The sequence below is a fragment of the Bacteroidota bacterium genome (genome assembly GCA_016718825.1).
GTDB lineage: Bacteria > Bacteroidota > Bacteroidia > J057 > JADKCL01 > JADKCL01.
The window spans coordinates 115,344-173,014 of record JADKCL010000001.1; the positions used below are offsets into that span (position 1 = coordinate 115,344).

A 57,671-nucleotide genomic window follows, 5' to 3' on the forward strand; every position below is an offset into this window, starting at 1 on the left:
CTCGAATTGAATCGTGCGTTCGTCGATCCAAACTGCTGTGCCTTCAACTTCAGGGTCAAATTCGAATGGGTTTTCCGTCAGGGTTACGCCGATTTGGGCAGTTTGGGCCACGTTTTCGTTCAGGCGAACCTTGATCGTGCTTTGTCTGGAGATTTTTCCGGTGGTGTAGGCGGAAATGTAGGGGGCAAATGCTTCGTCAAACTTGTATTCGCGGGGTTCCTGTTTGGAACTGCAAGACGCGAGCAGCAGCAGGACGAGTGTAGCAAGAAATGTTTGGGTGAGAGATTGGGCGTTAAAAATCTTCATGGGAGTGAATAAAAATCGTTCTTGGCAAATTGAATCAATGCTGCCCGAATATACTCCGGGACAGACGCTGAGGTTCCGTCTCAAAGTAGTAAAAATCGGTCAACTATTTTCAAAAATTAGCCAAAATCACCTCGCCACCTGACCTGTGTCGGTTTGCTTGGAGCTTTGCTCTCCAATCGAAGGGTTCAGCTCACTTTTCCGATCACAACCGACGTCATGGACAGCGATCCACCGACGGGAATGTCATTGAAAAAGGCGAGGCGGTCGTCTTTGGATTGCGTCCCCAAGACGTAGAGCAAGGGCAGGTAATGTTCGGGTGTGGGGATCGCAAGTTGCGCGGATTTCCCCAAGGCTTGGTAATTGATCAGGGCCGAATGGTTGCCTTCGACGATGTGTTTCTTGAAGGTTTCGTTGATCTCCGTTGCCCAGTCGTAGGCGAAGGGGACGTTAAAGTCGCGGTTCCAAGCGACCATGCCCAAATTGTGCACGATGTTACCGCTGCCGATGATCAGCACGCCTTTGTTGCGGAGGGCTGCGAGTTCTTGCGCGAGTTCGTAGTGGTATTGTGGGGACTGGGTATAGTCCAAGCTGATTTGTACAATGGGGATGTCGGCATTTGGCCACATGTTGCGGGTGACGCTCCAACATCCGTGGTCGAGGCCCCAATTGCTGTCGGCTGCGACTGGGGTTTTGTGAACCAAAGCCTGCGTTTCGCCGACCAACCATGGGCTGCCTTTCGCCGGGTATTGCACGTCAAACAATTCCTGCGGAAATCCGCCGAAGTCATGAATGGTGGGTGGCAGTTCTTGGGCGGTAACCTTGGTGCCCTTGGTTTCCCAGTGTGCCGAGACCATCAGAATCGCCTTCGGATGCGGAAGTTTGGCGGCTACAGCGCGCATTTCCCGGGAAAAAACGTTGTCTTCGATGGCGTTCATTGGGCTACCATGGCCGACAAACAAGGCCGGCATCGTTTCTGTCGGACCGAGTCCATCGAGCAATTGATGCAGTGCTTTCAGTTTCATAGTTGCCCCGGCGAATGCAGTGATGCCTGCGATTTTGAGAAATGTTTTCCGATCCATCTTTGGCTGCCGAATAGATTCCCCGGCATCACCTCCGTTGCAATATTACGAAACCTAAATAAATGTTGTTACATGTATTTTTTTGCGAATGGGATTCGGCACTGCAAACGGCAGAAAATAGGGCGAATACGGAAAAAACATTCGAAGGAAAATCAGGAAATCAAAACAATGTCTGAATCCCGCTTTCGCTGCTCACGAAGGCAGCATACTTCCGCATGGTTTCGTAGAAGTCGTCAAATTTTGGTGTTTGGCGCAGCTTTTTCATCCATTCGTCCGGAATTGCCTCTGCACCCATGAACACGCCGGCCACCTGACCCGCAATCGAGCAATTTGTATCGGTATCCCCGCCGGCGGCGACGATTTCCTTCATCATGTTTTGAATGCCAATGGTCGGCGCCTGCTGCGCGGCAAATAGTGCAAGCGGAACGGAATCCACGACGTAACCACTGCTGCCAAATCGTTTGCCAATGTCCCGGATGCGCAAGCCCGGGCTTTGGGTGATGGCTTCGAGACGGTCACGCACACGTGAGTCGGGCAAAGCCTTGATCACAGCGGGAATAAAATTCTGCTGGGTATTTTGAACCAAGCGGATCGCCCAAACGACGGCCAAGGCGCCGACATAAGCGTCAGCATTGTGGTGGGTGATGCGGCAGACGTTTTCGATGAGTTCGCGGTCGCTTTCCTTTTTGGGATCCAAGGCAAAAGCCAACGGACCGATGCGCATCGCTGCGCCATTGCCGGCCGCCATTTCGCCTTTGGCCCCTACTGTCCACCAACTGCCACCGCCGACGAGTTCGACGAGGGCTTTGAGTGTGGAGGCCCCGAGACCTGTAAGCCTGCGGTCGCGGTACCAGCGCCGGAAAGTTTGTGCAAGATGTTCCGGATCGACGAAGCCCTTTTCCATGATGGACTCGCAAGTCGCCATCGTGAGCTGGGTATCGTCGGTAAAGAACCAATTGGAGTCCCCTGCGGGGATATCTGACTGTTCGTATTTGCTCCCGTAGGCATCCCCGAGGGCGCCCATGAGCAAGCAAGCTTTGACCTTTTCGTCCATTTTTCGCGCGTTCAGGCACCAACGTTGACCAACGATGCCTGTGAATGCCTCAAAAATAGCCTGTAACACGACTGATTCAACTGCCATTTTTCCGCAAATACACGGCTGCCGACCTAATCATTGGGCAATGACGCCTAGCGTCTTCACTGTGCAGGAATTGGGTTCGGGGAAAGGCGGATGCGAAACGGTCCTTGATCGGGTTCCAATGTGGCGACAAATATTTGCGCCACCGCCCGAGAATCACGTTTGGATGCGATTAAAATGTCGGTTGCGAAATTGAATGTCGGCGCTCATTTGAGCTGTCCCCAAAAACAAAACTCCAGCAAAGCTTGCGCCTTGCTGGAGTTGATTTTAGATCGAACGATCGACTTACATGAGCTTCCTGGCGACCTCGGTCGTCTTGAATTGCTCGATAACGTCGCGTTCTTGGATGTCATTGTAACCATCGATCTGCATACCGCAGTCAAAGCCACGCTTGACCTCACGCACGTCGTCTTTGAAACGCTTGAGCGAGGCGAGTCTGCCTTGATGCACCACGATGCCGTCGCGGATGAGGCGCACAGGATCTTTGCGGTTGATTTCGCCGTCCACAACCATACAGCCGGCAATGGTACCCACTTTGGTGACCTTGAAGATTTCCCTGATCTCGGCCGTACCGGTGATCTCTTCCTTCTTCTCTGGGCTGAGCAGGCCTTCCAATGCGTCGCGCACTTGGTTGATGGCGTCGTAGATGATCGAATAGAGACGGATGTCGATGCCTTCAGTTTCGGCCATCTTCCGTGCATTTGGACTAGGCCGCACTTGGAAACCGATGATGATCGCGTCGGATGCCGTTGCCAACAAAACGTCGGCCTCTGTGATCTGACCCACAGCCTTGTGGATCACCTTCACGGCGACTTCGCCTTGTGACAGCTTCAACAAAGAGTCGGAGAGTGCCTCCACCGAACCGTCCACGTCGCCTTTGACGATGATGTTGAGTTCGCGGAAGTCGCCCAACGCCTTGCGACGTGCAATTTCCTCCAAAGTCGGACGCTTGTTTTGGCGCAATTGCTGCTCACGGTAGAGCTCGCTGCGCCTGACAGCGATGTCCTTGGCTTTGCGTTCGTCTTCATAGACCACGAAGCGGTCACCTGCTTGAGGTGTTCCGGCCAAACCGACCAACTGCACAGGTGTCGAAGGTCCGACTTTTTTGACGCGGTTGCCGCGCTCATCGAGCATGGCACGCACACGTCCAAAGTGTACACCTGCGACCATGGAGTCGGCGATGTTCAGGGTTCCGTCCTGCACCAATACGGTTGCGACCACACCACGACCTTTGTCAAGGCGGGCTTCGATCACCGTACCACGGGCAGGCTTGTCGGGGTTGGCTTTGAGGTCGAGCATTTCTGCTTCCAACAAGACCTTCTCCAACAACTCGGGGATGCCCAAGCCAGATTTTGCGCTGATTTCCTGGCACTGAAACTTGCCGCCCCAGTCCTCGACCAAGATATTCATCTCGGAGAGTTGGAGGCGGATCTTTTCAGAATTTGCGCCTGCCTTGTCGATCTTGTTGATGGCAAAAACCATCGGGACACCCGCAGCCTCTGCGTGGTTGATGGCCTCACGTGTTTGCGGCATGACTTGATCGTCTGCTGCAATCACGATGATTGCCAAGTCAGTCACTTTGGCACCACGGGCACGCATGGCGGTAAACGCTTCGTGACCAGGGGTATCCAAGAAGCAGATGCGGCGACCGTCGTCCATGACGACTTCGTAGGCACCGATGTGCTGGGTGATACCACCGGCTTCACCGGCCACGATATTGGCCTTACGGATGTAGTCGAGCAACGAGGTTTTACCGTGGTCGACGTGACCCATCACCGTGATGATCGGGGCGCGTGATTGCAGCAAAGCTTCGTCATCATACTCACTTTCGGCTTCTTCAAATGCCTTGTCGGCGATATCGATGAAGCGTACGGTGAAGTCATATTCCTCGGCAAGCAACTGAATGATATCGGCCTCCAAGCGTTGGTTGATCGAGACAAAAAGTCCCAACTCCATACACTTGGCGATGATCTCAGTCACCGGCACATCCATCATGTTGGCCAATTCATTGGCCGTGATGAACTCGGTTACCTCGAGTACGAGCGCTTCTTCGGCTCTGTGTTGTGCCTCGTTTTCACGACGGCGTGCGTCGGAATCACGTTTGCCTTTACGAAGGCGCTGACGGGAGCGGCTTGCGCCTTGACGCATGTTTTCAAGCGTACGCTTGATGACATCGTTGAGCTCCTTGGCGGATGCGTCTTCTTTCTTTTTCTTGTCTGCGACTGCGCCACCACCCGTTTGTGGACGTTTGACACCACCTGCACCTGTTGCAGGCTTGGCGCCAGGTTGGCCTGCTCCGCCTTGACCTTGCGTGCCCGGTGTTCCAGGTGCGCCGGTTGGCTTTTTACGCCTTTTGCGGCGACGCTTTTTCTTGTCTTGCTCGCTTTCCTCGGTCGAGCCCGCTGCGCCTCCACCACCTGCGGTGGTTGCTGCTGCAAGCTTGGGCTTGGGTTTGCGACCGGAAAGGGCATCCAAGTCAATTTTGCCTTTGATGTTCAGGCCTGCGAGCTTGGGCGAGTGATCGGCAGCGGTAATGTGCTCGATTTCTGCCGATTCGGGCTCTGAAGTGGTTTCGGCAACGACGGGTTCGGATTTTTCCACAACCACGGGTGCTTCTACCTTCGGGGTCTCGACGACAGGCACAGTCTCCACCTTCGGTTCTTCCACCTTGGGTGTCTCTACGACTGGGACTACCTCGACCTTTGGTTCTTCGACTTTGGGAGTCTCGACCACGGGCTTGGTTTCCTGAACTTCCTTGACCTCCACTTTAGGCTCTTCCACCTTTGGGGTCTCAACCACTACCGGTTTGACCTCTACCTTTGGCTCTTCGACCTTTGCCTGAACGATCGGTTCGACAACAGGCTTCTGTTGTGGTTCCTCTTGCGGCTTGGGCTTTCTACCTGAAAGGGCGTCCAAATCGATTTTGCCTTTCACCTTCAGGCCTGGATAGCGTGAATCGCCCTCGTCCTTGGTTACTTCGGCGCCTTTTTCTGCGACTGTCTCGGTTTTGATCCCTGCAGCATCCTTTCGGCCTTCCAAGTAACCTTTCCGTAACTGCTCTGCAGAAACAAACTCTTCGTCGTCTTGCTCGTGCGACTCTTCCTGCTGCAGGCGTTTTTCCTGCTTTGCCTCCTTGATCTGCTCCACTTTTTGCTTCAGGATTTTCTCCGAAGCAAACTCCTTCATCAAGGCATTGTACATCTCATCGCTGAGCTTTTCGTTGGGAGTATTGGAAATAGAATAGCCTTTGGCCATCAAATGATCCACCAACGTTTGGCTCCCTGTATTTAGCTCCTTGGCTACTTTGAAAAGACGATGTTTCTGTTTCTCTTCTGACATAAATGGATTTGGTCTCCCACCCTATTAATCTTCAAACTCGGCTTCCAAGATACCCATCACTTCGAGGATGGTCTCACGGTCGAGGTCGGTCCTACGCTCCAAATCATCAACGCTGAGTTCAAGCACGGCTTTGGCGGTATCGCAACCGATCGCCTTCAGCTCGTTGATAACCCACTCGTCGATTTCGTCGCTGAATTCATCCAGGTCCACATCTTCCTCATCATGTTCCATTTCGCGGAAGACGTCGATTTCGTAGCCAGTGAGGCGGCTTGCGAGCTTGATATTTTGCCCGCTTTTGCCAATGGCCAAAGACACTTGGTCTGGCTTCAGGAATACCTGAGCCTTCTTGTTGCCTTCATCAAGCTTGATGGAGCTGATTTTCGCTGGGCTCAGTGCCCGCTGAATGTACAGCTGCTCGTTGCTTGTGTAATTGATCACGTCAATGTTCTCATTGCGCAACTCACGCACGATGCCATGGATGCGCGAGCCTTTCATGCCCACGCAAGCGCCCACAGGGTCGATGCGATCGTCGTAGCTTTCCACGGCCACCTTTGCGCGCTCGCCTGGCTCGCGCACAATCCCCTTGATGGTAATGAGGCCGTCGTATATCTCGGGTACTTCTTGTTCAAACAGTTTCTCCAAAAACAGGCCTGAAGCCCTGGAGATGATGCAATGCGGATTGCCGTTGCGCAACTCCACATCAATGATCACGGAGCGGATCGTGTCGCCCTTGCGGAAACGGTCTTTCGGAATCTGCTCATTCTTAGGCAAGATCAACTCGTTGCCTTCGTGAATGACCATGATCTCGTTGCGCCAGATCTGGTAAACCTCGCCCACGATGATCTCGCCGACAAGTTCTTTGTATTTTTCAAAAATGACCTGCTTCTCGAGGTCACGAACCTTCTGTGTAAGTGTCTGCTTTGCGGTCTGTACCATTTTGCGTCCGAAGTCCTCAAACCGGATTTCGTCGGCCATTGGCTCGCCGATTTCCGAATCTTCGTCCAAGGTAAGTGCCTCGGAGAGCGAAATCTGCGTGGCTTCGTCTTCAACCTCCCCGTCTTCCACGATCAAACGCTCGCGAAAAGCTTGGATATCACCTTTGTCGACGTTGATGATGACGTCAAAATTATCGTCAGAACCGAACTTTTTGCGGATCATGGTGCGAAACACCTCCTCCAGCACGCTCATCAGCGTGGCACGGTCGATGTTCTTAAACCGGGCAAATTCTGCAAAGGATTCAACCAGGCTCTCTTTATTCTCGCTTATCTTCCGTTTCGCCATGTTTCAATCGAATGAAATTTCAATTTTTGCTTCTTGTATGGCGTCAAACGCCAATTTGATATCTGTATTTTCTGAGTTTTCAGATTTTTTGGATCTCTTCTTAGGATCGAATGCCATCGTGATTCCTTCCTCATCCACGGCAGCCAATGTGCCTGTGAGCGTGCGGCCTTCAGTGGTTTTCACCTTCAACTTGCGCCCGACGTTTTTGGCGTATTGCCGACGCACCTTGATGGGACGACCAACACCTGGACTGCTGACTTCAAGATTGAAAGGAAAATCGAATGGATCATGCTCTTCCAACCAAGCGTTCAATTTGCGGCTCACGCGGGCAACTTGGTCGATGGTGACGCCTTCGTCGGTATCGATCCAAAATGAAAGAACACTGCTCGGCCCCTTTGCCAAGTTTACCTCGACAATGAAGACCTCAGGGAAATTTTGGGTAACCAATTCCCGCATTTCCGTTTCTACCGCTTCAAAATCCTGCATCATCAACAAATAAAAAAGGGAGAACCCGTCCTCCCCATCCTCGCACATGATTAAAAATCAGTGCAAAGATACGATATAGATTAAAAAACGCAAAATGTGAATTCGCTATTTACTGCTGAAATTTCGAAAATCGAAAGATCGTGGTCGATCCGGGCTTTTGCGGCAATGCGAATTTGGGTTAATTTGCCGAATTCGATGGCGATGGAAACAGAAGACATAGCGAAAACAGCACAACTGCTACACAAAAACTGGGATTTGACCACTCCGTCAGACCTTGATTGGGAATCCTTGCGTGAAGCGCTGAGGGTGCAACTTTTGTGGATGCTTGAATCAGATTTTGAGCGACTCGTACAAACAATGTATCGCTTGGATGTTTACGAGAGCAAATTTCAGGCGGCTTTGCGTCTACCGACTGTCGGGGAACGGGCTGTAGCCTTGGCCACCATCGTCTTGGAACGCGAACGCCAAAGGTTGGCCACTTGGAAGAAATACAGCGGCGAATAAGCCCTGATCAAAATGGAAATAAATCAGGCAGCGCGGCGTCCTTGGGAAATGAAGGGCCATATCAAGGAAACCATGCTTCTTGCAGGGCCTGTGATCGTGGGACAGGTGGGGCATATGTTGATCGCCTCTGCCGATACGATCATGATCGGCGACCTTGGTTCGTTGCATTTGGCGGCAGCATCCATCGCAAATGGCTTGTTTTTTCTCATCGCGGTCATTGGAATAGGCATCTGTGTTGTGATTTCGCCACTGACCGCGCAGTTGATCGGTGCTGAAAAAGGGGAAGAGGCGCTCAGCCGGAGGCTACATGCCGGAATCGTGGTAGGCTTCTGGATTACGTTGCTGTCCATGTTGGCCATTTGGGGTTTGGCAGAGGCAATTCCTTGGATGGGGCAACAACCCGAGTCCGTACCTCTTGCGCAGTCCTATCTGAAAATATTGTCCTTGTCGCTGCTGCCCATCATGCTGTTTCTGGCAGTAAAACATTTTTTGGATGGTTTTGAAGCCGTCGTACCTGGAATGGCGATCACTGCTTTTATGGTCGTGTTTCACGTTTTTTTCAACTGGGTGCTGATCCATGGGAAATTGGGTTTTCCAGCCATGGGATTGGATGGTGCGGGTTGGAGTACGGTCGTGTCCAGGATTCTCGGATTTGGGATCCTTGTTGCGTACATGAAATACTCCAAGCGCTTTTCCAAGTATTTTCAAATCAGGGAATTGTTTCGTCACCGAATGGATGAGATTCGGCAAATTTTGAAAATCGGCATTCCCAGCGGGATGCAGTATTTTTTTGAGGTGGGGGCTTTTGCAGGGGCCGTTTTGTTGGCGGGTCGCATCAGCAAGGAAGCGCAGAGCGCACATCAAATCGCCATTCAGGTCGCGTCATTTACTTATATGTTTTACATGGGCATCGCTTCGGCGGTATCCATCAGGGTTGGAAATGCCTTTGGACGGCGAGATTTTCTCGCAGTCAGACAAGCTTCCATGGCTGGCATACTTTGTGGGCTGGGCTGTGTTGCCGTTTTTGTGTCCTTGATGCTGGGTCTTCGGGGTGTTTTGCCCGCACTTTATATTGACGAAGTGATCGTTTGGGGCATCGCCTCCAAGTTGCTCATGATTGCGGCGGTATTTCAGCTGTTTGACGGGATGCAGGCCATTGTGATGGGTGCACTGCGTGGCATGATGGATGTCAAACTGCCAACGGGAATTACGTTTGTGGCCTATTGGGTGATCGGTTTGCCTGTTGCCTTCTATTTTGTGGAGGAGATGGAGCTTGGTGTCGAAGGTGTCTGGTATGGGCTGACCATTGGCCTCGGTTTCTCCGCACTCTTGTTGGGTTGGCGACTTTTGTCGAGAACACGGACGGCACGGCTTCAAAAACTGGTCGAATTGGCACATGATTTGCAAAGACAGGAAGAGGCTTTCAAGTAGCTTTCTCGAGGCATAGTTTGCAAAACAGTGAGCTTTGCCGATATTTAGGATTCAATTAGAAATACGAATTCGTATGTACCGTACACTTTTAATGATGGCATTTGTGGTTTTGAGCGGTTTCGCCATGGCCCAAACCCCGGTCGCAGGAACTCCGGCGGCTGCCAAAATCGAATGGCTCACTTGGGACCAAGCTGTTGCCAAAATGGAAAAGGAGCCCCGCAAGATCATGGTCGACGTTTATACCGATTGGTGCGGATGGTGCAAACGCATGGACGCAACCACCATGGAGGACCCCAAAATCGTCAAACTCATCGGCGAAAAATACTATGCAGTGAAAATGGACGGCGAAGGCAAAAAAGACATCACGTTCCGTGGTCGCACCTATAAATGGGTCGCCCAAGGGCGCAATGGCTACCACGAGTTGCCCGCCGAACTGCTCAGTGGCAAGATGAGCTACCCGACATTGGTCTTTTTGGACGAGGATTATGGCATTATCCAGCCGCTGCCGGGTTATCAGGATGTGCCGACTTTGGAGCCCATTCTCGCTTATTTCGGTGGCGGGCACTATAAAAACACCCCCTGGGAAGCGTTTCAGGCCAGTTTTAAAAGCGGCGGAACCAACTAATCAATTTTCCGAAGTGGAAAAACGGGCATTCGGATCGCAAAGTATCCGAGTGCCCGTTTGATTTGTTGCATGGCAGATTGATGGAGAATTCCAGAATGATGCTTAATATTCGGTCTCAATTCGAAGCAATGAAGAAACTCTACTTCCTGATCGCTTTTTCACTTTTTGCAGCTTTTGCAGTTGCGCAATCCCAAGAGCAATGCGCAACCATGTCGGTGTTTCACCGCCAAATGCAAGATCCGGTCCTGGCCGCTCGGTATAAGGCATCCCAACAGCAAGCCGCCCAATGGCGTGCGCAGAACGTTGTCGGCAAAACCAGCGGAGGTGCAGCCCTGACCATTCCCGTCGTGGTGCATGTGCTGTACAAAAACCCTAATCAGAATATTTCCGACGCACAAATCCATTCGCAGATCGCCATTCTCAATGCCGATTACCGCCGATTGAATGCCGATACATCCAATACCCCGGTGGAATTTGACTCGATCGCTGCCGACATCGAAGTCGAGTTTTGTCTTGCGTCCTTGGATCCTGATGGAAATCCCACCAATGGGATCACCCGTACCTCCACGCAAGGCGGCCAACTTCTAGGTTGGTTCAGCCCAATTTTTGAGGATGCCAAATACGATTCGACCGGGGGGCATGATGCTTGGCCTGCCGACCAATATCTGAATATCTGGGTATGCGAAATGTTTCCAGGGTTGCTGGGCTACGCCCAATTTCCAGCAGGCTTGCCTGCAACCGATGGCGTGGTGATTTCCTACCAAGCCTTTGGTGACATGGGCACGATTGCGGCACCCTCGACGCTTGGCCGTACAACCATCCACGAAGTGGGCCATTGGATGGGTCTTTACCATATTTGGGGCGATGACCAGGATTGTGTGACCGGCAGCGACTCGATCTACGACACCCCCAACGCCGAGGCGGCGTCGTCAAGTGATTGTCAGGTCGGCCGTAACAGCTGCAGCAACGAGGATCCCTACTGGGGCGCATTCGATCCCAACGACATGGTGCAGAACTATATGGACTATTCCCACGACTCCTGCATGAACATGTTCACCCTCGGTCAGAAGGCAAGGATGCATTCCTTCCTCAATTCGGATCCGATCCGTTTGGCACTTTTCAATTCCCCTGCCGGCTGCAGCAACGCCGTTGGTACCGCTACGCCAACCGCCAATGATTTCATGGTTTATCCCAACCCGTCTGAGGGTCGGTTTGATGTGACTTTCCTCGGACGTTGGAGTCCAGCGATGGAGGTGGAAGTGCTTGACCTTTCTGGCAATGTCGTTTATCGCACACAAGCTGAGGCGAGCAACTTCAGCCTGGACCTTTCCGGTCTTGCCGCGGGTCTTTACGTCTTGCGCATTGCTTCCGAGGGCGGAGTGGCTGTGAAAAAGTTGATGCTGCAATAAGCGAACCATCGCGCCTACAGCACTGATGGGTTTCTCGCGGCAAGGAAAAGCTGCTAGGCTCACCTAGTCCCGCCGTGCCCGCCCGCCACAATGCGCATGATTTTGAGGCTCAGGTACACAAACCTGAGAAATTGCAAAATGGGGTTGCGCATCACAAAACGCTGGAATCGAGAGATTTTGGGTATCATATTCATGGGGATTATTCTGGAATGAGCCACCAAAAGGGTTTCATCTTGGCCTTGTATATGAAGGCGTAATGGAGGAAAAGCTTGAGCCAATGCCCTGCCAAGCCAATTTCACCGAAGGTTTTCTGCAGTTGCCGTCCTTGGGTTTCGGGGTATTTTTTGTAGTCGGGCACAATGGGAAAAGTGGTGATGCTGATGCCGCTGCCGTGGGATAGGCCATACCCTGCCGAGGCGATACATGCGGCACCCATGTTGCCAAGCGAACCTTTGTGCGTCGGTTTTTCCTGCCCACCTTGGATCATGTCGATGATATTGTCGGCAACGATCTTGGCTGTGATACCCGAAGGCATCCCCGTCCGCGGCGGTGCTGGGTAGATTTCCGTGCCATTCGGACTCTTGCGTGGGCGTGAGATGCTATGTGGTGGCGCAAAAGCAATTCCCGGGGCGAAAATGTTGGGGTAACTCGGATTTTGATAGGTCTCCGGCCAATCTTGCACCGTCCATTCCTCGTAAGGCTTGGCGCTGTAGTCGGCATCCACGATCATGAAGCCTTTGAACAATTTGCCTGTGATGTCTGCGCCCGTCTTGTCAAAGGCTTTGAATCCATGACCCGAGAAGGAAGGAATGAGCATGGCGAAGTCATACGCCTCCGTTTTGTATTCGCCATCCAAGGTTTCGTAATGTGCGATTCCTTCCTCGACCTTGTTGACGCCTGCTCCCAAAATCCAATGGATGCCGCGGTCCGCAAAGACCATCTCGACCATTTCATGCGAAGGCATTGCCTTGGAGCCGTATTTCAGCAGCATGCCATCCATCCCGAAGTCTCCCAACGCAAATTCATTGGAGATCCAAGTGATCTCCGCCATGTCGCGCACCCCGTGGCGGCGCAATTCGTGCTCGACGTTGAGGATGTATTCGAAGGCCGCTCCCTGACAAGTGGCGCGGGCATGGCCCGTTCCGATGAGGATTTTAACCTTTTTGCCGGCCTTCATTTCGACAATCAAATTGGAAAGGCCTTCCCAAGCATGTTCCGCATGGGTATAGGTGCAAACCGAATAGGCATGATGCGTACCAGGATTCAATCCCTCTGTCGCCTCGAAATTGAGCTTGGGGCCTGTGGCATTGATGAGGTAGTCATAGGTCACGTTTTCAAGCTTGCCCTGATTGTCTTTGGAGACGCCTTCGACCCTGACATAAGGCTTCATTGTAGCCGTATCGCCTTCAGGATGAAACGAAACCACCTTGGATTGCAGAAATCCGATGCCTTTGCGTTTGTAGAGCGGCGCCAAGGGAAAAAGAATCTGTTTAGACTGCATTCGCCCCACCCCGACCCAGATATTGGATGGAATCCATTGATAATTGCTGTTGGGCGAAACGACGACAACTTCGTGGTCACGCGACAACTTTCTGCGCAAATGCGCCGCGGCTACGTGCCCGGCAATCCCTGCTCCTAAAACGACGACCTTTGCCATAATTCTTGTTTGTTCAAAGTTCGTTCCGACAACACGCCGCTTTGGTCACCTGCGTTACCTCAAGACATGAAGATTGTCATGGAAATCAGGCAATTGTAGGGTTGCTTGGAATGCGAAGGTCCCTGAATGCAATTTGCTCCCAAACCGGGTCACCTGCATGGGGCCGCCTGCTGGCAAACGGGAATTCTGAGATGCTTTGCCTGTAAGTCTCTGGATAAGTCGGCATCGGGGATTTCTAACAGCCCGTTATCTTTGTCCCATGAAAGTCGTGTTGGCAGAAAAGCCCTCGGTGGCAAAGGATTTGGCAGCTGTGTTGGGCGCTGTCGGCAAAGGGCCGGGCTATTTCGAAGGAAATGGCTACCAAGTGACCTGGGCCATCGGCCACTTGGTCGAACTCGCCGATGCCAAGGACTACGGCTACCAAGGCTGGCAATTGAGCCATTTGCCGATTATTCCGCAGACCTTCCTCACCAAGGTGACGAGCGATCAGGGCCGGGCAAAGCAATTTTCCATCATTGCGGGGCTCTTTGAAAAGGCAGACGCTATTATCTGTGCAACGGACGCCGGGCGGGAAGGTGAACTCATCTTCCGCTACATCTACGACAAGGTAGGCGGCGGCAAGCCAACGCAGCGACTCTGGGTTTCCTCGCAAACCGACAAGGCACTGCGCGATGGTTTTGCCAAGCTCAAGGACGGCCACGAATACGACAATCTCTACGAGGCAGCGCGCTGCCGCTCGGAGGCGGATTGGCTGGTTGGCATCAACGCCACGCGGGCCTACACCCTGAAATTTGGCTATCAGCCGCCATTTGTCGACGCCAAAAGCACCGACACCAAGAAAAATCAGCCGCTTTCCCTCGGGCGGGTTCAGACCCCCGTCCTCAAGTTGCTGGTCGACCGCTATCAAGAAGCGGTCAGTTTCAAGCCTGAAACCTATTGGGAGCTGATCCTCACCTTGGAAAAAAGCGGGCAGCAATTCCAGGCGAAATGGTTCCGCGACAAATACGAACGTTTCCTGGAGGAAAAGGAAGGCTTGGAAATCTTGGGGCGCCTGGAGGACAAGGCGCTTGTGCGCGACGTGGTCATGAAGCCCAAGACCGAAGGGCCGCCCTTGCTGTATGACTTGACCACGCTTCAAAAGGATGCCAACAAGCGCTACAATTTTTCGGCGCAGCATACCCTCGACCTTGCGCAGGACCTCTATGAAAAATACAAAACGCTCACCTACCCGCGTACCGATTCGCGGTACCTGACCGACGACATTTTTCCCTTGGTTCCCGAATTACTGGACAACGTCGGCCGCATGCCGGCTTATGCCCCGTTTGTCGCCAAGGCAAAAGCGATTGGCATCACCAAGGACAAAAACTATTTCAACGACGCCAAGGTGAGTGATCACCACGCCATCATTCCGACTGAGACCAATCCCGTCGAGGCCGGAATGACGCAGGAGCACATGATGATCTACGACATGGTCGTGCGGCGCTTCATCGGCGTTTTCCTTGGCAACTGTCAAAAGGAGCTCAGCGACATCGTTTTGGTCAATGCCGGCGAAACCTTTCGCGCCAAAGGCACGATGATCTCCGTCGTTGGATGGCGGGAAATCTATTTCGCATTGGAAGAAGCCCTCGCCAAGCGCAAAGCCCAAGGAAAAGGCAAACCCGATCCCGACGAAAAGGACAAAGAGGAGGAAAATGCCTTGCCATTGATGGCCGCGAATGACATTCTTCCCGTCATCAAAAAGGAATTGCCCAAGAAAAAGACCAAGGCACCGAGTATCCACTCCGAGTCGAGCATCTTGGCGATGATGGAAACGGCAGGCAAGGAAATGGAGGATGACGACCTGCGTGAGGCGATGAAGGACCGTGGCTTGGGTACGCCTGCGACGCGCGCGGGCATGATCGAGCGCCTCCTCGAGCGCGGGTACATCATCCGCGACAAGAAAAAGCTCATTCCGACGGAGCGGGGCATCGCCTTGATCGGGCTTGTTTCCGAGCAGCCCATTGCGAGTCCCGAGCTCACTGGCGAATGGGAAATGCGGCTCAACAAGATGGCGAAAGGTCAATATCCCTCAGACAAATTCATGCAAGAGGTCAGGGGCTATGCGCAGCAAGTCGTGGGGTTTGTGCACAAGGCGGAGCAACGCGCGGCTGGAAATGCCACGGGGAACGGTTCGCCGGGAGCAGCCTATGCCGCAATGCCCGACTATGACCTTGCCGATGTCACTTGCCCCAAATGCAAGGAAGGCAAGTTGCTGAAAGGCAAGCGGGCATTCGGATGTTCGCGTTACAAAGAGGGATGCGACTTCACACTTCGACCGACGATTGCAGGCAAATTGGTGGAGCGCGAACATTTGGTCGACTTGCTCACGAACGGGGAGACGACCGGGTGGGTACAGGGATTTTTGGCGAAGACCGGGAAACGATTTGATGCCCGGCTACGTTTGAAACAGGACTTCAGTGTCACTTTTCATTTTGACAAAGGCGAAGGCAAAACGCAGGCACCTGCCACCGAGATCGCGAAGGAGGCCTGATCGACTTGTTTTCGGGAGGGCGTAGCAGGGGGGGATTTCGTCAAGAATACCCAAAATATGGCCAAGTGTAAGGCTTGCGAAATCTATTTGGCGAAGATTGGAGTGCCTGATTGTCTGCATTCTAGGTAAGATTTGAGCAGCAATAACCACGAATTCCCCAATTGTTGTTGGTGGCGGTTTTGAATTTTTACATAATTTGCCCTTCGTCAACAGTTATTTTCAGCATTATCAAGATGAGTGGGTCCAAAAAAGTCTTTCTGGTGGAAGACGATGAAATATTTGCATTTCTTGTCGAGAACAAGCTCAGCAAGGTTCCCGGCGTGGAACTTTCGACATTCCAGATCGGGCAGGATTGCATCGACGAACTTGGCGGGAAACCTGACGTCGTGTTTTTGGATTATTCCCTGCCGGCCATGAATGGTTTGGATGTGTTGAAGCTCATCAAGGAGCAAAGTCCAGCAACCAGGGTCGTGATGCTTTCCGGTTTGGAGTGGCAGCAGGTCGTCGACGAATGTATGCAAGCCGGTGCCGAGGACTTTATTCAGAAGGACAGTGCCGTCGCCAACAAGGTGCATGGCAAGCTCTTGGCGATGTTTCCGGAGTTGGGGGTTGGTGCCTGACGAATGAATTCCTACATTTTCCTTGATCTTATTTTTATATTGCAATGCCTTTGGGCATAATTGGGTTTGTTTTAGGCTGTATTGGATCGGGTTTATAAGCGGGAATCGTGCAAAAAGCGAATTCTCGATGTTGGTTTTTGGGGTTGGTAAACTTCTTTATCGGTAGGCAGCAATGCAGAATCTGAAGGTTTTTCTTGTCGAAGACGACGAAATTTACAGCATGATCTTGGCCCAGAAGCTCAAGGTCTTTGGCAATTTCTTCGTTTCTACCTTCGTCACGGGCGAGTCGGCGCTGGAGCACCTAGCCAAACATCCCGACATCGATGTGGTTCTGCTCGACTATGATCTCCCCGGCATCAGCGGTTTGGAGACCCTCAAGGGCATTTCTGCCATGAAACATACTGCCAAAGTCCTTTTCCTCTCAGGCATCGACCAAGACAGCATCATCCAGGAATGTATGAAAGCCGGCGCCTTCGAATTCATCCACAAGGACAAGGATGTCGCCACCAAGGTGTATGTCGCCATCACCAACATCATGGAAGAAGAGACCAAAAAGAAGAAAAAAGGATTCTTGGGCGGTCTTTTTGGCAGACGATAAACATTTTTCGGTTTGATTTGCATTTCCATTCCCCGGCATTCTCAGGTTGGGATCAGTGGACGTATCTTTTATATGCATCGCTATGAACTTTGAGCTGAAAGAAGAGCATTTGATGATCCGGGACGCCGCCCGTGAATTTGCCAGAGCCGAATTGGCGCACGACGTGATCGAGCGCGACGAGCAGAGCAAGTTTCCCTATGCGCAAGTCAAAATGATGGGCGAGCTCGGCTTCCTCGGTATGATGGTCTCCCCTGAATATGGCGGCGGCGGCATGGACACCGTTTCCTATGTGCTCGCCATGGAGGAAATGGCCAAGGTTGATGCCTCGGCAGCCGTGATCATGAGCGTTTGCAATTCGCTGGTCAATTGGGGCCTTGAAGCTTTTGGCACCGAAGCCCAGAAGCAGAAATACCTCGTGCCCTTGGCCACCGGCCAAAAAATCGGAGCCTTCTGCCTCAGCGAACCCGAAGCTGGTTCGGATGCGACCCAACAAAAAACCACGGCCATTGACAAGGGCGACCACTACGTGCTCAATGGCACCAAAAACTGGATCACCAACGGCGGCACTGCGAGCACCTATTTGGTCATCGCCCAAACCGACAAGGAAAAAGGCCACAAGGGCATCAATGTCCTGATCGTTGAAAAGGGTCAGGCAGGCTTTGTGATCAATCCCAAGGAAAACAAGATGGGCATTCGCAGCTCCGATACGCATTCGTTGCAATTCAATGATGTGATCGTGCCCAAGGAAAACCGCATCGGCGACGACGGATTCGGCTTCAAGTTTGCGATGAAGACCTTGGCGGGTGGCCGTATCGGCATCGCTTCCCAAGCCCTTGGCATCGCAAGCGGCGCCTACGAATTGGCCAAGGAATATTCCAAGATCAGGAAGGCATTTGGCAAGGAGATCATGCACCACCAAGCGATCGCCTTCAAAATCGCCAACATGGCCACCGAAATCGAAGCCGCAAGAATGCTCTGCCTCAAGGCTGCTTGGGACAAAGACAACCATTTGGACTACGATACGAGCAGCGCCATGGCCAAGTACTACGCCTCCAAAGTGGCGATGAAGGTCACGAGCGAAGCCATTCAAGTCCACGGCGGCAACGGCTATGTGCGCGAATACCACGTGGAGCGCATGATGCGCGATGCGAAAATCACCGAGATCTACGAAGGCACAAGCGAGATTCAGCAGATTGTGATTTCGCGGAGCGTGCTGAAATAAGGAAGCGGCGGCGTTACTTTGAAGCGGCGGCCTTACTTTTGAAGCGACGGCGTCCCGCCGAACGCTGATCGACCGCTCGCCTCTGGCGAAATTTCGAGCGCGTTGTGAAACGAGCCAAGCATACAGAAGTTGCTTGGCTCGTTTTGCTTTTACAACGATGCTTCCCACCACCATACGCATTTGCAGATGGCGTTCGTTTTCACCAACTTGCAGTCAGTCAGAGAATAAACTCCAATGAAAAAAGCGCTTAACCTCCTTGTCTTTTGCTTGCTCCTTACCACGCTTCATGCGCAGAATAGTTACACAATCACATCCATTCCCTATAATCCCGACCCCTTCAATGGCAATACGCCGACTGGGATCGCGCAAGATGATGTCTGGGGACCAACAGTGACCTTGCCATTCAGCTTCTGCTTTTACGACTCAAGCTACACTCAGGTGAGTATCGGATCCAATGGGTTGCTCACGTTCACCCCGCAAGCCCCAGGAATGTACTGCAATTGGCCGATCAACGCCGCATTTCCTGATCCGACGATGACCCCTCGTACCATTGCAACCCCTTGGCAAGACCTGAATCCATCATCTTATGGCGACATCAACTATGCGATTCGTGGGGTCGCTCCTTACCGCAGGTTTGTGGTCTCCTTTGATTCCGTCGCCATGTTCAGTTGTACCTTGAGCTATTTCAGCCAACAGGTGATCTTGTACGAGACCACCAACATCATTGAATTTCACATCTTGAACAAGCCTGTTTGTGCAACTTGGAATGGTGGCGCTGCCATTCAAGGAGTCCAAGTCAATGGTACCACTGCCTTTGTGGTGCCTGGGCGCAACTTTCCTACGCAATGGGCTGCCACCAATGATGCCTATCGTTTTACTCCCGTTGGGACCTGTGCAGGTCCGATGCCCGCCGATTCGATCAGGGGAAAAGTATTCGCTGACCTCAACAGCAATTGTGTACAGGATGTCAATGAGTCCCCCATCATGAACCGCGGCATCCTCGCAAACGGCGGCCAATTTTATGCGTGGACCGACATCAATGGCGAATATGAAATGTCCCTCGCGCCCGGCACCTACGCTGTCAATGAGTACATGACCGGTTATTTCCTGCCCAATGCTTGCTTGCCTGCCGGCACACACAATGTCACCTTGGCGAATACGACCATCAATGGCGTTGACTTTGCTGACTCCGCCATCACTGCCTGCACGGACTTGAGTGTAGGGCTCGGAAGCAGTTTTATGCGTCGTTGTGACAGTGCCCGCATCAACGTGAGCTATTGCAACAATGGTTCGCTTGCCGATGCCAATACCGTGGTGGAGGTGGTGCTTCACGATTCGTTGACGCCGTTTGCCTCCACGATTCCCTACACGATCACCGGCGTGAATACGTATTCCTTTGCAGTCGGCTTGGTCAATCCCGGCCAATGCGGCACCATTGTCATCGACTGTATTCTGGGCTGCGATTCGGCGGGAACGATTTATGCGCTTACCGGGACCATCTCTGGATCCCAACCTGTTGATTGCAACCTCTTCAACAACACCGATATCGCCTACGAAACGGTCGGCGCGCCCTTTGACCCCAACTCCAAGCGGGTTGGTGCCCAGAGTTTTTCGACCCGGGGCTTTGTGGATTCCGACATCATCGACGATAACGATACTTTGACCTATCGCATCGACTTCCAAAACGTGGGTACCGCCTATGCCGAGGATGTTGTGATTCGCGACACGCTCGATGTTGCCCATTTGGACATCAACTCGTTCCAGGCCTTGGGCGCTTCGGCTAACTACAATTACATCATCATCGGCAACGAAGTATTGTTCCGCTTTGAAAACATCAACCTCCCTGACAGCAATACCAATGAGCCCAACAGCCACGGTTTTGTGAAGTACCGCATTCATCAGAATACAGGCAATCAGCCATGCACCGTCATTCGCAACAATGCCAGCATCTATTTTGATCAAGAGCCGGCCATCGTTACCAATTCGACGACGAATACGATTCCTGCCCTGAGCATCGACTTGGGTCAGGATACCTTGCTTTGCTCCGGACAAAGCCTTTCCTTGGGTTTGACCGGCAACTGGACGAATTACCTATGGAGCACGGGGGATTCGACGGCGGGCATCACGGTCGCAAGTGCGGGAACCTACAGCCTTACCGTGACCGATGCCAATGGCTGTTCTTCGACGGATCTGATCGTCGTGCAGCAGTCCGTGATGCCAAGCGTGTTCCTCGGAAACGATACCACCACAACGTTACCGATCGTCGTGGATGCAGGCTCGGGATTTAGCAGCTACCTCTGGAGCACAGGAGCGACCACACAGAATATCACGGTTGGCCAAACAGGCACTTATTGGGTGCAGGTGACCAATCAAGACGGATGCGTGGGTACGGATACGATTCACATCACTGTTCAGCCTGTGGGCGTGAGCCTTCCGCAAGGATATGCCCTGAGCGTAAGTCCAGTGCCGGCAAACGACCGTGTGCAAGTGCGCATGGACCTGCCAACGGCGCAGTGCCTGAACGTCAGTCTGACCGACCTTGCGGGCCGCATCCTCTGGACATCCGCAACGGACTGCAGCAATCAAGTCGACATGGAAGTCAATCTTGGCAGATTCGCCAATGGGACGTATTTGCTTGAGATCCAAGGAGAAGGAATTCGGGTTAGTCGTCGGGTGGTGGTGATGCGTTGATGGGGGAGTAAAGAGAAGTGTGTCCATATGAAGCGTCGGCCTCCGGCCGTACGCTGATCGACCGCTCGCCTCTGGCGAAATTTTGAGCATGCATTGGTCCCAACTCTGGAGAAAATCATATGAATCCAACAATGGCTTCGCGCATTCAATTTCCGTGTTTCGGATTGTGCTGAGATCATCCAACATTGCCTTTATTTCCCTTTGCAAAGAGGATCTTCTGGCTAGCGAAATCGACAGCAACAGGTTTGGAAATGCAAAATTTTTGACCTAGGACGTGGGCCGTCGGTATCCTTATTTTTAGATGTGATTCTCCAAAACGACGTTCACATTCAATGAAAGCTATCCTCCGAAGCATAACAACTTTGGCGCTCTGCCTTATCCTATTTGCGACCACCTCGGCGCAGACAGACATGCGCCGCAAGTTTCAAGGAATTTCGATCGAAGCAGGCATCGTCTCCGCACCGAGCCTTGAAGTCTGGGCTGGATATGGTTTGGGTTATCGGCTTGGTGGGCATCGTTTCGGGGCAATGTGTTTCCCTCATGCAATGAGATCAGATTATCACAACTGGTTTCGTGCCTATGAATATGAAGGATCCGCCAAGGTAGCATTTACGGCATCGCACCGCTTCGATCTATGGAAAAGGAATCGTTGGACTATGCTCACCAGCACTATTTTCCAAGTTCAGCGCATTAATATCTATGATGGACGATTTTCTCATCCCGATGATTATATTCTCTTGAGGTCATATCCGCGCTTCCAATTAAGCACTGGACTTGGGATGCGAATGGAGGTGTTTAAAGGACTCTATTTGCTTCAAACGGTTCGGTATGGTGTGGCAAGGGGGAACTTCTTTCTTGTTTCAATGAAGTAACACTGGACCTCGGGGATTTGTGCAGATCTATCCATCGGATTTGAGCTATGAAAAGATCACTTCTGATTCTTGTAGGAATGTTGGGTCTGCATGCCATGTTGTATGCCCAAACCATTTCTAGGCTTCCCGAAAGACCAAATTGGTCATTGCCGCAGGCTTGTGGACTTCAAATTCGATGCGAAACTGGGGAAATCTCAGAATTGGCGTCGAAACCAAGCGGCAATCCTATTGGATCGGTGTTCACCGTTTGCTTCGGTTTAAGCCGAGTAACTCATCGCTTTTTGCCGGACGACTGATCAATCCATGGCCCGTTGGTGTAGAGCTTTGGTTTCGGCACTATTTGTTTCAGGAAAAGTCGCGCTGGCGTCCCTACTGTTTGTTTACCATTGCGGTTTCTGGCGACAGCTTCGATGAAAATCCAGTCTTTTATCCCAATCCGCAAAGGTTTGGGAATTGGGTGGATTTTGAGCCTTCGGTAGGCTATGGGATGCGCTGGGACGTTTGCGACATCTTTTCCATCACCGCCGAAGCCGGCGCTGGATTGGATATTTATGTCTTTTTCCCAACCACCGGAAGGATTCCTCCAGCATCATGGCCTGGGAGCTTTATGGCTTCTTTCTTGCTTGAGAAGCGGTTTTAGCGCAGCATTTCCATGGATATTCCCCGTATTTTCAACCCATGAAGCTCCGCATCCTCCTCCTCGCCGTCGCAATGCTTGCGTTGCTCACCGCTTCCTGCACATCCACGTTGCCCAAGTCGACAGAAATGCCTGCACAGCGCCCCGCTGATTTTCAAATTTCCTTTTCGGAGGAAGGCGGGTCTGAACCCAATTGGACAAGGTATGTCGTCAACGCCAAGCGGGCTTCGTATGAACGGAAATTATACAATGGCGATGTCGCAGTTTCTGAATTCGAACCAAGTCCCGAGGCTTTGGATTCCTTGTACGCCTTCGTGCGCGAGCAGGGGTCACGGATCTGAAAGCACAAACGGAGGGCGACTCAAGCGACCGATTCGGCTATCAAATGGAAATTGTCTATGCCGGCAATAGCTTCAGGCTTGCAGATCAAGGAAGTCAATACATCCGCCTGGAAGTTGACTACAACAAGTTCAAGGATGTGATGGCCGAGATAAGAGCCTTCGTAGGAAAGGGCCTGGATAATCAGAAATTTGAGGTGACGGCCATTGTGGTCCTTGATGCGAAAGCACCGCGGCCAGATTCCATGTCGGTGGTATTGGAGGAGATTTCGCTGATTGACTTGCACCCCGACGACCAAGCAGGCGATACGTTGGAGGGCAGCTTTACTGCGATGCAAGGAAGGTATCAAATGACCGGAGCCGCAAAAGTTAGCGGCAAATCGTTGACTTGGAGCAAGGAAATTTTACTGACACAAGCTACGCGTGTGAATTTGCAGCTCGGGAGGGACGGCTTTCTGGAGGTTGCCGAATCCGTGCAGAAATAGACGATTCTTGTATTTGGTTTACGCCGGAGGCTAATGTTCGGTCGGCCATCGGCGGGACGCCTCGGCCTCGAAACCAGTGATCGCGGGACCCCGATTCTCGGGACACAGCGCCACGGGCTCACCAGCAACTGCCAAGGGCTCCTGTTTCTCACAGCCCTCGGCCTCGAAACCAATCCAGGACTCCGACGGGACAGCGAAGACCCCCCACTCCAACTCAATCCAGTCCGCTCCACTTCACCTCGGGTTTGCCCCAGATGTTTTTCGCGACGCGGTAGATGGTTTTGCAGTCCGTGAGTTTTCGCAGATCGGATCGACTTGGCGGGTGCTGTAATAGCAGCGGCCTTGGCGGTCGCCGTTGTTGGCGTAGATTTCGCTGCAGGCATCGGGGCGTTGCGGCTGCATTTGTACACGGTCACGCCTTCGAAGAGGCATTGTTCGATCTCCCGTTTTTGTATTGGTCATACAATGTTTGCTGCGACCTTGGGATCGGTGGCGCAGGTCGGCCGCCGCCGTTTCCCGGATCGGTGTTGGTCACGGCAACGGTGTCGATGTTGTCGGAATTGTTTTTCTTTCCCGTTGGCTGACAAGATGCCGAAATGAGCAATGTGGCCATGACGGTGAGCAAGAGGATGCTGAGATTTTCGCATAGTAGGCACAAGTTAAACAGGTTTTGAGAAAAATGGATTGACCAACGCGCCGCCGTCAGCGCTGAAAATCGAAGGCAGCGGCCCGTCGGCCAACCAAAACGATCCTTCGAATCTCAGGAATGCCGTCTGTGACGGCGCATCCCTAACAATTCGCGGAGGCTGAACTCCTGATTGAGCAAATACGGCACCGTAAACAGCATCATCACCAAACTCAAGGTCACCACGGTGCCGAGGGTTGGGTCGATGCCCAGATCTTCGTAAGGCGACTTTCCAGTAATGAGTGTGTAGGCCAAGGTGAGGAAAATGAGCACCGTGGTACAAAACAGCAAAACATTGAGGTAGATTTCTGCGGACTTTTTCATGAAGCGTGATATTTTGTGGTGAAGGATAAAATGGATTTTCCCAGCGCGCCGGACTTTCCATCCTTTTTGATCTGCTTCAATTTCGCACCCGGTTTGACAGCCGTGTCAAAACGGGAGATCGAAATTACCCAATCCTTAGAAATTTTAAGCGGCTGATTGTTCATTGAATAGCCAGCACCTTGTCCGTAATGGAATCTAGGTGGCGACCATTGTGATCGCGGTTCTCGCCGAGGCAATCATGGGAGCAAAGTCCCTGTTGGACGCGCACAGGTTTGAATTCGAAGCGCATTTTCGCTACTTTTAGGGTGTAATTTGAGAAATGTGAACCACAAATTGATTCGTCTCCACCTTGCCACGGTACTGCTGCTGCTGTCCAATGCCTTGACATTGAATGTTTGGGCGCAATTTAAAAGGTCTACGAACCTGACTCTGTGATTCTGGGAGAACCTTCCATGTTGACGGCTGTCAAAATAATGGAAACAGACATTCCCGGAAAGGAACTGATGATCGCCGGCACGCTTTCCACGCAAGATTCGGGTGGCATCTATCGATTGGCCGCCTATCAAATGTTGATCAACCTTCATGGCGTGCCGCAGTCACTGCATATTTTTGAGGATACTTCGCAGTTCGTATTTCAGGGTCCACGTGTTTATAGCGCTTGCTATGCAGGAAACGGCGAATTTGGCTTTGCCATGGGCACCAACAGCAATCAGGTGATCATGAAGACCGACACGAGCGGGCAAATGATCTGGGCAAAAAGCACGCCACCACGAATTTTATTCGATGCTATGCGAGGCTCAACGATGGTATGCCTCGGGCAGGATGAGAGCATCCAAGGCGCACACGACTTCCAACTGCAACGCTTGAATGGCGATGGCAGCTTTGAACGGGGCAAAATGTACGGAACCCCGGAATTCGAGAATCCACAGAAGGTGGCCAAAATTAGCGGAAGTTATTTGATGGTCGGCAACACGTTTCAATTGGGCGGCTTCGAATTGCTCGTCGTCAAGGCCGACAATGCCTTTGACCTGCAGTGGGGACATTCGTTTACTGCGCCTGGAAAGACGACGCTCGGCTATGGTATCGTACAGCCGCTGAATGGTAGTGGTTACGTCACAAGCGGCACCGCGCGGGGAGGAATTGATTCGTTGTTTCTCTTTCGGATCGCTGAAAATGGAACTCCAGGCTGGGCGAGGTTTTATTCGATTGAAGGTGCAACGGAGACATCCAACTTGTGCTTAGCCGTGGATCCTGAATCGGGCGGCTACCTGCTCGCGGGCTCTTACCGCAAGTCGGGCTATTTGCGTCCCTTCATTTTCAAAACCGATTCTCTTGGCATTGTCGAATGGGCTTGGGACTATGGAGCACCGGGCGTGAATTCGGATGAATTCATCAATGACGTGATCTACTGCCAAGCAGACGGCTATTTTTACGCAGTCGGAGATGTGGTCGATGTGGATTCGAATCAATACCTCCACAAGGTGCTGCGCTGAAGATTGCAGCGGATTCGGGCTCGGTTCCTTGTGATTCTGCTTTGGTCGTCAATTCTGTTCCCAGGGCATTTCAATTGGGAATCAACACATTCGAAGAACCTTTTCAAATCAATTCAGACTATGCGATGGGCAACTTGTTGCAAGGAGTCCAAATGAATGTCGAAACCCGTTGCACAGTGATCGTGATCGTAGGGAATGATCTTGGAATGCCTTTGACGGGTATTTTTGACTTCCCCAATCCTTCTGAGGGCAGTCTCAAATTGAAGGCGGAGATTCCGCAAACCGGCGGATTGCTACGCGTTCATTCGATGCAGGGCACCCTTTTGATGGAGAAGCAACTCGATGGAGGACTGCATGAACAGCAATACGACCTTTCGCAGCTCAGCAATGGCCTTTACTTGGTGTCATTACAAGGTGAAGGTTGGCGCTATCCTACCAAACGTTGGGTGATTCAGCGATAATTGGCATTGCCAATTTCTTCGCACTCGCACTCGCACTCTCTCCCACTCACTCTCATTTGCTTCCGCAACTCTTGCGTACGATCAAGTTGGTCGGCAGGAAAACATGGTCGGGAAGCGTTGCATCAGCCCCATGTTCCATTTTGTCGAGCAGGACGGCGACGGCATTCTCGCCCATACCTTCAATGTTTTGCGCCACTGCGGTAATCGGGGGATGGCAAAACTTGAACATGTCGATGTCATCAAAACACACCACACGGATGTCTTCCGGGATGCGCAAGCCCATGTCTTGGATACATTCGAGGGTGGCAACGGCAAGGTTATTGTTGACGACAAATAGCCCGTCAACCTTGTGGGGGCATTGATCAACGCCGGAACCTGCTTGCGGATGCCTTCGCGAATATTGTCGTAGGGAATTTCGCGTACGAGGTCAGGGTCAAAGGCGATGCCGTGTTTGGCAAGTGCATCGCGGTAGCCACGTGTACGCTCCGTGATCGAGGTCAAGTGCGACGGCGAAATCGTGAGTTGCCCGATGCGGGTGATCCCTTGTTTGATCAGGTGATCCACTACCGAGATGCTGCCGCCGTAGTTGTCGGCCGTCACAAAAGGGGTGTCTTCTTGGCCAGGAACAAAGCGGTCGATCAAGACGAAGGGAACTTTTCGTTTTTGAGCGCTTGAATGTCTTCGTTGTTGCTGAGCGTCGTCGAAATGATCAAGCCATCGACTTGACGGTCCCGCAACATCTGTATGAGACTGCGCTCCTTGGATGCATTTTCGTCGGAACTGCCGAAGAGCACATGATAGCCGGCTTTGCTCGCCGCATCTTCCACGGCGCGGCACATCCGCGCGTAAAACGAGTTACTGATGTCGGCAACGATCAGTCCGATGGTATTGCTTCGCCCCATGCGCAGGCTGCGCGCCATCATGTTGGGCTTATAGTCCAGCTCCTTCGCCTTGGCCCAGACCCGCTTCTGCGTATCTTCATTGATGCCATTTTCAGTGCCCTTGTCATTGAGCACCATGGATACCAAGGTCTTGGAAACTCCAAGCGCTTTGGCGATATCGGCGAGCGAGGTCTTCTTTTTTCATGTCAAACGTCTTTTCTGAAATTCCCTAAAATTCAAATATGCTAAATCGATTTAGGATTCACAATTTCTTATCAAAATTTAATGTTTTTTGCGGATTCGACAAATATTGTCCGCGTTACCGAGGAATACCACCATCGATTAAGTCCCCAAATGGCCTTCCAAATACGATTCAAAGCAAATTCGGGGCCACTTATTCAGCAACAATTCCATTCAGGATTTGAGCTTCCGGTCTTGCATGAACCGCAAAATCGCATCGATAAAGTCGGCACCATACAATTGATACTTCCGGTCACCGACACCGCTCACCTGTCGCATTTGCGTTTCCGTGGTCGGGAACTCCTCAGCCATCAAACGCAGAGTGCGGTCGTGGAAAATCACATAAGGTGGCACACCCTGCTTATCGGCAAGGTCCTCCGCAATTGACGTAACTTTTCAAACAACGCATCCGCAAACGAAGGCAGGGGCTTGGGTGCCGGTGCCACCTTGATCGGTTTCCCCTGTTGCGCATACTCCCCCGAACTTTGGAGAGAAAAACCTGCGGCCCTCAAACAGCACCTCACGACCGGCAGGCGTCACTTTCAACGCATTTCCCTCGTCGTAGGCAAATTTCAAAAAGCCCGCGGTTGATCAATTGACAATATAATCGATCCAATCCCTCCGCGAAATGTCCTGTCCTGCGCCGTAGGTTTTCAAAAGGTGAAAACCCTTCATTTTCAATTCTTGATTCGAAGATCCCCGCAAAATGTCGACGACCATGTGAACACCGATTTTTTCGTTTGCCCGGATGCAGGCGGACAAGGCCTTTTGAGCCAAAACGGTTCCGTCGATCTCGACTTTCGGATCCTTGCAGTTGTCGCAATTGCCGCAGTTGCCTTCGTGCTGCTCCCCAAAATAAGCCAGCAACACCTGCCTGCGACAGGACTTTGCATCGGCATATTGGATCATCCGGTCGAGTTTGGTCCGCAAGATTTCCTACTGACCGCTCTCTTCGATGAAACTCTGCATCTGCTGCACGTCGCCATAGGTGTAGTAAAACAAGGTTTCACTCGGCACACCATCACGTCCCGCTCGACCGATTTCTTGATAATAGCTTTCGATGTTTTTGGGCAAGTTGTAGTGTACCACCCAACGCACATTGCTTTTGTCGATGCCCATCCCAAAGGCAATCGTCGCGCAAATGATGTCCAAATCGTCGCGAATGAACTTCTCCTGCACTTGCGAACGCCGATCGGCGCTCATTCCTGGCAGAAATCAGCCTTGTATCCTTGTCAATCAGCTCGGCAGCAAGGCTTTCCGTCGTTTTGCGGCTGAGGCAACAGATGATGCCGATTGTTTGGGGCGATCCTTGACCCATTTCAGGATGTCGGTGGCGCGGTTGGCGCCATTGACGACGGTCAGGCTCAGGTTGGGCCGGTCAAAACTGAGACGAAGACCTGCGGGTCGCGCAGGTGCGTGCTCGATGTCCCGGCGGGTGAGCTTGTCTGCGGTTGCCGTCAGTGCAAGGAAGGGAATGTCGGGAAACCGGTCTTTCAACAAGCCCATTTGCACATACTCCGGACGGAAATCATGCCCCCATTGCGAAATGCAATGTGCTTCGTCGATGGCAAACAGGTTGATGTTGAGTTGGCTCATCAGATTGAAAAAATCCGCCGAAAGCAACTTTTCAGGACTCACGTACAGCAGGTCCAGTTCACCACGGATGGCAAGCGACTCGACCTTTGGTTCTCCGAACTATGGCTGCTGCTGTTGATGAAGGCAGCCTTGACCCCGTTGGCGAGCAATCCTTCTACCTGATCCTTCATCAAGGCAATCAACGGAGAGACCACAATGCAAGTTCCGGGCATCACAATCGCCGGAATTTGAAAGCAGATCGACTTGCCTCCGCCGGTCGGCATCAAGGCAATCGCATCCCGCCCCGAAAGGATGGTTTCAACGATCTCCGCCTGCTGCGACCGAAATTCGTCGTATCCAAAGTAGGACTTGAGGGCCTGTTTTGCGCTGTCTATGCCGATTGCCGCTTGCATTGTGCAAATTTAGCCGCTTCTGATTGCAGTATGCGAGGTGTCGAGAAATATTTGATCAAAACGGTCTTTGGAATCAGCTTCGAAGACACGTGGAAGTAAATTTCCTCGGTGCAATCTTGCAAAGGCAACGGACGCCGAGGGACAAAGGCGCCAGGAAAAGCACAATTTCACTTCGATTTGTTCGCGTGGCCGACAATGAAATTTTGAAATGAAAACATTTCTCCCGAGGTTTATTTTTGAACAAACAGCCTTTGGGTGTGCCGGAATATCTGGCAGGGATTGGATCTATTTTTGGGAGAAATGCAATTGGGGGAAGAAAAAGCGACAGTCGATCTCAGCAATTTGTATGCGATCGCCGGTGGAGACGACACGTTCGTGATGGCGCTGTTGTCCAAAATGTGCAAGGCATTGCCCGAGGCATTTGCCAACATGGACAACTTTTGCGTTGCCCAGGATTGGCCTGCACTGAAATCCGCAGCGCACAAAGCCAAAAGTACATTCGCCTACCTGAGCCTCGATGACATGAAAAACCAACTGCGAGACATCGAGCACGATGCCATGGAAGGACGTGACCTCGACCTGTTACCCGCAAAAGTTGCTGCAGCGATCAAAGGCGGAAACCTGATTCTCGATCAGCTCAAGGCCGCACTCGCAAAATTGATGTAAAATCCGCCTCCCGAATTGCCGTCTTGATAAGTTGGGGACGTGATCAAAAGCGGCAACGACCTTGTGTTTCCTGCCTCGAACTTCAATCTCGAACTGTTCACTCAAGCGGTACGCGCCGTGATTCGCGCAATTTGTCTTGCCAGTAGCCTTCGTTCAGCATATCAAACCGCACCCCCTTGCTCGTCGTCGAATGAATGAAAACCACCTTGTCGCCTTCGACCTTGGTCACCATGCCCACATGGTCGATCTTGCCGGATGATTTTGCGTCGAAGAACACCAAGTCGCCGATTTGTAGATTTTTGCGGGCGATTTTTTCGCCGTACTGACTTTGTTCGGCGGCGCTCCTGGGCAGGGTGATCCCCGCTTTTGAATAACAATTCTGTGTAAGCCCCGAGCAATCGATCCCTGAATGCGTGTTGCCGCCATGTTTGTAAGGGGTGCCGAGGTATTCGCTCGCCTCTTCCAAAACTGGCACCAATTTTTCGCCGATGTTCAGGCTTGTGGCCTTATCCCGGATGATTTCCTTATTGTTAGGGGTCGTGGATGTGGCCGTATTCTCCGAATCGGCATCTTTGATCAGGTATTTGTAGCGGTTCACCGTCTCCCGATGGGGAGTGCATGCGGCAAACGCAAGCGAAGCTCCAAGCAGGAGCAACAGCAGCCTTGATGAAGTGGGGCGCATAGGATACGAGGAATTAAAATACGCTGATCATACGAAGTCAAATGTATTTGGTTCGTTTCCAGCACCCAAGCCCCCTTATCCACCACCAACGCTTGAGGTGTCAAGGGATGTGGGCAGAGGATTTTCAGGGGGCGTGTACGATTTTGGGTAGTTTTGATCTTATGAAAGCAAAATCAAACTGCGCATTCGCAAGGCATTGCATTGGTGTTCTGATGATTGCCATGGTGACTTTAATGCCCTCACATTCATGGGCTTGTTCCATTCAGCAACTGAAGCCGCAAGCCCGGACTTCCGAGGATGCACTGAAGGCGGTCACCGCAGCGGCAAATGAATTTGGCCTCAAGGTTTACAAAGGGATCGCGAAGGAGAATAAGGGGCGAGGACAGTTTTTTTCGCCCTTCAGCATTTTTGCAGCTTTGGGAATGGTCATCGAAGGAGCCTCCGGACAAACGCAGGTGATGGCACGCAATGCCCTTCGCCTTCCCGAAGAGGAAACGATACATGCGGGGATGTTGGCCTTGAACAAAGCACTTTCCGAATCCAACAGCGAATGCACATTGGCGGTCGCCAATGCCGTTTGGCCCCAAAATTCCATGACTATCAAGCCGCTTTTTTTGGAAACCATTCGTTCGATTTACCTTGGTCAATCCACCCCGCTTGACCTGCGTGGGGATCCTGAAGGCTCTCGCAGAACCATTAACGAATGGGTTGAAGAGCAAACCCGAGGCCGCATCGTGGACCTTTTGCCGTCCGGCTCAATCAACTCACTGAGCTCGATGATCCTTACCAATGCCATCTATTTCAAAGGAGATTGGGAGATGGAATTTGAGAAGAAAAACACAAAGGTTGAGCCCTTTTTCACGGATGAGGGACCGAATCCCGAAAGCCCTTTGATGCACCGCCCGAATGCTGGATCGTATCTGAAATATACAGAGTTTGAGGGTGTGCAAGTTGTGGAGCTGCCTTACGAAGGGAATGAATTGTCGATGGTGGTGATGCTACCTGCGCGCAGGGAAATCGGCCGGCTCGAGTCAAAAATGAATGCCAAGAATTGGGAAACGATTCGCGGAGGGCTGTACCATCAATTGGTAAATGTCTGGCTTCCAAGCTTTAAAATGAACCGCGATGTGCAGGTGCAACAGCAACTGATCGAGCTTGGCCTGGGAGGGTTGTTCTCGCCAGGGGAGTATTCCAACATGTTTGAATCCCCTTCCGAATTTGCGGTCAACGGCGTTTTCCATAAGGCATTTGTCGAAGTCAATGAAGAGGGCACAGAAGCCGCAGCGGCGACCGCTTTCGGGATGGTAGAGATTACGAGTGTGCACAAAAGTCCTCCGCCGGTGATTTATAATTTCCGCGCCGATCACCCGTTTCTTTTTTTCATTCAGCATCGCAAGACCGGCGCCATTCTATTTATGGGGAAAGTGATGAATCCTGCTGAATGATTCTGGGGCAAAGTCAGTAAATATTCCAATGGTCTTCTGCGAAGGATTTTTGGCCGAAGGCATTGTGTCTAGGTAGAAGCAAAAAAATCTGGCATGAAAACGGGTGGTTGCAAGAGGGTAAATTCGGCATTGCAGCATGGTTTTTCCGCAAAAAGCAACCAGAATTAGCGGCCCCGCCGTTACTTTTTGCAAAATTTGTCCATTGACAGTGTTTGGGGACCCACTAACATTGCAGTCGAGGGGTACAAAAACCGATTGTAACGATGTTAGTAAAAACCTTTGGGAGCGCCGTGCAAGGCGTAGACGCTTTCACAATTACGATGGAAGTGAATTTGAGCTTTCCATTTGGCTTTGTCATGGTAGGCTTGCCCGACAATGCCGTACGGGAAAGCAAGGAACGTATCACAACAGCAATCCGCCATGCTGGATTGGAATGGCCACGCAGACGTATCACCGTCAACCTCGCACCTGCCGATGTGCGCAAGGAGGGTTCGGCCTACGACCTTGGCCTTGCGATCGGCGTCTTGGCGGCGAGCAATCAAGTTGAATTGGAGCAGCTTGACAAGTACATTATCATGGGGGAGCTCTCGCTTGACGGAAGCCTGTTGCCGATCAAAGGCTGTTTGCCCATGGCGATACAGGCACGCAAGGAAAAATTCAAAGGGATCATCTTGCCGGCTGGAAATGCTGGAGAGGCGTCCATTGTGAATAATCTGGATGTGATTCCGGTCCACAATCTACGAGAGGCAGTGGATTTCCTGAATGGAAAGGCGGAAATCCAGCCGCTTGTGAAAGATACCCGTGAGCTTTTTGAGGTCGCTCAATTCACGGATGATCTTGACTTCATCGATGTCAAAGGTCAAGAGTCGGCCAAGCGTGCCTTGGAAGTTGCCGCGGCAGGAGGCCACAATCTGCTGTTGATTGGTCCACCAGGAGGCGGAAAAACAATGTTGGCCAAGCGCATTCCAACAATTTTGCCGCCGTTCACGTTGGCCGAATCCCTGGAAAGCACCAAAATCCATTCCGTTGCCGGAAAATTGGGGGCAGACAGTTCGCTGCTTACGCGGCGGCCATTCCGCGCACCACACCATACGACATCGGATGTCGCATTGGTCGGCGGCGGCACCTTTCCGCAACCGGGCGAAGTCAGCCTCGCCCACAATGGCGTCCTTTTCCTCGATGAGCTTGCTGAATTCAAGCGCAACGTGCTCGAAGTGATGCGGCAACCGTTGGAGGAGCGTTACATTACGGTCTCTCGCGCCAAGCTTTCGGTGCAATTTCCCGCCAACTTCATGCTGATCGCCAGCATGAATCCTTGCCCTTGCGGATTTTACAATCACCCCGACAAAGAATGCTTCTGTGGTCCGCAAGTCGTGCGGCGTTACCTTGGCCGGGTCTCCGGACCCTTGCTCGACCGCATCGACATTCATCTGGAGGTCACTCCCGTAAAATTTGATGCATTGGTCGCTCGACCCAAGGGCGAGTCCAGCGCAGATGTGCGTGCACGTGTGATCGCGGCGCGAGAGCGGCAGCAGAAACGTTTTGAGAAGTGGCCCGGCATCCACAGCAATGCCATGATGCCGCCCAAAATGGTGAGGGAAGTCTGCAAAATCGACAAGGAAAGTCAAGACCTGCTGCAAAAGGCCATGGACATCTTGGGCTTTTCGGCAAGGGCCTTCGATAGAATCTTGAAGGTGTCGCGTACCATCGCCGACATCGAGGACAGTCCTTTGATCTTGCCGCAACATGTCGCCGAGGCCATTCAGTACCGCAACCTCGACCGCGAAAAATGGGCAGGATGATTTGGAGTGCGAATTTGAGTTCGAGGCAACAGTGAACGCGTCGTTGGCGCTACCCAAAGGTTGGTGTGAGCGCCAATGACGCTAATTTTGCGGTTGGCGGACACGTGGTACCGAATAGTGCAAATGCCGTGGTCCTCTAAATTAGCGTTGCAAACCAGCATTGTTGATGGCAGGACATGTCTATCCTAAATCAACGGCTCCTTTTTGGCATTCCACAGGAAAGGCCGGAGAGTTTTTTCTTTCTCTCACAACAACCTTCCACGGGAAAGCGTCTTGAACTCGAATCTCGTCCTCAAACTCAAAAGCGCCAGCTTTTGGCTGACGCTTTTGAATGTTGAAGCCATCAAGGGCTGAATTACTTAAGATTGCCTTCGAGGAAAGCCTTTGCTTTGTCGGTGCAATTGTAGTTGGCACAAATGTAGCGCACGGTGCGGGCTTCCACTTCGGTGACGACGCCGTCGGCATCGACCAAGCCCCAGATGAGGCCAGCGTCGTCAAAGCTGATACGGCCGTCGCCAGCTCCGCTCACCAGTTTGTCGGCAGTCTGCAACAGCGCGAGGTCATACTGTACACCACCAATGGTCTTGTACACATGCTCGCCCAAAAAAGCTTTTGCCTTGTCGGTGCAGTTGTAGTTGTCGAGGATGTACTTTACAGTACGGTTTTCGACGACGGTGATTTTGCCGTCGGCCATGGCATCGGCCCAGATTTTTTGGGCATCTTCAAAGGAAATGCGGCCGTCGCCGACACCTGCCACAGATGCCTCTGCCAACTCGATGAGCGACTTGTCCAAGCGCACACCATCAACGATTTTGTAATCTGCCATAACGTTAATCTTAAGAGGATAATTGGATAAATGAATTTCAAAGGATGGTCAAAATCCCATGACCGTTTCGAGGGAAACTGCGCGTTGAAATTACTAATTATCGCGGAAATTCCGCTCGGATTTCTCGCTTGCCTCATCGAGAGCCGTCGTCATTTCTGTGCGTGTTACCGGAATCCGTTGATATTGCCAAAGGCTGTTTGGAAAATTATTCCCAATTTGCACACGCATGCAATTGAAAGAGATCATCGGGCAAAAAAAGGCCAAGGAAGCGTTCCTGAAAATGGTCAGCGAAAATCGCTTGCCCCATGCGTTGATCTTGAAAGGCAAGCCTGGCATCGGTAAACTAGCATTCGCAAATGCGATTGCACAGTTCGTCAATTGCGAGGCCCCAACGGAAACCGACAGCTGCGGCAAGTGTGCAAGTTGCTCCAAGATCAGAAAGGGGATTCATCCCGACGTACGGTTCATTTTGCCGATCATCACCAACAAGGTAGATGGCAAAAACCCGCTTTCAGACGATTTTATCCCGCAGTTCAGGGAGCAATTTGTGGCCAACCCCTACTATTCGTTCAATTCTTGGGTGGGCCAAATGCAGGGCGAAAACAAGCAAGTAGGTATCCGGATCGCTGAGATCCGCGAACTCAAACGCAAGATTTCGCTCAAGGCTTTTGAAGCGCGTTACAAGGTGGTCATCATCTGGAACGCGGAAAAGATCAACACGGAGGCGGCCAATGCCATGCTCAAGTTGTTGGAAGAACCGCCGGAGCGCACCATGATCATCATGACCGTGAGCGATACTTCCGGTTTGCTCACAACGATCAACAGCCGGTGTCAGCGCATTCAGATGCACCGGATTGACGATGCAAGTTTGGCGGCTTACCTCAAAACGTCGCATGGATTGGCCGAGGACCGTGCGCTTCAAATCGCACAATTGGCCGAGGGTTCGGTCTCCGAAGCCGACGAAATGGTGAACGAAAGCAATCGTTCCCTTTCAGATTTGTACATGCAATGGTTGCGCCTTTGCCACCGCGGTGAATTTGGAGACATCCAAGACATCGTCGAGCAACTGAGCAAGGAAAACAAAGAGTTTCAAAAGTTGTTCCTGAGTTATGCCCTGCAAAAGCTCCGGGATTCGTTGCTCTTTTCCTTCCATGCCGACCATCTTGCAGCCACCACCGCAGAGGAACGTGAATTCCAGCAAAAATTCAGCAAGTTTATTCAGCTCAATGGCATTTCCGAGCTGAGCCGTTTGCTTGAAGATAGCCTGTTTTACATCAGCCGCAACGCCAGTGCTCCCATGGTCTTGTCGGTCCTTTCCCTGCGCATGCATTCAATCTTAACGGGAAAAGTACTAATTTAGCGGATTGGTTTCGGCGTTCTTTCTCCCGAATAGAACAAGGAAATCAGCCAAAGCAAGGAAGAAGATAAGTATGGGATGTGGATCATGTACCACCGGAGCCTGCTCAACAGGCGGCTGCGGTCAAAAAGGCGGCTGCAAAACAGGCGGCTGCAATAAGATGAACGCCTACGATTGGTTCGACAGCATGCAGCAGCCGACCCAAAGCGAATTCAACAACGTCTACGAAATCCGTTTTAAAAATACCCGCAAGGAATTTTTTCGCAATGCCAATGGCCTTTCCCTGATCACCGGCGACTTTGTCGCTGTCGAAAGTGATCGTGGATTCGATGTCGGGCAGATTTCGTTGGGTGGAATTTTGGCTCAGCTTCAGATGCGCAAGAAAAAGGTGCGTGGAGGCTTGGACAAAGTCAAAAAGATCTACCGCCGCGCGACCAAGGAAGACCTCGAAAAGCTGCAACTCGCCCGCAGCCGCGAGCATGAAACCCTCGTCCGCAGCCGGGAAATCGTAAGGATACTTAACCTCGATATGAAAATGTCAGAGGTCGAGTACCAAGGCGACAATACCAAGGCCATTTTTTATTATATCTCGGATCAGCGTGTCGATTTCCGCGAATTGATCAAGCTGCTCGCTGGCGAGTTCAAGATTCGCATTGAGATGAAGCAAATCGGTCTGCGATTCGAATCTGCACTCGTTGGCGGAATCGGTTCATGTGGCCGCGAACTTTGCTGTGCCACTTGGCTCAGCGATTTCAAAACGGTCAGCACGGCTGCAGCCCGTTACCAAAACCTTTCTTTGAATCCGATGAAGATTTCGGGTCAATGCGGAAGGTTGAAATGTTGCCTGAACTTCGAATTGGATTCCTACCTTGATGCCTTGAAAGACATCCCCAAGGTGGATCGCATCGAAACGGAGATGGGAATGGCCTTCCTGCAAAAGACCGATATTTTCAAGCGTACGCTTTGGTTCAGCTATGCCGGTGAAAGCACATGGATCGCGATGGAAGCCGATAAGGTGATGGAAATGGCGGCCATGAACAAAAAGGGCATTCGCCCGGCATCGTTGCATTCGCTGGACAAGGAAATTGCCGAGGAAGACAAGGAAGCCGACTTTGTGGATGTCGTGGGCCAATCGATTCCACGGGAAGATCCAAAGCGCAAAAAGAAGAAAAAGAAGAAGCCCGGTCAGGAGGGCACTTCGAATGCCAACCGTCCGCGGGAAGCACGTGTAGAATCTGGTACACCCGGTTCAGAAGGCGAAGCTCCAAGAGTAGAAGGTCAAGACCAACGTGGTCCCCGCCCGCAAAATCAGCAGCCTCGTGACGGTCAACGTCAGCAAGGTGGCCGGGACAACCGTGGTCCCCGTCCGCAAAATCAGCAAAAGCAAGGCGGCCCAAGGCCCGAAGGTCAGGAAAATCGTGGCCCGAGACCAGAAGGCCAACAGCGCCAAGGCGGTCCAAGGCCCGAGGGTCAGGAAAATCGTGGTCCACGCCCGCAGAATCAACAGAAGCAAGGTGGTCCAAGGCCTGAAGGCAAGGAAAATCGTGGTCCAAGACCCGAAAATCAAGGGAAACAGCAAGGTCCAAGACCCGAAAACAAGGATCAGCGCGGTCCAAAACCGCAGCAACCGCCACGCAACGAGGGAAATCCGCAGGAGCAGCAGCCCCGCAGGGAGCAAGGTCCAAGGCCGGAGCAGAAGCCTCGGAACGAAGGCGGGCAGAATCAGAATACCAGCGGGCGCGACTTTAGGAAAATCGCAAAGAAGCCTTCCAATGACCGTCCGGGCCAAGGGCCGGATGGCGGAGGAAATTCCAACCCACCCGCCAACTCATGATGCAGCGATTCCGCACATGGTGTTTCTTGGTGGGGATTCTGATCGTGTTTTCAGGATGCTCCAAACATTGGCAGTCCGCTGAAAAGGACTTTGAAAGCAAGTGTTGGAGTGTTTCGGATACCTTGGTGCTGTCATTCGAAAACACGGACACGAATGCGGTCTACGAATTGTCGTTTCCGGTGACCGTCAATGATGATTATCCCTTTCACAACCTTTATTTGCATGTGATATTGAATGCACCTTCGGGCGATGCATCGACCATTCCCACGGAATTTGTCTTGGCAGATCCCAACGGGAATTGGTTGTCGGAGCCATCGGGGGAGGTTGTACCGTTCCTGCTGAAGGTTCCGGAGGGGATTCGCTTCAGCCAAACTGGGAAATATTCACTGCGGCTGTTTCACTACATGCGTGACCCCGACCTTTGCGGTGTGGAAAGCGCCGGGATTGCCGTAGATCCGATGGTGGTGGAGCAATAATTAGAGGTGGATTTCCATCGCCGGCAGTAGGCGCTCCAATGCCATTCCACGAGATCCTTTTAGCAGGATGAATTGGCAACCCTCCAAATCCTTGGCGATATTGGCTTGCGCCTCCGCAATCGTCTCATAACTCCGCACCTTATCATCGTCCTGCGGAATACTCTTCAAAAAATGGGGACCGATGCCAACGATCAACGCATTCGGGAGTTGCTTTCGTGCAAATTCCCAAATCTCCGAATGCAATTCGTCAGATGTTGGACCAAGTTCAAACATGTCTCCGAGGACTAACGCCACCGATGCGTGTTCTTGGGCTGCGATGCTGGCAATGGTTGCCTTCATGGAAGACGGGTTCGCATTGTAGGCATCAAGCAAGATGCTGCGTTCGCCTTGACGGTGCAATTGACTGCGGTTCATTCGGGGAAGGTATCCTGCAAGGGCGGTCTGAATGCCTTCGTCACTGATGCCGAAGTGTTGCCCTACCGCCACGGCAAGCAAGGCATTTTCTGCATTGTGGCGACCATGGAGATGAATGCGCGCCTGCAGACTTTTGCCACGTGCGACCAACGTGATGAATTGGCCTTCCTCGTTTTCTTGCGTCCGGAGAATGTGGTACGGACTCTCCGGGGAACCATATCCGATATTTTCGGAAATGCCCGCCGCAACTTCGGCTACCAACGGATCATTCTCGTTGACAAATGCAATGCCTTGATGCTCGCGCAAAAAGTCAAACATTTCGCCCTTGGTACGCTGCACGCCAAGGATTCCGCCCATGCCTTCCAAGTGTGCTTGGCCAATGTTGGTGATCACCCCGTGTGTCGGCAGGGCAATGTTCACCAATTCTTCGATGTCCTTTGGTTTGTTCGCGCCCATTTCGATGACCGCAATTTCCGTTTCCGGGGGCATGGCGAGCAGGGTCAACGGAACGCCGATGTGGTTGTTGAGATTGCCTTGGGTCGCGTATGCGCGACGCTCGGAACTGAGCACGGCGTGCACCAACTCCTTGGTAGTGGTTTTCCCATTGCTGCCGGTGATTGCAAATACCGGAATATCAAAGGTTTCCCGGTATTGCCGTGCGAGCCCCTGCAAGGCAAGTAATACATTCGGGACCAAAATGTAACGGTCGTCATCCTCTGGCACGACTGCGGGGTCATCGACAACCACGAATCCTGCACCGTCAAGAAGAGCTTGGGCCGCAAATCGATTGCCATCAAAGTTGTCACCTTTGAGCGCAAAAAAAATGTCCCCGAGCCGGATCTTCCGTGTATCCGTGGAAACAGCCTTTTGTCTCAGGTAGGCTTCCCAGATTTTTGATTGCGGCATCTTGTTTCCGTAATTTTAGTCAAAATTAAGCGTTCGATGAATTCTGCCAAATACCTCTTTCTCCTCTTGCTTGGATTCAGTGCAAACTTGGTGAATGCCCAAAACTATGTTTTTTCCAATGACATTCCAGTAAGTGCTGCAAGCCTTTCGCTTCCGATGGCCTGGGCTGGCGGACTGAATGCCCCGCAATTCAGCGAAATTGACTTGGACAACGATGGACGAATGGACCTTGCCGTCTTCGATCGGGTCGGTCCACGGTTGCTGACTTTTCGCAATCGCGGAGCTGCTGGGCAGATCGACTATGAATTTGCGCCGCATTTCATTTCCCAGTTTCCAGCCAATATGAAGGACTGGATGCTGTTGCGTGATTTTGACGATGACGGGTACGTCGATATTTTCACAGCAGTTCCCCAAGTATCGAATGTGCGTGTTTATCGCAATACATCTGCTTTGACGGGAGGCACTTTAAGTTTTAGCCTATTTAAGGACACAATCATTTCCGTCTATCCGCCGACGCTGGCCTTGTATAGCGGAAAATCTGATATTCCTGGGATTGACGACATAGATGGAGACGGCGATTTGGACATCTTGACATTCGGAGTCGGAGGACAAAAGATCGAATGGCATAAAAATCTCTCGGTGGAAAACACCGGAGGATTGCTTGGGATGGATTTTGACCTCCAATCTCGATGTTTTGGACATTTTGAGGAAGACGCATTCACCTGTGAGGCCCTGATCAATCGCATTCCATGTGGCACAGGGGAGCGCTCCGGATACGATGGCAGGGACTTGGAAAATGCGGTTTTGCATGCAGGTTCGACGACCCTGTCATTGGATTTGAATGCAGATGGACTCAAGGATCTGATCATCGGTGATGTTGGCTGCCCCACGTTGTATGCCTTGGTGAATGGCGGGACAACCCAAATTGCGCATTTTGTTTCGACGGAGGATCACTACCCCAACAGTGATTCATCGGTACATGTTACGAGTTTTCCTGCACCCTTTTACCTGGACATCGACAATGACGGTGTCAAGGATTTGCTGACTGCTCCCAACAATACCTCGCTCTTGGAGGATGTGACGGGCGTGATGTTTCACAAAAACCTGGGCACGACATCACAACCAGACTTCGAATTTCAGCGCTATGGCGTTTTCCAGGAGGGAATGATCGACATCGGCACGGCGGCAGCACCAGCTTTCTTGGACTACAATGGAGATGGCTTGCTCGATCTTTTGGTGGGTGGTGCGGGGCGATACGATTCATTGGTCGGTTATTTGCCTCGTTTGCAATTGTTTGAAAACGTGGGCACCGCACAATTACCTGCATTTGAAATGGTTGATCCAGATTATTTGGGTTTGCATGGAAATTCGGCGTTTGCGAATATCAGCTGGATCAAACCGGCGCCGGGAGATTTGGATGGCGATGGCGATCAAGACCTGCTGTTAGGCTGTTCCGATGGCACGCTATTTTATTTCCTCAACACTGCGCCGCCCAATACTGCTGCCAATTTCATCCTGACGACGGCCAACTATGCAGCAATCGACGTTGGAACCAACTGCGCGCCGCAATTGGTAGACCTGGACAATGACAGCGACCTCGATCTTTTGGCAGGAAATCACCGGGGCTATGTTCACTATTTCGCCAATAACGGAACCGCCTCCTTGCCCAGTTTTGTCTTGGTGGATGATACTTTTGGAATGGTCAAGGTCAATGACCAGTCTGGACAGCCGGTTTCCAATGGATTTTCCCAGCCGTTTGCCGTTGATTATGACGATGACGGTGATTTAGACCTTTTGGTCGGTGGAATTGATGGCCTCGTGGCAGTCTATGAAGACATTAGTCCTGTTTCCGGCGCCACTTTTGTACGTGGACAGGATTTGTTTGGCCTCGATTTTGGATTGTATGCCAATCCAGTTGCTGTGGTGCTGGACAGTGCGCGCCTCACCTACGTGGTAGGTGACATGCGTGGCGGGTTGATGCTGTTGCGCGATGCTGGAGCAGTAGGCACCGTTGCAGGCGAATCCCCCTTGGAAGGCAATCTCAAGCTTTTTCCAAATCCTGCAATGGGACAAGCTTCATTCCTGTTTTCGGGGACAAATGGATTCAATAAGGGTCGTTACCAAGGCTACGATGCCATGGGAAGGGAGTCCTTTGCCGGGGATTGGCAGGCGAATGGAGGCACCATTGACCTTGGAAAAATTCGGCCAGGTATTTATTGGATCGTTTTCACCGCCAAGTCGGGCACGCTCTCCAGCAAGCTGATCGTGACGGAAAGTCGCTGACGCTAGCCGCGTTTTTACAGAGGTTGCGATTCAAAACCGATTCTATTCTGCTCCATTTGCAGACAATGTCGCTGAGCATGTCGGCAGAGGAAGACCACATACTGGTACACATCCAATTTCCCGATTTCATTGACGGTCATGGTTGTTTTTGTATGATGGCCCCAACCACCCTCCAAAGACTTGACGGCGTCTTTGCACCGATGCATTTGAGATAGAAAGTTCTCTTTTGTTACTCCCGGGATTGAATTTGTGCGTGGATCCATGTGATCGGGGCGATGCCAAACGAACGCCTGAAAGACACCGGCTTCAGCCAAAGCCTCCGGAATCAACTGATAATTTGGGTCCAAGTAGATCTCTGTCCCTTTTGCCTTGGCTGCGAGGCTTTTGCGCGTACCCTTTTCGATGAGGAGCAGGAGATAGTGACTTGTAAGGACAATATGGTCCAAAATCTCCGTGATGGACCAGCCGTTTGTGGGCGGAACCCAGGATGCGAGTTCGGGCTTGGAGTCAAACCAAGGCAGCACGCGGGTGACGGCGTCTTCAATTTCTGCGAGAGTCGTGGATTCGTGAGGTGTCATGGCTTTGAAAAGAGGTGTAGGAAAAAAGGAAATCGGGCTAGAAGTTGCCTCCTAGCCCGATCATTTGATAATCCTTTTTACGCTTGGATTAGAATGGGCTTCCCAAACGGATCATGGCGCAACGGAAACCGATCATCGCAGAGCTAGAGTCGGCATTGTAGAAGCGGCGTGAACCAGGGGTGAGGAAGTAAGCGATATCTGCCCAGCTACCACCGCGATACACTTTGATGTTGTCGAACTGCGAGTTGTTCGGCTCATTTGGATCGGGGTTGAAGAGGAGCGAGTTTTTCTCGTTGTAAGTAAAGTCATCCAACCACTGGTCAGGGCGCAATTCGGTGCGGCCACGGCGGCGGTTAGGGTTGAGGTCTTCGACATCTTCGCCGGAGAGCACACGGTAGGTATCCATGGTCCACTCGCAAACGTTGCCAGCCATATTGTAGGCACCGAAGTCGTTAGGATAGAAGGAGCGCACAGGAGCGGTGATCATGTAGCCGTCTGTGTAGTGGCGGCCATCGCCACCAGCCCAGCCAGCGTAGTCACCACGGCCGCGCTTGAAGTTGGCACGGAAACGGCCTTCTTGATCGCGGAGTGATTTACCTTCCCAAGGATAGTTTTCTTCTTCGAGGAGACCACGGGCAGCATATTCCCATTCGGCTTCCGTCGGGAGACGGTAGGCAGGATAGAGAATTTCTTCTGGGTCACGCTCCATGATCGTTTTGTTGACGATCACTGTACGCCACTTAGCATATTCGTTGGCTTGGTGCCAGTTCACACCAACCACAGGGTAGGTATTGAATGCTTCGTGAGCGTAGTAGTATTGGGTATAAGGGTCGTTGAATGCGAGGTCGCGCAACCATACCGTGGTATCAGGATAAAGTTGGCGGTGCATTACGTCACCTGAATCTTTCAAGATATACCAAAGGAACTCTTTGTAGTCCACGTTGGCAATTTCGGTTTCATCGATGTAGAAGGAGTGAACCGTCACTTGACGCTCACGGTTGTTCATGTTCCATTCGATGTCTTTTTCGCCACCGCCCATGATGAAGGTACCACCTTGCACAAAGACGAGGCCTGGCGCTGGATCCATGCCCTCAAATTTCCGAACTTGGAATCCGCCCTCTTCGTTGTATTTCAGACCAGTTTTGGTACTGTTTTTGCCAACGAAGTTGATGTTGCTTCCGCCTCCGCAGCCGAAGAAGGTTCCTGTGATGACAGCGATCACGAGGAATAGCAAACTTTTCTGTCTCATCGTGTAGTAACGTTTAAAAAGGATTACAAAACTAAACTAGCAGTGCCTATTTATATTCTTGACTTATACTAATTCCGAGAGGTAACAAAGATAGATTGAATCAATATCTCGGACAAGGCATTTTTCTGTGCTTGAAGTACGTTGGCTTATTGCGCTCAAATTCCATGATCAGCGCAAGCTCGTGCGAACCGCCGGAAATGCCGTTGGTCAAGCGTGAGAGCGTATAATCATAAGAGTAGCCAATCGAGAAAATGCCTTGTTTGAAACCAATCAAACCAGCGAGCATGTCGCTTGTGACAAATTGTCCCTCAAAATTATTGTAGTTGGTGCGGTACCAGAGACCAAAGACCATCGGGTCAATGTTCACATAGGCACCGAGATTCAGTTGGTTGAAATTGCGCTGCTTCATAAAAATGACAGCTGGCGAAATCGCAACCTTGTCTGGATCATTGGGTGGGCCAACAGGAATTTTCAAACCTGCGGTGGCGGTAAACTTCGTTGGAAGGCGCAAGGAGTCGCCACTGTTGACGGTCGTGATGAACGTCTGATAGGGCTGTGTCAAGTGGTGTGCAGAGACACCAACCCATGCTACGCGGTTGTAATAGACAGCACCAAAGTGGATGTCTGGATTAAAACGGCTTTGCGTTGGGAAAACTTCTTGCGTTGCATAGATAAAACCCTCTCTTGGATCAATCTGATCCGAGAAACGGAGTTTCTGAAAGTCGATGCTCGCTTGCTCCAATCCGCCACCCAAACCAAGGCGCAGATTTTGCTCATGGCCTCTACGGCCAAATTGCATTGCAAACGAGTAGTTGAGATTCACCGTGAGCTTGGAAAGATTGCCTTCGCCAGCTTGGTCGCGGGTGATGGTGCCACCTAGTCCTTGCTGGGTTTTGCCCTTGCCGAGCAAAATCGGCTGGTCATAGGAAAACGCCTGCTGCCGGTAGGTGCCTGGAATGGCGACCCACTGGGCACGGTAGTTGATCGAAACCCGGGGTCCCAACGCAGCTCCAGTAAAAGCCGGATTCAGCAAAGGCTGATTGGCATAAAACTGAGTGTATTGGGGATCCTGGGCGTGCGCTTGCGCAAATCCCGCTACTGCGAAATATGCTAGCACAAAAATACGCGTGATGCCTCTTTTCATATCACAGTGCCAAAATTTTACAAACTGTCAGCTTCTTTAGCTCTGAGTTGATAAAACATTAAACAAACCGCCCAGCAAATATCTATTTCGTAAAGATAGATAAAAATATTCAAAATCCCATCGCTACGAAAAAAAATGACAGACTCAAGAGCGATTTATACACAGCTTGTGGTTTCCGGCATTTTTGCGCCTTTGACCACTCTACTGAGGAAACCTACCCAAAATCGTCTTACCTATTCGCAAGCAGCAATGGAACCTGTGCTTCTCAATCAGGTGCTAAGGTAGGCATTCCATGTGAATTGATTTTACTTTTCCCCATTTCCACCACATATTTTTTTAATTTTGGATGATTGGCTGAAATACAGCACAAGAAAGATATGTCAGACAGGAGTAGCATTTTTGATATGATTGGCCCGGTGATGATCGGGCCAAGTAGCTCACATACTGCCGGCGTGGTGCGTATTGGACGCGTTGCAAGGCGTATTTTGGGCGCTCAGCCCACAGATGTCGTCATTACTTTCTACAATTCTTTTGCCCGGACCTATGAAGGTCATGGCAGCGATCGCGCCATCCTTGCAGGGTTGATGGACATGGCAACGGATGACGAAAGAATCCGGGAGGCAAAAAAATTGGCTACAGAATCCCATATCAATTTCCAATTTAAGGCCGTCAACAATGCATCCGCCATGCATCCCAATACGGTACGCGTCGTCGCAAATGCCGGAAATGAGCATACGGAAGTCGTGGGTGTTTCGCGTGGCGGTGGCCTGATCTCCATCATCGAGATCGACGGATTCCGCTGCAATTTCACTGCCCAACGCCATACTTTGGTCGTTTCTGCCCAAGATCTCAAAGGCACAATCGCTTTTGTAGCTACCGTACTCAGCAATGATGATTGCAACATCGCCACGATGAGCGTCGACCGAAAGGCTAAAAATTCACAAGCGAGGCTTGTCATTGAAATTGATTCGGCACCGCGGCCACTTACGATTGAGTACCTTCGGAGTGTGCATTGGATTGAAAAAGTTACTTACCTTCCAGACATACACATATAATAACATGTGCTTGAACCATTTGGCGCGATTTTGGGGTAGAATTTTGTTCGTGATGCTCGTTGTCTTGGGGACGCAGCTTACGTTCAAGCCTATATTATGTGCCCAAACCCGACTGTCTTTTCTGCAATGTCTCGACCTTGCGGTGTCAAATAATGTGCAGGTCAAAATTTCGGAAAACAGCGTCTCTACTGCAGAGGTCTCTTATATTCAGAAGAAGTTTGACTTCCTGCCAAACGTGTCCATGAACCTGCCAGTCAACAAGTCGTTTGGTAATTCGGCGGATATTTTCACCCAGCAGATCGCCGTTTCACCTTGGACGAGTCAGCCGAGTCTCGGCGCGAGTTTTGTTGCTTTCCGCGGATTATCCAAATGGAATGAGCTCAAAAATGCGCAGTACACCCTTTCGGCCAGTCAATATTCGCTGGAGGATCTTAAAAATGACATTCGCCTGAACACTGCACTTGCGTTTTTTCAGGTTCTATTTGCCAACGACAACCTTGAAATCGCCAAGACGCGACTCGATTTGCTTGAAAAGCAGCTCGTCAACGTACAAAAGCAGGTAGATGCGGGCGCCAAAACACAAGGCGACGTTTTTACCCTGCAATCTCAACTTGCCGCCGAGCGCGTCAATGCGGTGACACTTCAAAACAACTACGACCGCAGTTTGCTCGACTTGATCCTTACACTGAATCTAGATCCTTCAGAGGCCTATGAAATCGAACGACCTGACCTCATCAATGCGGAAGTCGAAGAACTTGAGGCGCTTGACGCTGTTTTTCAATCGGCAAGGCTGAGCAATCCCGGCGTGCGGCAGCAGGAATTTCGGGCGCTTGCGGCGAAGTATGCCATTAGAACAGCCAGCGCAGCCTATTTCCCAACGTTGAATATCACCTTCGGTTTGGGCAGTTTTTATTCTTCGAATGCCAAGGAGACGGTGCTCGACACCATCCTTTTTGACATCGTGCCGCTTTACACCTATGGCGATCAGATCCCGATGTGGACGCAATTCAGCAACAATTTTGGCAAGACGCTCAGTTTTTCCCTGACCGTACCGATCTTCAACCGAATGCAGACGCGTCAAGGGCACCGTATTTCCAAAATCAATTACAACACTGCCGAATTGAACGTCAAGGCCGAGGAATTATCCCTTTACCGCGCGATTCAGCAGGCACACCTCGATGCAAAGGCGGCTGATGCCAAGTTTGCTGCGACCTTGGCGCAAAACGAAAGCTTGAATGAGTCCCTTCGATTTGCACAGGCCAGGTATGATGCTGGAATGCTTGATTTTTTGGCTTATTTGGAGGTGCTCAACAATCATACCCGTGCAGAAATCGAACAAACCCAGGCACAATATGACCGCATTTTGAAACGCAAAATTTTAGATTTGTACCAAGGGAAGCCATTGAGCTTCTGATGCAGCATGGCAACGACAATCGGTAAAAAGAAAAAACGCACGGGCCTGATTTGGGCAGGTATCATTGGCATTTTGCTGATTGTCCTGTTTGTGATCATGTTCTTTGGAGGAAAGAAGGTCGACAACGGCGTGAATGTCGAAAAGGTCGCGCGCCACGATATTGTGGCTTCGGTGACGGAAACGGGCAAAATAGAGCCGGTTTTGGAGGTCAAAATTGCCGCCGACGTCTCGGGCGAAGTGGTGGATCTCCAAATTGCCGAGGGCAAGGAGGTGCAAAAGGGCGAAGTGCTCGTGTCGATCAGGCCCGATAATTATCAGAGTGCATTGGAGCAAGCACAAGCAGCGGTCAACGCTGCCATTGCAGCCGAGTTGCAGGCGCAAGCTGCGCTCGAGCAGGCGCGTGTACAGGTGATGCAAGACAGTGCGACGTTCCAGCGGCAGGATCAGCTTTACAGGGAAAAAGTCATTTCCAAAGCCGAATGGGAAACTGCGCAGCTACGCTACAACATTGCACGGTCGCAATTGCGCGCCAATGACGCAAGCATTCGTGCGGCGCGATTCAGCACGGAAAGCCGTAAAGCCAGCCTCAAAACGGCGCAAAGTGACCTGCGCAAAACAACGATCACGGCGAGCATGAGCGGAACCATTACCCGTCAGAACATTCGGTTTGGGGAGCGTGTCGTCGGCACGATGCAAATGCAAGGCACAGAACTGTTTCGCATTGCAGACTTGAGCCGCATGCAGGTCGTGGTCAACATCAATGAAAACGACATCGTGCATGTACACATCGGGGACTCTGCCTTGGTGGAGGTCGATGCATTTGAAGGGCAACGTTTTTCAGGGAAAGTGACTGAAATCGCCTATTCAGCGGCGACCGCAGCGACTTCCACGGATCAAATCACGGCATTTGAGGTCAAGGTGGAGATTGATTCGGCATCCTACCTCGGCAAACCTGAATTGATGCGCGGACTCAAGCCGCACCAAAGCCCGTTTCTTCCAGGCATGAGTGCACAAGTCGAGATCTTTACGGAGCGGGAAGACAACGCCTTGGCCGTGCCGATTCAGGCAGTGACGGTGCGAAAGTTGGGGACGAATGAAGATGCCGAGCCGACGGAAGTGGTTTTTGTGCTGAGGGAACGACAGTTTGCGCAGCTCAAGTCGGTCGTGACCGGCATCAGCGACAGCAAGTACATCGTGATCAAGGAAGGATTGAAAGAAGGGGAGGAGATCATTACAGGACCCTACCGACTTTTGAGCAAGGAAATCAAGGACAGCATGAAAGTCAAGATCAATCCTTTGCCCGATGTTTCTGCGGGCGATACAAAAAAGCCGCAGGCAGACAAAAAGGAGACGGATCAATAACCCCGTAATAGTCCATTAAAATTTGCCTTGATTGGAAGTTGGTCTGGGATTACTTTTACATACTGAACTAAGTCATTTTACATGCGTCGCAGAATCCATTTTGCTTGTATTTTCCTCCTTGCCTTGGCTCCCAGCATCTTGCCAGCACAAAGTGTGCGCAAATATTCCAACGAGTTTCTGAAGATCGGAGTCGGCGCAAGGGCGGCCGCGATGGGCAATGCCATGTCAGGAATTGCCGACGATGTCACGGCGGGGTACTGGAATCCGGCAGGGTTGGGTTTTGCACCCGCTGCGCCCGAGGTAGCCTTGATGCACAGCGAATATTTTGCGGGGATCGCCAAATACGATTATATCGGGTTTACGATGCCCATCGGCGAAAACCGTCGTTTCGGAGCTTCAGTGATTCGCTTGGGCGTCGATGACATTCCCAATACATTGAATCTGGTGGATCCCAATGGCAACATCGACTTCAGTGCGGTGGAGACTTTCTCAGTCGCGGACTTGGCCGCGGTGTTGAGTCTTTCACAGCGGTTGGACATCATGGGTGGTCTCGATGTCGGCGCAAATTTCAAGGTGGTCAACCGCAGTGTCGGCAAATTTGCCAATGCTTGGGGTTTTGGCTTGGATGTCGGTGCACGCTGGAACAAAGGCCCCCTTCAATTGGGTTTGATGCTCAGTGATGTCACAAGCACGTTTAATGCTTGGACTTTCAACACAGAAGAATTCGAATCCACCTTTGTCGCGACCGGAAACGTGATTCCTGAGAATTCCTTGGAGATTACACTTCCCTCGATGCGCATGGGTGGCGGCTATACCTTCCTGAAAGACCGTGCATTCGAAGTGCTGGTTTCTTTGGACAATGACGTGCACTTTGACGGCAAGCGGAATGTGGCACTCAATCTGGGTCCGGTGAGTTTGGATCCCCACATGGGATTGGAGCTTGGTTATAAAAAGATTGCTTTCATCCGCGGCGGATTCAAAAACCTGCAGCAGGTGCCCAATGCGGACGGCAAGGATGTCATTTCACTCTTTCCCTGCGTTGGTGCGGGATTCAAGATCAAGAGCTTTAGCGTGGACTATGCTTTGAGCAATGTCGGGAATTTTTCACAAACGCTTTATTCGCATGTGTTTTCGCTCAAGTACAGCTTCACCAAGCTGCGATGAGTGATTGCGGTTGGTGCTGCTATTGAAAATGTGGGGATATTTGATTATTTTACGTGTTTGATCCCAATTAAACTAGCTGGAGCGCTAGACGGAGAATATGTTTAGAAATTTACTCGCTACACTCCTCCTTTGCTGCTGTGCACAATTTGCCTTCGGTCAGACCGGCTTTGACTATGCCAACGCTTGGTTCAACGCCACGCAAACCTATGCCAAGGTTTTGGTCTGGGAAGACGGTGTTTACCGCGTAGATGCAGCAGCCTTGGGTGCTGGGGGACTGAATGTTGCCCCGGGTGATATTGCCAATCTGCAGGTATTTTACCGCGGACAGCAACAACATGTGTATGTCAAGACAAGTTCCGGAAACCTCGACTACGTAGAATTTTACGGAATGCGCAACGATGGACGGGTGGACTCCATTCTTTATCGGGATCCTTACACCCGTCTGCACGATGGTGAAATCCAGCCCAATAAAAATTTCAGCACGTTTTCAGATACCTCGGCTTATTTTTTCACAATCGGCGCGCAACCCGGGTTGCGCTATTCAAATTTTAGCGACCTCAACTTTGGCAACTATTCTCCAGCGCCACATTTTCGGTACCAAAGCTATTACGACTACCATCCCAACTCGGGTTTCGCCTTGTGGAATTACGGGGGCGGAAGTCAGTACGACATTTTCCATATCCTGAACTCCTATTATGTGACTGCCGAAGGATATGTCGGCCAAGAATTTGATTACAATGCCCCCGCGACCGTGGTTTTGCCCACTAAATATGCTGCCAACGTTGGCAATCCAAGTGAACTGGAATGCAGGATTTATGGTCGGTCAAGTTGGGTCCACGTATCCAAGATCACCATGAACGGTCAGGTGATGGTAAATGACACGATTGCCGGAATTTTTGTGCGGACCTGGAACCGGGGTTTTAGCAACGCATTGACCAACAATACAACGGTCTTGTATGAGGCATTGGGCAATCAAAACAGCAATACCGACAACAATAACGTTTTGTACACAAAGGTCACCTATGACCACCTGTTCAATATGGATGGCCAAAATGCCATCATGGTGCACGATTGGCAGCAGAATTCCAATGCGTATTTCAATTTTGTGAATGCGGATACCGGTTCGATTGCCATTGCCTATGACCTCACCACCCATACGCGCTGCGAAGGAGTAGCGGGGGGCAACGCGGTGCAGGTCGTGGTGCCCGGCGGAGGCCAAGCACGCAAGATTTTTGTTGCCACCAACGGTGCGATCAAGACACCCTTGGTAGAGCAACCGCGACTGAGCAATTTGAGCGACCCTGGCGCAGGAGCAAGTTTCGTGATCATCGCCCATCGCAGTTTGGCAGCCTCGGCCAATGCTTACAAACAGTATCGCGATACCTGCACACTCAATCCGCAGACCGCCAAGGTGGTTTTTACGGATGAAATCTACGATGAATTCGGCAGCGGTACGATCACGCCACTGGCAATCAAGCGATTCTGCAAATATGCGATTGACAACTGGACCACCAAGCCCAAATACTTCATGCTTTGGGGTAAGGGACAGTACATCACCAGAAACAGTACCGTCAACTTGGTTCCAACGTTTGGGTATCCGGCAAATGACTATGACTTTGTTTCTGACTTTGACCAGTATCAGATTGACGTTGTGCCGCAAGCATCTATAGGCCGGGTTAATGTGTACAACGACGCCGATGGACTCCTTTATCTGGCCAAAGCAAATGAATATGAGCATACGCCGTGGACGCCCTGGATGAAAGAATCGGTTTACCTCGGTGGGGGCAACGACACAACGGAACAGAAGCCAATTTTTGATTATCTCCTTAGCTATAAGGATATTTGGGAAGCGCCCCCATTGGGTGGGCATGGCAACTATTACCAAAAGTACAACACTGGAGAGCTCACCAATTCCAGCATGACTTCGACCGAGCGTATCAATGCAGGTGCGAACATCATTAACTTTTTTGGTCACAGTTCCAACAACATCTATGATGTAGACATTCAGGAGCCTTCGCTGTACCTCAATTATGGAAAGTACCCGATGATGATTGCATTTGGGTGCTATGGGGGCAACTTTACAGGCGACCTCAAAAGTTTCGGTGAGCGATTTGTGCTTTCTGAAAACCGCGGATCCATCGGCTATCTTGCAAACTCGACCGCAGGGTACCTGACACCGCTTGGAAACTTCGGTGAAAAGTTATATCCGCAAGTTTGCGATTCATCCTATGGTTTGCCATTTGGAGATCAAGTGCGCAGGACCATTCGGGACTATGCCTCGATTTGGACTGATCAGGTATATACCAATCATGCCAAGCAGATGAATTTGCAAGGTGATCCATCTATTAGTCTTTACCATCCGGAGAAGCCCGATCTTGAGATTACCATGGCGGGCCTTTTCTTTACGCCTTACAACTTCTCGGCTGCCGACAGTTTCTTCACACTCAATGTGATCGTACACAACTATGGCTTGGTCACGGCAGACTCCTTTTACTTGAGTGTGCGGCAACAACTGCCCTCCGGTACTTGGCTCAACCATTCGATGACCAAACATGCGCCAGTTGTAAGTGTTGACACCTTGGAGGTTTTGATTCACAACACCTTTGGGTCTGAAATGGCGGGGCTCAACTTGTTTGACATTTTTGCAGACTCCACTGACTTGGTAGATGAATACCGCGAAGACAACAATCGTCTTCAAATGTCGGCTGTCATTCCGGGAAATGCACCTGCAGTGTTGTTTCCTTATGATTTTGCCGTGATCGATACGCCCAATGTGCGACTGTCGGCATCGGCATTGATCATGTCAAGGCTTGCAACGGTCAGGTATATTTTTGAAATCGACACCGTTCCTACGTTCAACTCTCCACGCTACATAGGTTCGCCGGTGGTGGTAGGATCCGCGATTTATAGTGAATGGGATGTGCCGTTTACCCTTGTCGACAGCACGGTGTATTATTGGCGTGTGCGTCTAGCGGATGCCTTTCCCGATGCATGGGCCAAGGCATCTTTCAAATACATTGCCCAACGCACCGGATGGGCACAATCGCGCCCCCCACAGTTTTACACCGACCCGACTGTGCAGGTCACGATGAACCAAACCGTGCAGGAATGGGGCTTTGACCAATGGTCTTCCGATTTGCATGCCTATACCTCTGCCGGAGGTCACGCTGTCTATCGCCTCGCAAACGGCGCTTATTTCTCGGAATATCCAAGTACCAATGGCGACTTTGGAATCAAATACACGCCCATCAGGGCAAAGGACCTGAAGCCTTCCATTACCAGCACGATCCATGGAGACTGGGCCTATGCCTCGATGCCTGCAGGTCAAAATGCGGTGGTGAGTGCGATTGCGAGCCTTGAAAAAGGAGATTATTTCTTGGCTGTGAGTGAGCAGGATCCGCGGGTAGAGCAATGGGCACCGCACGTACGCGCGGCGTTTGCCTTGATCGGATGCGATACCAGCTTGCTCAACAATTTTGCTCCGGGCAATGCCTTGGTGGTACTTGGACGCAAAGACTATCCCGGTCAGGGAATCTTGCTCACGAATCCAAACGTGTTTGATGAGCCTACGCAGACTTGGCAGACCGATTTGCGGAAGGCCATGCAGAGCAATTTTGCAACAGGAGCAATTTCTTCAACGACCGTTGGCCCGGCAGTTTCATGGCGTGACTTGGTGTGGAATTGGTCCACGGTTGATCCATTTATCGAAGAAGACACCAGGGTTTCGCTATACGTATCGCATGACGGCGTGACAGACTCGCTTGTATTTCAGAACCTCACGCGGGGGAGCTATAGCCTTTCCAACATCGATGCCGAGAAATATCCTTTTATCAAACTGAAAGCAGCGCTCAAGGACAGTGCGTTTTTGACGGCGCCGCAACTCCAACATTGGCACGTGATCTACACCCCGGCGCCAGACGCCGTCATTGATCCGATCAGCCTTTGGTCCTTTGACCATGATACCGTCACCCAAGGGGAAAACGTAACCGTGAAATACGCCGCACGCAACATCACGGAGACCGATATGGACAGCTTGCTCGTAAGGTACATCGTGCAATTGGAGGATCGGCGCACGGTCGAGGTTGGTCACAAACGGTTTGGAAGGCTGCTTGCAGGTCAACGGGTAGAGCATACCTTCACCTTCAGCACAAATTTCCCTGACATGGTGGGCAATGTTTCCTTCAACGTTGAGTTGAATCCTTTTAATGATCAACCCGAACAGTATCACTTCAACAATTTGTATTCCTATCCTTTCAAGATTCGGCCGGATGAAATCAATCCGATTTTGGATGTGACGGTCGATGGCAAGCACCTGATGGATGGGGACATCGTTTCGCCGCTCCCGGAAATATTGATTCAAATGAACGATGAAAACCGCCACCTGGCGGTCAATGATACCGCATTTGAGATTCACTTTGGATTGAAAACGCCCAATCCCGCCAATTTGCCCAGGATCTTTATCGCTGGAAATTCGCAGATACAGATTGAAAGTGCCTCGCTTCCGGCCAACAAGGCAAAGCTACACTTCAAGCCTGGACATCTTGTCGATGGCGAATACACTTTGAGGGTTCAAGGATTCGACCAAAATGGAAATCAGGCGGGAAAGACTGACTACGAAATCAATTTCAAGGTTGTGAACGAGGTTGCCCTGAGCAATTTGCTCAACTATCCCAACCCTTTTTCCACCTCCACAAGATTTGTTTACACCCTTACAGGTGCCGAAATTCCGGAACGATTTGATATCCAAATCTTTACAATTACGGGCAAACTGGTAAAGGTGATTGACCTTCATGAAACCAACGACGTTAAAGTAGGATACAACATCACGGACTATGCATGGGACGGGCGTGACGAATATGGTGACTTGCTGGCAAACGGCGTGTACATCTACAAAGTTGTGGCCAAGGTCAACGGAAAGGATATGAAGCTGCGCGACGAAGGGATCACCGACTTGTTCAAAAACGGTTTTGGGAAGATGTACCTAATGCGTTAATAGGCATTTTTCATCAATACCTGGATGGGTGGTTTGCTAAGTCCTCCTGTGACTGATTGCAATTGATCGCATGTCGGCGTAACTTGAACACAAACATTGTGCAGAAATTGTGATTACCAGGCGATTTCAAACGATTTACCTTTTTGCTATTTTGGGGTTCTTCCTTGGATCGCAGGTAAACGCGTTTGCGCAAACGGCCTACTTTAATGAGTGGCTTTCATCCCAAAATCAGTATGTCAAGCTCCTTGTGCCTTCTGATGGCCTATATAGGGTAACGGCATCGGACTTGCTCGGGGGTGGGTTGCATACAAATTCGCCAATCACCTCGGCCAATTTGCAAGTGTTTTACCGCGGAGTAGAGATTCCCATTTATGTAAAGGATAGTATTTCAGGTGGGTTTGAGTACCTGGAGTTTTATGGGTACAAGAACGATGGTGCCATTGACTCCCTGTTGTATCGAAGCAGTGATCCGCCATTTGAAAATAAGCCGGCGTTGCAGCCAAACCTTTTCTCGAGCTTTTTCACGGATACTTCGGCTTATTTTGTGACGTGGGATGCTGTGGGAAGCCAAAGATTACAGCCGCTCGCCACGCAGAATTTTCAGACATTTTCACCGGAGCCTTGGTACAGGTACCGCGTATTGCAGGAGTACGACGAGAGTTTTTTTGTCGGTGGTGGAGATGCGAATGATTATTGGCATGTTCTGAACCCGGATTGGGTCATTGGTGAAGGGAATATTGGTGGGACATTCCGTACGGGAGATTTGCCCAACGTCATGGCAAGGTTTCTCAAAACGCCGGGTTTTGTAAATTCCGGCAATCCGGTACATGTCGCGGCACGCGTCGTTGGGGCCAATAATACCGCGCAGCATATCCTGGCGATTGACCTTGCGTTTGTGGAAAGGTATCGAGACACCACTGCCAATATCAATGTGCATTCGGTTGAATTTGATGCCCCGATTTCCTTGGATTCAATGACGCTTCTTCGATTCCATGCCTACGGGCAAAGTGTTCCGTTGGACAATCAACGAGCCTGTTGGGCGACAATCGATTACGACCGCAACCTGGATCTCAAGGGTGATGCTGCAACCACCCTCCGTCAATGGCAAAAGAACGATACGGCTTACTTTAGATTTTTCAATGCCGATGTGAACTCAGAAGCATGGTTGGTTGATTTGACGTTGAAGCAGCGTGTGGCAGCAACCGTTCTCGGCGATACACTGCACTTTTTGGTTCCGGGTTCACCGCTTAGGCGCGACCTTTACCTCGTCACCGATCGTGGTCTACAAACTGCCGCCATTGAACCCGAGCTCGTTTTGCCGCTGATTTCCACGGATACTGTTGGTGGGGATTTTGTGATCATCACCCATCGCAAGTTCAAAAATTCGGCGGAGGCCTATGCCAATTACCGTGACACCTGTACCACCAATCCGTTTTTGCAGCCCAAAATTGTCTATATCGACCAGATTTTTGATGAATTTGGCTTTGGTTCTGTGACGCCTTGGGCGATCAAGAATTTCTGCAGGTTTGCGATGGAGCAATGGCAGATCAAACCTAAACACTTCTTGATTTGGGGGAAAGGCCGCAATACCGGTAAAAAGGACAATCGGGAAAACTACATCCCGGTGTTCGGAACACCTGCGAATGATCTGGAATATGTAACCAATTTCAGCCGTGATGTCGTCGATCTTGTCCCGAAAGCTGGACTTGGCAGGGTCAGCATCAAGGAAGACGGACAGGGATTTGATTACCTCAACAAAATCAATGAATACGAGCATCTATTGCCCGAGCCTTGGACAAAAAATGCCTTGTTTATGGGTGGTGGGGCAACCGCCACCCAACAAAATGCCATCAATTTCTATTTGACTGACTCGGTGGATGGATTTAAGCCATTTTGGGAAAATGCGCCGCTCAATGGACGGGTCTGGTCTTACCAAAAACGCAACAATGGGTTTGAATTCAACGATGGGATGACCACAGAGGAGCGCATCAATGCCGGTGTCAGCCTTCTTCAGTTTTATGGGCATTCCGCGGTGAGTGTATTTGAGTTGGACATTTTGGAGCCCAATCTTTACAAAAATGAAGGGAAGTATCCGCTTATGGTTGCCTTTGGCTGTTCTGGAGGGAACTATTATTTGGAAGGGGCGAGCTACGGAGAACGGTTTATCTTACAACCGGGCAAAGGGGGCATCGGATTCTTAGGCAATACCACATCTGGCGTACTGAGCTTGCTTGGGCAATATGGGCAGGCCCTGTATGCGGTGGCCCTGAGGGACTCGTTTGGCAGCTCGATCGGTACGATATTAACGGAAACCATCCGTAGGTTTGGGAACAAGGTTTCTATGCAGACGAATATTCACGGTGCAAATCATTGCAAGCAATTGAACCTGCAAGGTGATCCGGCTGTTGCATTGAACCTGCCCAGGAAATGTGATCTGCGCATCGGTTCAGAAGACATCTATTTCCCCGACGGCTTTCCAGTCGCGCTGGATCAATCCTTCAAGATGAATATCGTGCTCCACAACGATGGGCGGAGTTTTGAGGATTCCTTTTCTGTTTATATCCAACAACAATTGCCCAATGGTGGATTGGTCGTCTTTAGTGACACCGTTCGGCATGGGGCATTTGCATTCGTTGATACCCTTGAACTGACGATCCCCAACATCAGCGGCTATGCCTCGGCAGGCTACAACAAATTTTTG

General features: G+C 51.2%; 46 protein-coding genes and 1 pseudogene (2 of these 47 cut by a window edge). 28 read left to right on the top strand and 19 right to left on the bottom strand.

All coding sequences use genetic code 11. The features are described 5' to 3' along the window. The 6 genes from IPN95_00480 to IPN95_00505 form a co-directional block, all read right to left on the bottom strand. Nucleotides 1-306 carry the beginning of a hypothetical protein gene (locus IPN95_00480; GenBank protein ID MBK9447896.1) on the bottom strand. The gene continues 5,325 nt to the left of window position 1, outside the view, so the window shows 306 of its 5,631 coding nt (coding positions 1-306); it begins with the start codon at nt 304-306; the stop codon falls past the left edge of the window. Nucleotides 307-491: 185 nt separating this feature from the next. Then, nucleotides 492-1,385 (bottom strand): 4,5-DOPA dioxygenase extradiol, encoded by an 894-nt coding sequence (gene ygiD / locus IPN95_00485; GenBank protein ID MBK9447897.1) that lies wholly within the window; start codon nt 1,383-1,385, stop codon nt 492-494. Between the two features lie 160 nt (nt 1,386-1,545). Further along, entirely contained in the window at nt 1,546-2,526 is a 981-nt protein-coding gene (locus tag IPN95_00490; GenBank protein ID MBK9447898.1) for an ADP-ribosylglycohydrolase family protein, read from the bottom strand. Between the two features lie 282 nt (nt 2,527-2,808). Beyond that, nucleotides 2,809-5,862: a translation initiation factor IF-2 gene (infB, locus tag IPN95_00495; protein MBK9447899.1), complete on the bottom strand. Its 3,054-nt coding sequence runs from the start codon at nt 5,860-5,862 to the stop codon at nt 2,809-2,811. Between the two features lie 24 nt (nt 5,863-5,886). Continuing rightward, entirely contained in the window at nt 5,887-7,143 is a 1,257-nt protein-coding gene (gene nusA / locus IPN95_00500) for a transcription termination/antitermination protein NusA (GenBank protein ID MBK9447900.1), read from the bottom strand. 3 nt (nt 7,144-7,146) lie between these two features. Continuing rightward, nucleotides 7,147-7,629, bottom strand: coding sequence for a ribosome maturation factor RimP (locus tag IPN95_00505; protein ID MBK9447901.1), 483 nt, complete (start codon nt 7,627-7,629; stop codon nt 7,147-7,149). Nucleotides 7,630-7,830: 201 nt separating this feature from the next. Here IPN95_00505 and IPN95_00510 point away from each other — a divergent pair, with 201 nt between their 5' ends. The 4 genes from IPN95_00510 (at nt 7,831) to IPN95_00525 (ending at nt 11,598) form a co-directional block, all read left to right on the top strand. Next, nucleotides 7,831-8,133 carry a hypothetical protein gene (locus IPN95_00510; protein MBK9447902.1) on the top strand — a complete coding sequence of 101 codons (303 nt, stop codon included), beginning with the start codon at nt 7,831-7,833 and terminating at the stop codon, nt 8,131-8,133. 12 nt (nt 8,134-8,145) lie between these two features. Next, nucleotides 8,146-9,564 (top strand): MATE family efflux transporter, encoded by a 1,419-nt coding sequence (locus IPN95_00515; protein ID MBK9447903.1) that lies wholly within the window; start codon nt 8,146-8,148, stop codon nt 9,562-9,564. Between the two features lie 73 nt (nt 9,565-9,637). Next, nucleotides 9,638-10,189, top strand: a complete 552-nt coding sequence (locus IPN95_00520; GenBank protein MBK9447904.1) for a thioredoxin family protein — start codon at nt 9,638-9,640, stop codon at nt 10,187-10,189. A 128-nt stretch (nt 10,190-10,317) separates the two neighbouring features. Next, the gene (locus tag IPN95_00525) at nt 10,318-11,598 is read left to right on the top strand and encodes a T9SS type A sorting domain-containing protein (GenBank protein ID MBK9447905.1); all 1,281 of its coding nucleotides are present in this window, start codon (nt 10,318-10,320) and stop codon (nt 11,596-11,598) included. Nucleotides 11,599-11,797: 199 nt separating this feature from the next. Here IPN95_00525 and IPN95_00530 read toward each other — a convergent pair whose 3' ends face one another. Further along, nucleotides 11,798-13,255 (bottom strand): FAD-dependent oxidoreductase, encoded by a 1,458-nt coding sequence (locus IPN95_00530; GenBank protein ID MBK9447906.1) that lies wholly within the window; start codon nt 13,253-13,255, stop codon nt 11,798-11,800. 259 nt (nt 13,256-13,514) lie between these two features. Between IPN95_00530 and IPN95_00535 the strand changes: the two genes are divergently transcribed. The 9 genes from IPN95_00535 (at nt 13,515) to IPN95_00575 (ending at nt 23,248) form a co-directional block, all read left to right on the top strand. Then, nucleotides 13,515-15,785, top strand: coding sequence for a DNA topoisomerase 3 (locus IPN95_00535; protein MBK9447907.1), 2,271 nt, complete (start codon nt 13,515-13,517; stop codon nt 15,783-15,785). Nucleotides 15,786-16,018: 233 nt separating this feature from the next. Beyond that, the gene (locus IPN95_00540) at nt 16,019-16,405 is read left to right on the top strand and encodes a response regulator transcription factor (protein MBK9447908.1); all 387 of its coding nucleotides are present in this window, start codon (nt 16,019-16,021) and stop codon (nt 16,403-16,405) included. Between the two features lie 172 nt (nt 16,406-16,577). Beyond that, nucleotides 16,578-17,003: a response regulator gene (locus IPN95_00545; GenBank protein MBK9447909.1), complete on the top strand. Its 426-nt coding sequence runs from the start codon at nt 16,578-16,580 to the stop codon at nt 17,001-17,003. Between the two features lie 82 nt (nt 17,004-17,085). Next, nucleotides 17,086-18,225 (top strand): acyl-CoA dehydrogenase family protein, encoded by a 1,140-nt coding sequence (locus IPN95_00550; protein ID MBK9447910.1) that lies wholly within the window; start codon nt 17,086-17,088, stop codon nt 18,223-18,225. 234 nt (nt 18,226-18,459) lie between these two features. Further along, nucleotides 18,460-20,916 carry a hypothetical protein gene (locus tag IPN95_00555; protein ID MBK9447911.1) on the top strand — a complete coding sequence of 819 codons (2,457 nt, stop codon included), beginning with the start codon at nt 18,460-18,462 and terminating at the stop codon, nt 20,914-20,916. A gap of 332 nt (nt 20,917-21,248) precedes the next feature. Next, the gene (locus tag IPN95_00560) at nt 21,249-21,788 is read left to right on the top strand and encodes a hypothetical protein (GenBank protein ID MBK9447912.1); all 540 of its coding nucleotides are present in this window, start codon (nt 21,249-21,251) and stop codon (nt 21,786-21,788) included. A gap of 175 nt (nt 21,789-21,963) precedes the next feature. Beyond that, entirely contained in the window at nt 21,964-22,428 is a 465-nt protein-coding gene (locus tag IPN95_00565) for a hypothetical protein (protein MBK9447913.1), read from the top strand. 38 nt (nt 22,429-22,466) lie between these two features. Next, nucleotides 22,467-22,766: a hypothetical protein gene (locus IPN95_00570; protein ID MBK9447914.1), complete on the top strand. Its 300-nt coding sequence runs from the start codon at nt 22,467-22,469 to the stop codon at nt 22,764-22,766. A 44-nt stretch (nt 22,767-22,810) separates the two neighbouring features. Then, nucleotides 22,811-23,248: a hypothetical protein gene (locus tag IPN95_00575; protein MBK9447915.1), complete on the top strand. Its 438-nt coding sequence runs from the start codon at nt 22,811-22,813 to the stop codon at nt 23,246-23,248. A 234-nt stretch (nt 23,249-23,482) separates the two neighbouring features. On the opposite strand, the gene IPN95_00580 is transcribed toward IPN95_00575, so the two are convergent. The 3 genes from IPN95_00580 to IPN95_00590 form a co-directional block, all read right to left on the bottom strand. Continuing rightward, a complete protein-coding gene (locus IPN95_00580) occupies nt 23,483-23,680 on the bottom strand; it encodes a hypothetical protein (GenBank protein MBK9447916.1) in 198 nt (65 codons plus the stop codon). Then, the gene (locus tag IPN95_00585; GenBank protein ID MBK9447917.1) at nt 23,661-23,906 is read right to left on the bottom strand and encodes a hypothetical protein; all 246 of its coding nucleotides are present in this window, start codon (nt 23,904-23,906) and stop codon (nt 23,661-23,663) included. The genes IPN95_00580 and IPN95_00585 overlap by 20 nt, the downstream gene beginning before the upstream one ends. A gap of 102 nt (nt 23,907-24,008) precedes the next feature. After that, nucleotides 24,009-24,257: a hypothetical protein gene (locus IPN95_00590; GenBank protein MBK9447918.1), complete on the bottom strand. Its 249-nt coding sequence runs from the start codon at nt 24,255-24,257 to the stop codon at nt 24,009-24,011. Nucleotides 24,258-24,730: 473 nt separating this feature from the next. On the opposite strand from IPN95_00590, the gene IPN95_00595 reads away from it, so the two are divergent. Both IPN95_00595 and IPN95_00600 read left to right on the top strand, forming a co-directional pair. After that, nucleotides 24,731-25,750 (top strand): hypothetical protein, encoded by a 1,020-nt coding sequence (locus tag IPN95_00595; protein ID MBK9447919.1) that lies wholly within the window; start codon nt 24,731-24,733, stop codon nt 25,748-25,750. A gap of 74 nt (nt 25,751-25,824) precedes the next feature. After that, nucleotides 25,825-26,211 (top strand): T9SS type A sorting domain-containing protein, encoded by a 387-nt coding sequence (locus IPN95_00600; GenBank protein MBK9447920.1) that lies wholly within the window; start codon nt 25,825-25,827, stop codon nt 26,209-26,211. A gap of 81 nt (nt 26,212-26,292) precedes the next feature. Here IPN95_00600 and IPN95_00605 read toward each other — a convergent pair whose 3' ends face one another. The 3 genes and pseudogenes from IPN95_00605 to recQ all read right to left on the bottom strand — a co-directional run bounded on the left by IPN95_00605 (nt 26,293) and on the right by recQ (nt 29,320). Further along, a complete protein-coding gene (locus IPN95_00605) occupies nt 26,293-26,853 on the bottom strand; it encodes a substrate-binding domain-containing protein (protein ID MBK9447921.1) in 561 nt (186 codons plus the stop codon). Then, nucleotides 26,850-27,239, bottom strand: a complete 390-nt coding sequence (locus tag IPN95_00610; protein ID MBK9447922.1) for a LacI family DNA-binding transcriptional regulator — start codon at nt 27,237-27,239, stop codon at nt 26,850-26,852. The genes IPN95_00605 and IPN95_00610 overlap by 4 nt, the downstream gene beginning before the upstream one ends. A 267-nt stretch (nt 27,240-27,506) precedes the next feature. Continuing rightward, nucleotides 27,507-29,320, bottom strand: a pseudogene (recQ, locus tag IPN95_00615) (DNA helicase RecQ). 255 nt (nt 29,321-29,575) lie between these two features. Between recQ and IPN95_00620 the strand changes: the two are divergent. Further along, nucleotides 29,576-29,986 (top strand): Hpt domain-containing protein, encoded by a 411-nt coding sequence (locus IPN95_00620; protein MBK9447923.1) that lies wholly within the window; start codon nt 29,576-29,578, stop codon nt 29,984-29,986. A 97-nt stretch (nt 29,987-30,083) separates the two neighbouring features. On the opposite strand, the gene IPN95_00625 is transcribed toward IPN95_00620, so the two are convergent. Next, complete coding sequence (locus IPN95_00625; protein MBK9447924.1) at nt 30,084-30,668, bottom strand: C40 family peptidase; 585 nt, start codon at nt 30,666-30,668, stop codon at nt 30,084-30,086. Between the two features lie 161 nt (nt 30,669-30,829). On the opposite strand from IPN95_00625, the gene IPN95_00630 reads away from it, so the two are divergent. Both IPN95_00630 and IPN95_00635 read left to right on the top strand, forming a co-directional pair. Next, nucleotides 30,830-32,113 carry a serpin family protein gene (locus tag IPN95_00630; protein MBK9447925.1) on the top strand — a complete coding sequence of 428 codons (1,284 nt, stop codon included), beginning with the start codon at nt 30,830-30,832 and terminating at the stop codon, nt 32,111-32,113. Between the two features lie 263 nt (nt 32,114-32,376). Then, a complete protein-coding gene (locus IPN95_00635) occupies nt 32,377-33,915 on the top strand; it encodes a YifB family Mg chelatase-like AAA ATPase (GenBank protein ID MBK9447926.1) in 1,539 nt (512 codons plus the stop codon). 355 nt (nt 33,916-34,270) lie between these two features. Here the strand turns inward: IPN95_00635 and IPN95_00640 are convergent, their stop codons facing one another. Next, on the bottom strand, nt 34,271-34,741 hold the full coding sequence (locus IPN95_00640; protein MBK9447927.1) for a hypothetical protein: 471 nt from the start codon (nt 34,739-34,741) through the stop codon (nt 34,271-34,273). Nucleotides 34,742-34,967: 226 nt separating this feature from the next. Here IPN95_00640 and holB point away from each other — a divergent pair, with 226 nt between their 5' ends. The 3 genes from holB to IPN95_00655 all read left to right on the top strand — a co-directional run bounded on the left by holB (nt 34,968) and on the right by IPN95_00655 (nt 38,408). Then, entirely contained in the window at nt 34,968-36,101 is a 1,134-nt protein-coding gene (gene holB, locus IPN95_00645) for a DNA polymerase III subunit delta' (protein MBK9447928.1), read from the top strand. A 70-nt stretch (nt 36,102-36,171) separates the two neighbouring features. Then, entirely contained in the window at nt 36,172-37,932 is a 1,761-nt protein-coding gene (locus IPN95_00650; GenBank protein ID MBK9447929.1) for a Signal peptidase-like protein, read from the top strand. Then, nucleotides 37,932-38,408: a gliding motility lipoprotein GldH gene (locus IPN95_00655; protein ID MBK9447930.1), complete on the top strand. Its 477-nt coding sequence runs from the start codon at nt 37,932-37,934 to the stop codon at nt 38,406-38,408. Before IPN95_00650 ends, IPN95_00655 begins: the two co-directional genes overlap by 1 nt. On the opposite strand, the gene IPN95_00660 is transcribed toward IPN95_00655, so the two are convergent. Further along, nucleotides 38,409-39,728 carry a UDP-N-acetylmuramoyl-tripeptide--D-alanyl-D-alanine ligase gene (locus tag IPN95_00660; GenBank protein ID MBK9447931.1) on the bottom strand — a complete coding sequence of 440 codons (1,320 nt, stop codon included), beginning with the start codon at nt 39,726-39,728 and terminating at the stop codon, nt 38,409-38,411. A gap of 36 nt (nt 39,729-39,764) precedes the next feature. Between IPN95_00660 and IPN95_00665 the strand changes: the two genes are divergently transcribed. Then, nucleotides 39,765-42,011 carry a T9SS type A sorting domain-containing protein gene (locus IPN95_00665; GenBank protein MBK9447932.1) on the top strand — a complete coding sequence of 749 codons (2,247 nt, stop codon included), beginning with the start codon at nt 39,765-39,767 and terminating at the stop codon, nt 42,009-42,011. Between the two features lie 14 nt (nt 42,012-42,025). On the opposite strand, the gene IPN95_00670 is transcribed toward IPN95_00665, so the two are convergent. From IPN95_00670 to IPN95_00680, 3 genes are all read right to left on the bottom strand, one after another. Continuing rightward, nucleotides 42,026-42,589 carry a DinB family protein gene (locus IPN95_00670; protein MBK9447933.1) on the bottom strand — a complete coding sequence of 188 codons (564 nt, stop codon included), beginning with the start codon at nt 42,587-42,589 and terminating at the stop codon, nt 42,026-42,028. An 88-nt stretch (nt 42,590-42,677) separates the two neighbouring features. Then, nucleotides 42,678-43,838 carry an SUMF1/EgtB/PvdO family nonheme iron enzyme gene (locus IPN95_00675; GenBank protein ID MBK9447934.1) on the bottom strand — a complete coding sequence of 387 codons (1,161 nt, stop codon included), beginning with the start codon at nt 43,836-43,838 and terminating at the stop codon, nt 42,678-42,680. A 100-nt stretch (nt 43,839-43,938) separates the two neighbouring features. Further along, entirely contained in the window at nt 43,939-44,982 is a 1,044-nt protein-coding gene (locus IPN95_00680; GenBank protein MBK9447935.1) for a PorP/SprF family type IX secretion system membrane protein, read from the bottom strand. A gap of 377 nt (nt 44,983-45,359) precedes the next feature. Here IPN95_00680 and sdaAB point away from each other — a divergent pair, with 377 nt between their 5' ends. From sdaAB to IPN95_00710, 6 genes are all read left to right on the top strand, one after another. Beyond that, a complete protein-coding gene (gene sdaAB / locus IPN95_00685) occupies nt 45,360-46,037 on the top strand; it encodes an L-serine ammonia-lyase, iron-sulfur-dependent, subunit beta (GenBank protein MBK9447936.1) in 678 nt (225 codons plus the stop codon). 154 nt (nt 46,038-46,191) lie between these two features. Next, on the top strand, nt 46,192-47,451 hold the full coding sequence (locus IPN95_00690) for a TolC family protein (GenBank protein ID MBK9447937.1): 1,260 nt from the start codon (nt 46,192-46,194) through the stop codon (nt 47,449-47,451). A gap of 6 nt (nt 47,452-47,457) precedes the next feature. Further along, nucleotides 47,458-48,813 (top strand): efflux RND transporter periplasmic adaptor subunit, encoded by a 1,356-nt coding sequence (locus tag IPN95_00695; GenBank protein MBK9447938.1) that lies wholly within the window; start codon nt 47,458-47,460, stop codon nt 48,811-48,813. An 81-nt stretch (nt 48,814-48,894) separates the two neighbouring features. Further along, nucleotides 48,895-49,977, top strand: a complete 1,083-nt coding sequence (locus IPN95_00700; GenBank protein ID MBK9447939.1) for a PorV/PorQ family protein — start codon at nt 48,895-48,897, stop codon at nt 49,975-49,977. Nucleotides 49,978-50,074: 97 nt separating this feature from the next. Then, nucleotides 50,075-54,970 (top strand): hypothetical protein, encoded by a 4,896-nt coding sequence (locus IPN95_00705; GenBank protein MBK9447940.1) that lies wholly within the window; start codon nt 50,075-50,077, stop codon nt 54,968-54,970. 340 nt (nt 54,971-55,310) lie between these two features. Continuing rightward, a protein-coding gene (locus IPN95_00710) for a hypothetical protein (GenBank protein MBK9447941.1) crosses the window boundary here: on the top strand, nt 55,311-57,671 show its 5' portion. It continues 2,376 nt past the right edge of the window; 2,361 of the gene's 4,737 nt are visible here — the first part of the coding sequence; it begins with the start codon at nt 55,311-55,313; its stop codon lies off the right edge, out of view.

Excerpts from the sequence above, each read along its gene's own strand:
- IPN95_00530 (MBK9447906.1), bottom strand. The coding sequence starts at position 13,255 with ATGGCAAAGGTCGTCGTTTTAGGAGCAGGGATTGCCGGGCACGTAGCC.
- IPN95_00490 (MBK9447898.1), bottom strand. The coding sequence starts at position 2,526 with ATGGCAGTTGAATCAGTCGTGTTACAGGCTATTTTTGAGGCATTCACA.
- IPN95_00570 (MBK9447914.1), top strand. The coding sequence starts at position 22,467 with ATGAAGCTCCGCATCCTCCTCCTCGCCGTCGCAATGCTTGCGTTGCTC.
- IPN95_00665 (MBK9447932.1), top strand. The coding sequence starts at position 39,765 with ATGAATTCTGCCAAATACCTCTTTCTCCTCTTGCTTGGATTCAGTGCA.
- IPN95_00680 (MBK9447935.1), bottom strand. The coding sequence starts at position 44,982 with ATGAAAAGAGGCATCACGCGTATTTTTGTGCTAGCATATTTCGCAGTA.
- IPN95_00700 (MBK9447939.1), top strand. The coding sequence starts at position 48,895 with ATGCGTCGCAGAATCCATTTTGCTTGTATTTTCCTCCTTGCCTTGGCT.
- IPN95_00655 (MBK9447930.1), top strand. The coding sequence starts at position 37,932 with ATGCAGCGATTCCGCACATGGTGTTTCTTGGTGGGGATTCTGATCGTG.
- IPN95_00580 (MBK9447916.1), bottom strand. The coding sequence starts at position 23,680 with ATGCCTCTTCGAAGGCGTGACCGTGTACAAATGCAGCCGCAACGCCCC.
- IPN95_00525 (MBK9447905.1), top strand. The coding sequence starts at position 10,318 with ATGAAGAAACTCTACTTCCTGATCGCTTTTTCACTTTTTGCAGCTTTT.
- IPN95_00670 (MBK9447933.1), bottom strand. The coding sequence starts at position 42,589 with ATGACACCTCACGAATCCACGACTCTCGCAGAAATTGAAGACGCCGTC.
- IPN95_00695 (MBK9447938.1), top strand. The coding sequence starts at position 47,458 with ATGGCAACGACAATCGGTAAAAAGAAAAAACGCACGGGCCTGATTTGG.
- nusA (MBK9447900.1), bottom strand. The coding sequence starts at position 7,143 with ATGGCGAAACGGAAGATAAGCGAGAATAAAGAGAGCCTGGTTGAATCC.
- IPN95_00635 (MBK9447926.1), top strand. The coding sequence starts at position 32,377 with ATGTTAGTAAAAACCTTTGGGAGCGCCGTGCAAGGCGTAGACGCTTTC.
- IPN95_00535 (MBK9447907.1), top strand. The coding sequence starts at position 13,515 with ATGAAAGTCGTGTTGGCAGAAAAGCCCTCGGTGGCAAAGGATTTGGCA.
- IPN95_00505 (MBK9447901.1), bottom strand. The coding sequence starts at position 7,629 with ATGCAGGATTTTGAAGCGGTAGAAACGGAAATGCGGGAATTGGTTACC.
- IPN95_00595 (MBK9447919.1), top strand. The coding sequence starts at position 24,731 with ATGGAAACAGACATTCCCGGAAAGGAACTGATGATCGCCGGCACGCTT.
- IPN95_00675 (MBK9447934.1), bottom strand. The coding sequence starts at position 43,838 with ATGAGACAGAAAAGTTTGCTATTCCTCGTGATCGCTGTCATCACAGGA.
- IPN95_00565 (MBK9447913.1), top strand. The coding sequence starts at position 21,964 with ATGCGAAACTGGGGAAATCTCAGAATTGGCGTCGAAACCAAGCGGCAA.
- IPN95_00515 (MBK9447903.1), top strand. The coding sequence starts at position 8,146 with ATGGAAATAAATCAGGCAGCGCGGCGTCCTTGGGAAATGAAGGGCCAT.
- IPN95_00625 (MBK9447924.1), bottom strand. The coding sequence starts at position 30,668 with ATGCGCCCCACTTCATCAAGGCTGCTGTTGCTCCTGCTTGGAGCTTCG.
- IPN95_00545 (MBK9447909.1), top strand. The coding sequence starts at position 16,578 with ATGCAGAATCTGAAGGTTTTTCTTGTCGAAGACGACGAAATTTACAGC.
- IPN95_00660 (MBK9447931.1), bottom strand. The coding sequence starts at position 39,728 with ATGCCGCAATCAAAAATCTGGGAAGCCTACCTGAGACAAAAGGCTGTT.
- IPN95_00550 (MBK9447910.1), top strand. The coding sequence starts at position 17,086 with ATGAACTTTGAGCTGAAAGAAGAGCATTTGATGATCCGGGACGCCGCC.
- IPN95_00640 (MBK9447927.1), bottom strand. The coding sequence starts at position 34,741 with ATGGCAGATTACAAAATCGTTGATGGTGTGCGCTTGGACAAGTCGCTC.
- IPN95_00510 (MBK9447902.1), top strand. The coding sequence starts at position 7,831 with ATGGAAACAGAAGACATAGCGAAAACAGCACAACTGCTACACAAAAAC.
- sdaAB (MBK9447936.1), top strand. The coding sequence starts at position 45,360 with ATGTCAGACAGGAGTAGCATTTTTGATATGATTGGCCCGGTGATGATC.
- IPN95_00560 (MBK9447912.1), top strand. The coding sequence starts at position 21,249 with ATGAAAGCTATCCTCCGAAGCATAACAACTTTGGCGCTCTGCCTTATC.
- infB (MBK9447899.1), bottom strand. The coding sequence starts at position 5,862 with ATGTCAGAAGAGAAACAGAAACATCGTCTTTTCAAAGTAGCCAAGGAG.
- IPN95_00575 (MBK9447915.1), top strand. The coding sequence starts at position 22,811 with ATGGAAATTGTCTATGCCGGCAATAGCTTCAGGCTTGCAGATCAAGGA.
- IPN95_00705 (MBK9447940.1), top strand. The coding sequence starts at position 50,075 with ATGTTTAGAAATTTACTCGCTACACTCCTCCTTTGCTGCTGTGCACAA.
- holB (MBK9447928.1), top strand. The coding sequence starts at position 34,968 with ATGCAATTGAAAGAGATCATCGGGCAAAAAAAGGCCAAGGAAGCGTTC.
- IPN95_00520 (MBK9447904.1), top strand. The coding sequence starts at position 9,638 with ATGTACCGTACACTTTTAATGATGGCATTTGTGGTTTTGAGCGGTTTC.
- IPN95_00555 (MBK9447911.1), top strand. The coding sequence starts at position 18,460 with ATGAAAAAAGCGCTTAACCTCCTTGTCTTTTGCTTGCTCCTTACCACG.
- ygiD (MBK9447897.1), bottom strand. The coding sequence starts at position 1,385 with ATGGATCGGAAAACATTTCTCAAAATCGCAGGCATCACTGCATTCGCC.
- IPN95_00540 (MBK9447908.1), top strand. The coding sequence starts at position 16,019 with ATGAGTGGGTCCAAAAAAGTCTTTCTGGTGGAAGACGATGAAATATTT.
- IPN95_00590 (MBK9447918.1), bottom strand. The coding sequence starts at position 24,257 with ATGAAAAAGTCCGCAGAAATCTACCTCAATGTTTTGCTGTTTTGTACC.
- IPN95_00630 (MBK9447925.1), top strand. The coding sequence starts at position 30,830 with ATGAAAGCAAAATCAAACTGCGCATTCGCAAGGCATTGCATTGGTGTT.
- IPN95_00650 (MBK9447929.1), top strand. The coding sequence starts at position 36,172 with ATGGGATGTGGATCATGTACCACCGGAGCCTGCTCAACAGGCGGCTGC.